53 protein-coding genes and 1 tRNA gene (2 of these 54 cut by a window edge) are annotated in these 56,693 nt (G+C 61.1%); 26 read left to right on the top strand and 28 right to left on the bottom strand.

Going from position 1 to position 56,693, the window contains the following annotated elements:
- From CHB75_RS12760 to fabI, 7 genes are all read right to left on the bottom strand, one after another.
- Window positions 1–1,261: the 5' portion of a peptidyl-prolyl cis-trans isomerase gene (locus CHB75_RS12760; RefSeq protein ID WP_089271050.1), read on the bottom strand. 587 nt of this gene lie to the left of the window's left edge; 1,261 of the gene's 1,848 nt are visible here — the first part of the coding sequence; its start codon is at window positions 1,259–1,261; its stop codon lies beyond the left edge, outside the window.
- Between the two features lie 37 nt (window positions 1,262–1,298).
- Complete coding sequence (locus CHB75_RS12765) at window positions 1,299–2,495, bottom strand: aminotransferase (protein WP_089271052.1); 1,197 nt, start codon at window positions 2,493–2,495, stop codon at window positions 1,299–1,301.
- 112 nt (window positions 2,496–2,607) lie between these two features.
- A complete protein-coding gene (locus tag CHB75_RS12770) occupies window positions 2,608–3,111 on the bottom strand; it encodes a DUF2127 domain-containing protein (RefSeq protein WP_176439131.1) in 504 nt (167 codons plus the stop codon).
- A 2-nt stretch (window positions 3,112–3,113) separates the two neighbouring features.
- On the bottom strand, window positions 3,114–3,614 hold the full coding sequence (gpt, locus tag CHB75_RS12775; protein ID WP_089271056.1) for a xanthine phosphoribosyltransferase: 501 nt from the start codon (window positions 3,612–3,614) through the stop codon (window positions 3,114–3,116).
- Between the two features lie 22 nt (window positions 3,615–3,636).
- A complete protein-coding gene (locus tag CHB75_RS12780) occupies window positions 3,637–4,248 on the bottom strand; it encodes a LysE family translocator (RefSeq protein ID WP_089271058.1) in 612 nt (203 codons plus the stop codon).
- Window position 4,249: 1 nt separating this feature from the next.
- A complete protein-coding gene (locus CHB75_RS12785; protein ID WP_089271060.1) occupies window positions 4,250–4,861 on the bottom strand; it encodes a LysE family translocator in 612 nt (203 codons plus the stop codon).
- A 6-nt stretch (window positions 4,862–4,867) separates the two neighbouring features.
- Window positions 4,868–5,674: an enoyl-ACP reductase FabI gene (fabI, locus tag CHB75_RS12790; protein WP_089271062.1), complete on the bottom strand. Its 807-nt coding sequence runs from the start codon at window positions 5,672–5,674 to the stop codon at window positions 4,868–4,870.
- Between the two features lie 970 nt (window positions 5,675–6,644).
- Here fabI and pdxH point away from each other — a divergent pair.
- From pdxH to CHB75_RS12840, 10 genes are all read left to right on the top strand, one after another.
- The gene (pdxH, locus tag CHB75_RS12795) at window positions 6,645–7,250 is read left to right on the top strand and encodes a pyridoxamine 5'-phosphate oxidase (protein WP_089271064.1); all 606 of its coding nucleotides are present in this window, start codon (window positions 6,645–6,647) and stop codon (window positions 7,248–7,250) included.
- A 112-nt stretch (window positions 7,251–7,362) separates the two neighbouring features.
- Window positions 7,363–7,896, top strand: coding sequence for a cold-shock protein (locus CHB75_RS12800; protein ID WP_089271066.1), 534 nt, complete (start codon window positions 7,363–7,365; stop codon window positions 7,894–7,896).
- A complete protein-coding gene (locus CHB75_RS12805) occupies window positions 7,866–8,360 on the top strand; it encodes a DUF192 domain-containing protein (protein WP_089271068.1) in 495 nt (164 codons plus the stop codon). The genes CHB75_RS12800 and CHB75_RS12805 overlap by 31 nt, the downstream gene beginning before the upstream one ends.
- Window positions 8,361–8,423: 63 nt before the next feature.
- Window positions 8,424–8,500, top strand: a tRNA-Pro gene (locus tag CHB75_RS12810).
- Window positions 8,501–8,724: 224 nt separating this feature from the next.
- Window positions 8,725–9,876, top strand: a complete 1,152-nt coding sequence (locus CHB75_RS12815) for an RsmB/NOP family class I SAM-dependent RNA methyltransferase (RefSeq protein WP_089271069.1) — start codon at window positions 8,725–8,727, stop codon at window positions 9,874–9,876.
- 218 nt (window positions 9,877–10,094) lie between these two features.
- Window positions 10,095–12,332, top strand: coding sequence for an ATP-binding protein (locus CHB75_RS12820; RefSeq protein ID WP_245840953.1), 2,238 nt, complete (start codon window positions 10,095–10,097; stop codon window positions 12,330–12,332).
- Window positions 12,333–12,672: 340 nt separating this feature from the next.
- On the top strand, window positions 12,673–13,755 hold the full coding sequence (recA, locus tag CHB75_RS12825) for a recombinase RecA (protein ID WP_089271073.1): 1,083 nt from the start codon (window positions 12,673–12,675) through the stop codon (window positions 13,753–13,755).
- A gap of 307 nt (window positions 13,756–14,062) precedes the next feature.
- Window positions 14,063–16,723: an alanine--tRNA ligase gene (gene alaS, locus CHB75_RS12830; protein WP_089271074.1), complete on the top strand. Its 2,661-nt coding sequence runs from the start codon at window positions 14,063–14,065 to the stop codon at window positions 16,721–16,723.
- 3 nt (window positions 16,724–16,726) lie between these two features.
- Window positions 16,727–17,014: a DUF1330 domain-containing protein gene (locus CHB75_RS12835; protein WP_089271076.1), complete on the top strand. Its 288-nt coding sequence runs from the start codon at window positions 16,727–16,729 to the stop codon at window positions 17,012–17,014.
- A 10-nt stretch (window positions 17,015–17,024) separates the two neighbouring features.
- The gene (locus CHB75_RS12840; RefSeq protein WP_089271078.1) at window positions 17,025–17,372 is read left to right on the top strand and encodes a DMT family protein; all 348 of its coding nucleotides are present in this window, start codon (window positions 17,025–17,027) and stop codon (window positions 17,370–17,372) included.
- A gap of 84 nt (window positions 17,373–17,456) precedes the next feature.
- Here CHB75_RS12840 and typA read toward each other — a convergent pair whose 3' ends face one another.
- The 3 genes from typA to CHB75_RS12855 form a co-directional block, all read right to left on the bottom strand.
- Window positions 17,457–19,274, bottom strand: coding sequence for a translational GTPase TypA (gene typA, locus CHB75_RS12845; RefSeq protein WP_089271080.1), 1,818 nt, complete (start codon window positions 19,272–19,274; stop codon window positions 17,457–17,459).
- A gap of 64 nt (window positions 19,275–19,338) precedes the next feature.
- A complete protein-coding gene (locus CHB75_RS12850; protein ID WP_089271082.1) occupies window positions 19,339–19,668 on the bottom strand; it encodes a DMT family transporter in 330 nt (109 codons plus the stop codon).
- Between the two features lie 287 nt (window positions 19,669–19,955).
- Window positions 19,956–21,494: a trimethylamine methyltransferase family protein gene (locus CHB75_RS12855; RefSeq protein WP_089271084.1), complete on the bottom strand. Its 1,539-nt coding sequence runs from the start codon at window positions 21,492–21,494 to the stop codon at window positions 19,956–19,958.
- Between the two features lie 351 nt (window positions 21,495–21,845).
- Between CHB75_RS12855 and CHB75_RS12860 the strand changes: the two genes are divergently transcribed.
- Complete coding sequence (locus CHB75_RS12860; RefSeq protein WP_089271086.1) at window positions 21,846–22,418, top strand: hypothetical protein; 573 nt, start codon at window positions 21,846–21,848, stop codon at window positions 22,416–22,418.
- A gap of 96 nt (window positions 22,419–22,514) precedes the next feature.
- On the top strand, window positions 22,515–24,206 hold the full coding sequence (locus tag CHB75_RS12865; protein WP_245840955.1) for a methyl-accepting chemotaxis protein: 1,692 nt from the start codon (window positions 22,515–22,517) through the stop codon (window positions 24,204–24,206).
- 492 nt (window positions 24,207–24,698) lie between these two features.
- Here the strand turns inward: CHB75_RS12865 and eda are convergent, their stop codons facing one another.
- Window positions 24,699–25,343 (bottom strand): bifunctional 4-hydroxy-2-oxoglutarate aldolase/2-dehydro-3-deoxy-phosphogluconate aldolase, encoded by a 645-nt coding sequence (gene eda, locus CHB75_RS12870; protein ID WP_089271090.1) that lies wholly within the window; start codon window positions 25,341–25,343, stop codon window positions 24,699–24,701.
- Between the two features lie 70 nt (window positions 25,344–25,413).
- Window positions 25,414–27,219, bottom strand: a complete 1,806-nt coding sequence (gene edd / locus CHB75_RS12875) for a phosphogluconate dehydratase (protein ID WP_089271092.1) — start codon at window positions 27,217–27,219, stop codon at window positions 25,414–25,416.
- Window positions 27,220–27,496: 277 nt separating this feature from the next.
- On the opposite strand from edd, the gene CHB75_RS12880 reads away from it, so the two are divergent.
- From CHB75_RS12880 to CHB75_RS12890, 3 genes are all read left to right on the top strand, one after another.
- Window positions 27,497–28,693 (top strand): RSP_2647 family RNA methyltransferase, encoded by a 1,197-nt coding sequence (locus CHB75_RS12880; protein WP_089271094.1) that lies wholly within the window; start codon window positions 27,497–27,499, stop codon window positions 28,691–28,693.
- Entirely contained in the window at window positions 28,690–29,232 is a 543-nt protein-coding gene (locus CHB75_RS12885; protein ID WP_089271096.1) for an RSP_2648 family PIN domain-containing protein, read from the top strand. The genes CHB75_RS12880 and CHB75_RS12885 overlap by 4 nt, the downstream gene beginning before the upstream one ends.
- A gap of 113 nt (window positions 29,233–29,345) precedes the next feature.
- A complete protein-coding gene (locus tag CHB75_RS12890) occupies window positions 29,346–30,509 on the top strand; it encodes an ABC transporter ATP-binding protein (RefSeq protein WP_089271098.1) in 1,164 nt (387 codons plus the stop codon).
- Between the two features lie 74 nt (window positions 30,510–30,583).
- Here the strand turns inward: CHB75_RS12890 and CHB75_RS12895 are convergent, their stop codons facing one another.
- Window positions 30,584–31,264 carry a helix-turn-helix transcriptional regulator gene (locus CHB75_RS12895; protein ID WP_089271100.1) on the bottom strand — a complete coding sequence of 227 codons (681 nt, stop codon included), beginning with the start codon at window positions 31,262–31,264 and terminating at the stop codon, window positions 30,584–30,586.
- Window positions 31,265–31,484: 220 nt separating this feature from the next.
- On the opposite strand from CHB75_RS12895, the gene CHB75_RS12900 reads away from it, so the two are divergent.
- The 4 genes from CHB75_RS12900 to CHB75_RS12915 are packed head-to-tail and all read left to right on the top strand — an operon-like array spanning window position 31,485 to window position 33,966.
- The gene (locus CHB75_RS12900; protein ID WP_089271102.1) at window positions 31,485–31,703 is read left to right on the top strand and encodes a twin-arginine translocase TatA/TatE family subunit; all 219 of its coding nucleotides are present in this window, start codon (window positions 31,485–31,487) and stop codon (window positions 31,701–31,703) included.
- 6 nt (window positions 31,704–31,709) lie between these two features.
- Window positions 31,710–32,189 (top strand): Sec-independent protein translocase protein TatB, encoded by a 480-nt coding sequence (gene tatB / locus CHB75_RS12905; RefSeq protein WP_089271104.1) that lies wholly within the window; start codon window positions 31,710–31,712, stop codon window positions 32,187–32,189.
- Complete coding sequence (tatC, locus tag CHB75_RS12910; protein WP_089271106.1) at window positions 32,186–33,130, top strand: twin-arginine translocase subunit TatC; 945 nt, start codon at window positions 32,186–32,188, stop codon at window positions 33,128–33,130. Before tatB ends, tatC begins: the two co-directional genes overlap by 4 nt.
- Window positions 33,127–33,966, top strand: coding sequence for an ATP-binding protein (locus CHB75_RS12915; RefSeq protein ID WP_245840957.1), 840 nt, complete (start codon window positions 33,127–33,129; stop codon window positions 33,964–33,966). Before tatC ends, CHB75_RS12915 begins: the two co-directional genes overlap by 4 nt.
- A gap of 214 nt (window positions 33,967–34,180) precedes the next feature.
- Here the strand turns inward: CHB75_RS12915 and CHB75_RS12920 are convergent, their stop codons facing one another.
- The 12 genes from CHB75_RS12920 to alr all read right to left on the bottom strand — a co-directional run bounded on the left by CHB75_RS12920 (window position 34,181) and on the right by alr (window position 45,374).
- On the bottom strand, window positions 34,181–35,272 hold the full coding sequence (locus tag CHB75_RS12920; protein WP_245840963.1) for a LysM peptidoglycan-binding domain-containing protein: 1,092 nt from the start codon (window positions 35,270–35,272) through the stop codon (window positions 34,181–34,183).
- Window positions 35,273–35,450: 178 nt separating this feature from the next.
- The gene (locus CHB75_RS12925; RefSeq protein ID WP_089271110.1) at window positions 35,451–36,095 is read right to left on the bottom strand and encodes a protein-L-isoaspartate(D-aspartate) O-methyltransferase; all 645 of its coding nucleotides are present in this window, start codon (window positions 36,093–36,095) and stop codon (window positions 35,451–35,453) included.
- Window positions 36,092–36,877: a 5'/3'-nucleotidase SurE gene (gene surE / locus CHB75_RS12930; protein WP_089271111.1), complete on the bottom strand. Its 786-nt coding sequence runs from the start codon at window positions 36,875–36,877 to the stop codon at window positions 36,092–36,094. The genes CHB75_RS12925 and surE overlap by 4 nt, the downstream gene beginning before the upstream one ends.
- 151 nt (window positions 36,878–37,028) lie before the next feature.
- The gene (locus CHB75_RS12935; RefSeq protein ID WP_089271232.1) at window positions 37,029–37,679 is read right to left on the bottom strand and encodes an SDR family NAD(P)-dependent oxidoreductase; all 651 of its coding nucleotides are present in this window, start codon (window positions 37,677–37,679) and stop codon (window positions 37,029–37,031) included.
- Window positions 37,680–37,792: 113 nt separating this feature from the next.
- Window positions 37,793–38,062 (bottom strand): pilus assembly protein PilP, encoded by a 270-nt coding sequence (locus CHB75_RS12940; RefSeq protein ID WP_089271113.1) that lies wholly within the window; start codon window positions 38,060–38,062, stop codon window positions 37,793–37,795.
- A gap of 125 nt (window positions 38,063–38,187) precedes the next feature.
- A complete protein-coding gene (locus CHB75_RS12945; RefSeq protein ID WP_089271115.1) occupies window positions 38,188–38,745 on the bottom strand; it encodes a DUF2199 domain-containing protein in 558 nt (185 codons plus the stop codon).
- Window positions 38,746–39,068: 323 nt separating this feature from the next.
- Window positions 39,069–40,529 carry an amidophosphoribosyltransferase gene (purF, locus tag CHB75_RS12950; protein ID WP_089271117.1) on the bottom strand — a complete coding sequence of 487 codons (1,461 nt, stop codon included), beginning with the start codon at window positions 40,527–40,529 and terminating at the stop codon, window positions 39,069–39,071.
- Between the two features lie 189 nt (window positions 40,530–40,718).
- Window positions 40,719–41,789 (bottom strand): PAS domain-containing sensor histidine kinase, encoded by a 1,071-nt coding sequence (locus CHB75_RS12955; protein WP_089271119.1) that lies wholly within the window; start codon window positions 41,787–41,789, stop codon window positions 40,719–40,721.
- Between the two features lie 89 nt (window positions 41,790–41,878).
- Window positions 41,879–42,451, bottom strand: coding sequence for a CvpA family protein (locus tag CHB75_RS12960; protein WP_089271121.1), 573 nt, complete (start codon window positions 42,449–42,451; stop codon window positions 41,879–41,881).
- A 32-nt stretch (window positions 42,452–42,483) separates the two neighbouring features.
- Complete coding sequence (gene radA, locus CHB75_RS12965; protein WP_089271123.1) at window positions 42,484–43,851, bottom strand: DNA repair protein RadA; 1,368 nt, start codon at window positions 43,849–43,851, stop codon at window positions 42,484–42,486.
- 73 nt (window positions 43,852–43,924) lie between these two features.
- Window positions 43,925–44,311, bottom strand: coding sequence for a hypothetical protein (locus CHB75_RS12970; RefSeq protein ID WP_089271125.1), 387 nt, complete (start codon window positions 44,309–44,311; stop codon window positions 43,925–43,927).
- Window positions 44,312–44,336: 25 nt separating this feature from the next.
- Window positions 44,337–45,374 carry an alanine racemase gene (alr, locus tag CHB75_RS12975; RefSeq protein ID WP_089271234.1) on the bottom strand — a complete coding sequence of 346 codons (1,038 nt, stop codon included), beginning with the start codon at window positions 45,372–45,374 and terminating at the stop codon, window positions 44,337–44,339.
- Between the two features lie 150 nt (window positions 45,375–45,524).
- Between alr and cobT the strand changes: the two genes are divergently transcribed.
- Genes cobT through CHB75_RS12990 form a run of 3 tightly spaced genes read left to right on the top strand, consistent with a single transcriptional unit; the run spans window position 45,525 to window position 47,807 of the window.
- Window positions 45,525–46,532, top strand: a complete 1,008-nt coding sequence (cobT, locus tag CHB75_RS12980) for a nicotinate-nucleotide--dimethylbenzimidazole phosphoribosyltransferase (protein WP_217898787.1) — start codon at window positions 45,525–45,527, stop codon at window positions 46,530–46,532.
- A gap of 1 nt (window position 46,533) precedes the next feature.
- Window positions 46,534–47,313 (top strand): adenosylcobinamide-GDP ribazoletransferase, encoded by a 780-nt coding sequence (cobS, locus tag CHB75_RS12985; protein WP_217898788.1) that lies wholly within the window; start codon window positions 46,534–46,536, stop codon window positions 47,311–47,313.
- Window positions 47,304–47,807 (top strand): histidine phosphatase family protein, encoded by a 504-nt coding sequence (locus CHB75_RS12990; protein ID WP_089271129.1) that lies wholly within the window; start codon window positions 47,304–47,306, stop codon window positions 47,805–47,807. The genes cobS and CHB75_RS12990 overlap by 10 nt, the downstream gene beginning before the upstream one ends.
- Before the next feature lie 274 nt (window positions 47,808–48,081).
- On the opposite strand, the gene CHB75_RS12995 is transcribed toward CHB75_RS12990, so the two are convergent.
- The 3 genes from CHB75_RS12995 to pyrC form a co-directional block, all read right to left on the bottom strand.
- On the bottom strand, window positions 48,082–49,575 hold the full coding sequence (locus CHB75_RS12995) for a replicative DNA helicase (RefSeq protein ID WP_089271131.1): 1,494 nt from the start codon (window positions 49,573–49,575) through the stop codon (window positions 48,082–48,084).
- A 247-nt stretch (window positions 49,576–49,822) separates the two neighbouring features.
- A complete protein-coding gene (locus CHB75_RS13000; RefSeq protein WP_089271133.1) occupies window positions 49,823–50,500 on the bottom strand; it encodes an orotate phosphoribosyltransferase in 678 nt (225 codons plus the stop codon).
- A 35-nt stretch (window positions 50,501–50,535) separates the two neighbouring features.
- Window positions 50,536–51,576 (bottom strand): dihydroorotase, encoded by a 1,041-nt coding sequence (pyrC, locus tag CHB75_RS13005; protein ID WP_089271135.1) that lies wholly within the window; start codon window positions 51,574–51,576, stop codon window positions 50,536–50,538.
- 221 nt (window positions 51,577–51,797) lie between these two features.
- Here pyrC and CHB75_RS13010 point away from each other — a divergent pair, with 221 nt between their 5' ends.
- From CHB75_RS13010 to CHB75_RS13025, 4 genes are all read left to right on the top strand, one after another.
- Complete coding sequence (locus tag CHB75_RS13010; protein WP_089271137.1) at window positions 51,798–52,706, top strand: AAA family ATPase; 909 nt, start codon at window positions 51,798–51,800, stop codon at window positions 52,704–52,706.
- A 60-nt stretch (window positions 52,707–52,766) separates the two neighbouring features.
- A complete protein-coding gene (locus CHB75_RS13015; RefSeq protein ID WP_089271139.1) occupies window positions 52,767–54,026 on the top strand; it encodes a vWA domain-containing protein in 1,260 nt (419 codons plus the stop codon).
- Between the two features lie 138 nt (window positions 54,027–54,164).
- On the top strand, window positions 54,165–56,024 hold the full coding sequence (locus tag CHB75_RS13020; protein ID WP_089271141.1) for an OmpA family protein: 1,860 nt from the start codon (window positions 54,165–54,167) through the stop codon (window positions 56,022–56,024).
- Between the two features lie 153 nt (window positions 56,025–56,177).
- Window positions 56,178–56,693, top strand: the start of a protein-coding gene (locus CHB75_RS13025) for a DUF6880 family protein (protein ID WP_089271143.1). The gene runs 903 nt beyond the window's last position; 516 of the gene's 1,419 nt are visible here — the first part of the coding sequence; its start codon is at window positions 56,178–56,180; its stop codon lies beyond the right edge, outside the window.

Below are 56,693 nucleotides of genomic sequence, written 5' to 3' on the forward strand. Positions count from 1 at the left end.
CTATGCCATCACCGGCTTCACCGGCCCACTCGATCTGGCCCAGCTGCATTTCGGTGTCCGAGGCCAGTTGTTCCAGCGTGGCACCCCCGGCAAGTTCGTCGTCGTAGCCCTGAGCCTGAGTTTCGACAACGCGGCGGGCACGGTCGAGCGCGAGTTCGTCATTCAGCTGGTCGCGGGCCTCGTCGAAAGGAATAACCTGCGCCGGAAGTACGCCGTTCACGCGGAACAGTGCCGGTCCAAGCGAGGATGGCAGCGGGCCAACCAAGGTTCCGGGGGCTGCGATAAAGATGTCTTCGCCAGCGGCCCCAAGGGCACCGAGTGTGACATCGCCAAGGTCGATGTCGGCCAGATCCAGACCACGTTCCGCAACCAGCGTTTCAAAGTCTGTCTCACCGGCATCAATACTGGCCTTTGCCTCTTGCGCGGCTGCGTCGTCAGAAAAGACAAGACGTTCGACAAGGCGACGTTCGGGCGTGTTGTAGTGCGTGCTGCGCTCTTCATAGGCGGCGCGCAGGGCGTCTTCGTCCACATCGACGGTATCAAGGATCATCGCGGGGGTGATCCAGGCGTAGGTGATCACCTTGGTTTCGGGCCGCATATACTGGTCTGCATTGGCGTCGTAATAGGCTTTCAGCTCTTCGTCCGTGGGAACAGGCAGGCCGGTCTCAAGGCTGCTTTGATCAAGCGTCGCATAGGTGAAGGCGCGTTTTTGACCGACATAGGCCAGCAGCGTGTCGACATAGGTGTCAGGCAGCGTAGTCCCGGCCAGAACGGCGCCCTGCAGGATGGTGCGGGCGGTTTCGTCGCGCATCTCTTCTTCGAATGCGGTTTCGGTCAGACCGGCATTGCGCAGCGCGAACCGGTAGGCCTCGCGGTCGAACTGGCCGTTTACACCCTGAAAGGCCGAAATCTGGCCGAGTGACTGAGCGAGCTGTTCGTCCCCGACCGACAGGCCAAGCTGGCCCGCTTCGTAGTCAAATGCCTTGGACGTGACCAGTTGAGCCAGCACCTGCTGGGACAATCCCAGCTGCTCGGCCTGAGCAAAGGGCATCGGCGATCCGGTCTGTGCCTCTATGGCGCGCAGCTCGTTTTGCAGGGCGCGGCCATATGCGTCGATCGATATCTTCTTGTCGCCGACGGAGCCGATGCTGCGGGCGGTGCCCGACAGGTTCGTGGCACCAAAGCCGGCAAGGCCGACCATCAGCAGCAGTAGGATGATCCAGACAAAGGTCTTTGACAGATTACGGGCCTTGAATGCCATGAATACGGCGCTCCTTGGGTTTCTTGTGGCCCCGTGTCTATGCGGTGCCGTGCGGGGGGGCAAGGGGCCAGTCAAGCGCTGCGAGCCGGTCAAAAAGTTGTTTGATGCCCGCGCGGTCCACATTGGCAAAGGCGATCCGGAACTGGCGCCCGCCCTCTGGGTCATCCTCGGGCATGAACATCGTGCCGGGCAGGACCAGCACACCGGCTTCGGCCACAAGTTTTGGGGCAAGGCGGTCCGAGGTTTCGGAAAAGGGGTGCTGCAGGTAGGCGAAATATGCGCCGACACCCATCAGTTTCCAGCCTTTGGATTCGAGCAGCGGCATGTTGTCGGTGATCGCTGCGCGACGGTCCAGAATCTCGTCCCGTTCACCGGCAAGCCACTGACCAAGGTTCTGCAGGCCCCAGAGCGCGGCGCGCTGACCCAGTTGGGGGGCGCAGATCGATACGGTGTCGAGGAATTTTTCGATTTCGAACAGGATCCCGGGATGGGCGATGACTGCACCGACACGGTGGCCGGTCAGGCGGTAGGCCTTGGAAAAAGAATAGAGCTGGATCAGCGTGTCGTCCCAGTTGTCATTGCTGAGCAGGGTGTGGGGCGGGGTCGGGCGGCTGTCGAAATCACGGTAGGTTTCATCGACTAGTAGCTTGATCCCGGTTTCACGGGCGAGATCAAAAAACGCCTGCAGGGTTTCGGCGGGGTATTCGACGCCGCCGGGATTGTTGGGCGAGACGAGGGATATGGCGCGGGTGCGGTCGGTGATCAGTTTGCGCGCGCTTTCAGCGTCGGGGATCAGGTCTGCGCCGGTGGCCAGCGGAACCGAGGTGACGCCTGACATGTCGAGCCACATCTTGTGATTGAAGTACCACGGCGTCGGCAGGATAACCTCGTCGCCTTCGTTGCAAAGCGCGGTGATCGTTGCGGCAAAGGCCTGATTACAGCCCGCGGTGATCGCGATCTGATCGGCCCGCGCGGGACCGTCGTAATGGTCGGCCCATTGTCTGGCGAGTTCTTCGCGCAGGGCGGGCAGGCCAAGGACAGGTCCGTAGAGATGGGTTTCCGGATCTTCGAGCATTTCGGCCATGGCGGCACGCATCTGGGGAGGGGGCGGATCAACCGGGGCGGCCTGGCTCACGTTGATCAGCGGGCGATCTGCGGAAAAGGTCACGCCGTCCAGCCAGCGACGCGCCTCCATCACCGGAGGGGGGAAGGTCGTTGCGGTGCGGCTGGTCATTTTGCGGTGTCCTGTGTGTTGATGTCGGAACTGAGGGGCAAGCCCCCGAATTCCCCGGAGTATTTATGGACAGAAGAAGGGCAGTGTCACGCAGGTTTGGCGATTTTCCCGCTCAGTTTCCGGAGTATGGTGAAAACAACCGCTCGACCGAGATGAAAAATATCACGATCAGGTCGACGGTTGTGATGAGCAGCAGTGCCGGGTCGTGGGTCTGGAGGTATTCGCCAAGCTGGTAGATCACAAATCCGGAGAGGACCATCATCGCAACCGGGTAGGCAAAGCGCCGTCGCAGGAACACAGCGAGAAGAACGCAGCAACTGAGCGCGCCGTGCCCCATGAGATATGTCGCGTAAAAGGTGCTGGTCTGGTCCGGGAGCGCCGCCGCCCAGTGGTGCAGGGCGGGCAGCAGCGGATGCAGCGGGCTATGGAGAAGGCGGGCTGTGCTCAGCCCCTCCACCAGATGGGAGAGGCTGCCTGCCGGTGCCAGCCAGAGGCCGAGACCAGCGCAGAACTGTAGCAGGGCAACGCTGGCCTTGGACAGCAGACCAAGGCGATAGATGCCGTCCAGCGCGCGGGGGACGCGGGGCAGCGGCCGGGTCTGAAGGTCCGTCGTCATCACTACTTGCCGCGGTAGGGTTCCACGTATTGCAACGCCATGTCCCAGGGAAAGAAGATCCATGTGTCCTGGCTGACCTCGGTCACGAAGGTATCGACCATCGGGCGGCCCATGGGTTTGGCATAAACAGTGGCAACATGCGCTTTTGGCATGTGTTTGCGCACCACTTCGAGCGTGCGGCCGGTGTCGACGAGGTCATCCACGATCAGAACGCCGGCGCCGTCTCCGATGATCTCCATGTCGGGGGATTTGATCACCTTCGGTTCGGTCTGGGTCTGGTGATTGTAGGATTTCACCGAGATCGTGTCGACGATGCGGATATCAAGTTCACGCGCGACGATCATCGCCGGGGTCATGCCGCCGCGGGTGATGGCGACAACGGCGCGCCAGCCGGTATCGGCGGGGCCGTGATCCTGGAGCCGCCAGGCAAGGGCGCGTGCGTCGCGGTGAAGTTGGTCCCAGCTTACATGGAAACCCTTTTCATGTGGGAGGCGGTCGGTCATGGCTGGGGTTCCTTGGACAAGATCAGGTGAGGGCAATGTTCAGGCCGAAGCCCGCGATGAGCAGGCCAAAGCTGCGGTCGATCCAGGCTTTGGCACGAATATAGGTGGCGCGGGCCTTTGGCAGAGAAAAGAGCCGGGCAACCACGATATACCACAAAGTTTCGTTCACGAAGATTGCCGCCAACAAAGCGGCGCGGGCAGCAAGGGGCGTATCCGCCGGAACGAGGCCCACGAAAACCGCGCCAAAGAAGACAGCCGTTTTGGGGTTGGTCGCAAAGGTCAGAAACCCGAGGCGCACGGCGCTGAAGGTGCTGCGCGGCGCAAGATCCCTGCGGTCCTGCAGAGGGTCGCCTGCGTGGCGCCACATCTGAAACGCGATCCAGACAAGGAACGCGCCGCCGACGATCTTGAGCGCGGCGAAAAGTGCCGGAAACAGCTGGAACAGCAGCGCGAGTCCCGCCATGGCAGCCGTCGCCCAGAGGGCCGCCCCGAGGCCAAAGCCGAATGCCAGCGCCGTGGCGGTTCCGAAACCCTCAGATGCTGCGGTGCGGGCGGCGACAACAAAGGAGGGTCCGGGGCTCATCGCGGCGGCGAGGTGAATGAGAACCACAGTGAGGAATGCCGCGAGCGTCATGTCAGCGCGAGACCAGCAGGCGCAGGCCCAGAAGGCCCAAAACGCTGGCGGCGATACGATCCAGAACCGGCTTTAGCCGCAGGTATCCGGCGCGAGCGCGTGGGGTGCCAAGTGCGAGGGCAAAGCAGGTATAGGCGGCAAGCTCGACAGCGAAGTGGTTGGCCACGATCAGCACCTTGGATGTGATCGTCAGATCGGGCGGAAAGATCACCAGCAGGACCGCAGATGCGAAGAGCACGGATTTGGGATTGCCGAGATTGACCAAAAGACCGGTGCGGAACGCCCGTCCACGGGGCAGGGGCTTTTCGCTTTCAGCCAGAGGCTGACTGGCGTCGCGCCACAGGGTGTAGGCAATCCAGAGCAGATAGAGTGCGCCAATTGTCTTGATCGCCACATAGGCAAAGGGAAAAAGCGCGAATACCGCATCGAGCCCCAAAAGCGCGGCCCCGGTCCATGCGGCGGCCATGAGGCCAAGCCCGGCACCGGTGGCGATGCCCGCACGCGGCCCGGCCACCAGAGTGGTGCGAAGGGCGAGAAGCAGCGCCGGACCGGGACTGGCCAGCGCCGCGAGCAACGTCAGGTTAAAGGCAACAAGATGCACCGCGTCGATCATCGTGGCTTAGCCTTTGGTGATATCGGGGGCGTCCACGGCCTTCATCCCAACGACGTGGTATCCGGCATCTACATGCAGAACCTCGCCCGTGGTGCCGGAACCGAGATCGGAGAGAAGATATAGCGCGGAGCCGCCGACATCCTCGATCGTCACGTTGCGGCGCAGGGGTGAATTGTATTCGTTCCACTTCATGATGTAGCGGAAATCGCCGATGCCGGACGCCGCGAGCGTCTTGATCGGTCCGGCAGAGATCGCGTTGACGCGAATGCCGTCCTTACCCAGATCCTCGGCCAGATAACGCACCGACGCCTCAAGCGCGGCCTTGGCCACACCCATGACATTATAGTGTGGCATAACCCGTTCGGCGCCGTAATAGGTGAGCGTCAGGCAGGAACCGCCCTTGTTCATCATCTTTTCGGCGCGCTGAACAACAGCGGTAAAGCTGTAGACCGAGATATCCATCGACAGGGTAAAGTTGGCGCGCGAGGTGTCCACGTAACGACCGCGCAGTTCGTTCTTGTCCGAGAAGCCGATGGCGTGGACGACAAAATCCAGTGTGCCCCACTTTTCCTTCAGCGAGTCGAACAGAGCGTCGATTGATGCTTCGTCGCCCACGTCGCAGGGCAGCACAATGTCCGAACCAAGCGACGCCGCCAGCGGTTCGACACGTTTCTTGAGAGCATCGCCCTGATAGGAGAACGCAAGTTCCGCACCGGCATCACCAAGCGCCTTTGCAATGCCCCAGGCAATGGACTTGTCGTTCGCCAGGCCCATGATCAGACCCCGCTTGCCTGTCATCAAATTGTTCGACATCTGGAAACTCCAACCGACTTGTTGCACGTCCAATAGGCGATAGGCGAGGCTCCATCAAGCCGCATTCCCAGTTGGCCGAACGTTGCAGCGGACATGTTTGATGGGAATAGCCCTGGTTCCTGCTGGTCTGGTTCTGCATGTGGCAGCGTCATGAATTCTTTCGAAGATCCATTTGATCCCGCAGGGGGTAACGCGGGGCAGATGGGGGCACCTCGCGGTACGCGGATGTTGGTAGCTCAAGTTAAAGGCCATGTCCGGACCTGAGCCGAATTTTTTTGACCGCCAGATATTCTCAATGATTGCGGGGCGGGATCCACGACCGATCGTCGAAACATCAGACTTTAAGGGCGGGGTTTTCGAGTGTGTGCGGTGGAATACAATATGTATATAGCAGTGTAAACTAGGTTGACACTTCTTCACGTAGAGTTAGGTTGCGTCAACCAAGGACGACCAGGGTCATTTAATAAGTTCCGTTACTTACAAAGCCCCAGTCACCTACACGACTTCGGCCATATTTTGTTCCGAGGCAGATTGGAAATAGAGATGATAAATCACCCAAATCACAAGTGCTTTCAGTGTTCTACCGGCGGCGTTGGGCTTGATGGTGCCGCGCTTGAAGTTGGCTATCTGTCATGATCCCCAAGGACAGCCGGAGGTCTGCAAGGCGCCTGTTTTACTGCAAATTCTGCAATCACCATTTGAGGCTGGGGGCAACGCGTTGCGGAGATTGCTATCAAGATGCGCCGTTGTACAATCGTGCATGGCTTTGGAACCTTGCGGCCGCAAGCGTTCTGGCAGGTGGTGTCCTTAGTGTTGGGATGTATGCGGTGCAGCCTGCACCCGTGACAACGCTCAGTCAGCGCCCGGCAGTATACCCCGTCGATGGGCCGGAATCGAAGGCGCCGGTTTCGTTGATTTCTACCGCACCCGACAGCGCGGCGATTCCAGTCCGTACTCAGGAGACCAAAAGGTGAGCGACCGGACGGGAATTTTTGCAGGCAGTGATCCATTCTCCATTACCCAAACCTGGTTGGCCGAGGCGGAAAAAAGCGAGCTAAATGATCCCAACGCCATCGCGCTCGCTTCGGTCGATGCAGATGGGCTCCCAAATGTACGTATGGTGCTGTTGAAAGATATTGAGGCGAACGCCTTTGTGTTTTACACCAATTACGAGAGTGCCAAGGGACAGGAGATCAACTCTACGGGTAAGGCTGCCTTTGTATTGCACTGGAAGTCACTACGCCGTCAGATCCGTGTGCGTGGTTTGGTAAGTCGCGAAGATGGCCCTCAGGCAGACGCGTATTACAAAAGCCGGTCACTAAAAAGCAGGCTGGGAGCCTGGGCATCACGGCAGTCGCGGCCTCTTTCTAGCCGCGGGGCGTTGATCGCCGAAGTTGCGATGATTACGGCCCAAAAGGGTACAAACCCCGACAGGCCACCATACTGGGGAGGTTTTCGTATTGTGCCGCTTGAAATAGAATTCTGGGCGGACGGTGATTTTAGATTGCATGACCGTTTCGTTTGGCGTCGGCAAAGCCCCGCTGACACTTGGAAAGTCAATAGACTAAGCCCGTGACGTTCACGTAACGTGAACTGTGCGGATATCAGACGTCATTAGGAAAATTCCTTGCAATTGTGCCCTTAAATGTCGCAAAGACGTGCACGGGGATTATACATGTGGAAGCACGTTGAAACAGAATGAGACAGGAACGCAGCGCGTTCTGGGAAAGGTTAAGTGGTTCGATCCGGTCAAAGGCTTCGGCTTTGTAATTTCTGATGCGGGTGGCCCAGATATCCTTCTTCACGCAAATGTGCTGCGCAATTTCGGACAGGGATCGGTCGCTGACCAGGCCTTGGTAGAGATAGACATACAGGCGACTGAACGCGGCGTTCAGGCGGTCGAAATTTTTCGCATCGAACCGCCCGAGGGCATGCCGGAGCTGCCGCTTGCGGATTTCGAAGATATTGATCCGGAAATCATTCGTGCTGCGCTGCTTGAGCCCGCACGGGTGAAGTGGTTCGACAAGGCAAAGGGCTTCGGCTTTGCAAATGTGTTCGGCCGTTCAGAAGACGTGTTTGTGCATGTCGAGGTGCTGCGCCGGTCCGGACTTTCCGATCTTGAGCCCGGCGAGGCGCTGGCGATCCGTGTGATCCCAGGCAAACGTGGGGCGATGGCCACAGAGGTATCTGCATGGGAAGCCGCATTAAAAGATCTGCCATAAGTGCCATCGGGGCAATTTTTCTGTGGACTGGGGCAGCCCATGCAGAGTCGAATTGCCGCGAAGACGCCCTTTGGTTGCGCGGGGATTGGGGGTCAGCCCGGTTCGGCGTAAAGGTCGCTGATGATGACAAGGAGCGCTCCCGCGGTCTGATGTTTGTCGAGAAGATGGCCATGGGGACGGGCATGCTTTTTGTATACCCGCGCCCTCAGGACACCAATTTCTGGATGAAAAATACTCTCATTCCGCTGGATATCATCTTTGCCGATCATCGCGGGGTTGTTCAGACAGTTCACCCAGATGCCGTTCCCGGTGATCTCACTCCGATTCCCGGTGGTCAGGGGATCCAGTATGTTCTGGAAATCAACGGCGGCCTTGCAAAATCTATGGGCATCGTGCCCGGCAGCGTCTTTCAGCACCCTGCCATCGCGCAAGACTCGGCTGCCTGGGCCTGTCCTGCGCAGTAAGTCAAAAATTTCGAATTACGGGCTTTTCAATTGCCGCTCCGGTCGCTAAACGAGCCACATGTTCGGGGCGTAGCGCAGCCTGGTAGCGCGACGGTTTTGGGTACCGTAGGTCGTAGGTTCGAATCCTATCGCCCCGACCATTTTCTTGCCAGCGCCAGTTGATCGCGGTCTTTTCTGGGACCGGTACAGAGCTATACTTGCACGAATACGGCAAGACGCTCTTTTGATGCATTGGGGGAAACATGATCATATCCATCCTGAATACGTTCTGCTTCAAAGGACCTATCAGTCTGTATTCGCCTGCAGTTCATTCTAAAAATCCAGACCTTCCGTCGATTTCCACGATCCTGCAAAGGGTGTCGGAATGACCCCGGCGGCGCGAGTGCAGGCGGCAATCGAGGTTCTGGACCGTATCGGTCCGGATATGGCCGCCGAGCAGGCGCTTACGAACTGGGCACGCGGTGCCCGTTTTGCCGGTTCAAAGGACCGTGCAGCGGTGCGCGACCATGTCTATGAAGTGATGCGCCAACGGCGTAGTGTTGCTGCGCTGGGGGGCGGGGGCACCGGGCGGCAGAGCATGCTGGGCCTTTTAAGGCTGAACGATGTGCCGCCTGAGCCGCTGTTTTCCGGAGAGGGCTATGGCCCGCTGCCGCTGTCGGTCGACGAACAGAACAGCGGCAGACCACCCGAAGGCGTCGAGACGCTGGATTTGCCCGATTGGCTGGCCGAGCGTTTTGCAGCCGATCTGGGGGCCGATTCCGAAGCTGTTGCCCGTGCACTGAAAAGCCGTGCATCTGTATTCCTGAGGGTCAACTCGCTCCGCTGCTCTGTGCAGCAAGCTATTGATTCTCTTTCAGAAGAAGATATTTCCGTAGCCCCGCATCCGTTGTCGCCTCAGGCCTTGGTTGTGGTGACCAACGCCCGCCGTGTGGCCCAATCAGAGGCGTATCAGGACGGCTGGGTCGAGCTGCAGGATGCCGCCAGCCAAGCAGTCGTCGATCTTTTGCCGCTTCGCAATGGTCAGCGCGTGCTGGATTATTGCGCCGGTGGCGGCGGCAAGACCCTGGCCATGGCTGCGCGTCTTGATGGATCGGTCGAAGCGTTCGATGCCAATCCCGGGCGGTTGCGCGACCTGCCAGTTCGCGCTGCGCGGGCGGGGGCTGCTGTTGAGATAGTCGAGCGGTGCGAGGGTCTTTATGATCTCGTACTGTGCGATGTCCCCTGTTCTGGCAGTGGTGCCTGGCGTCGCTCGCCCGAGGGAAAGTGGACGCTGACACCGCATAAACTCGAGGCGGTGCAGGGGGTTCAGGCCCAGATCCTTCGCAAGGCATCGCACCTGGTCCGTCCGGGCGGCTGTCTGGCCTATGTGACCTGTTCGGTGCTGAAATCCGAGAACGGTGATCAAATTAAGCTGTTCATGGCGGAAAACGCAGGTTGGGAACTGGGCGAGACTCGACAGTTCCTTCCGGCTGACGGGGGCGATGGTTTTTTTGTCTGCTGCCTGACCCGGCTCTGACGAAAGCCTTTTATCTATAGTCATTTTGATACTATGCTCTACCATAGCGTGAGTAACGCACGGTAATTAGGCTTAAGCATGGGTTAACCTTTATCGGTGTTAATCTGTCCGGGCTGAACTGCTGTAGTTGAGTTGGGAGAGGTCTATGCATGGTGTTTGACGCCGTTCTAGAAAGCCAAGGCACAGGACCACGAACGCGCAGTGTGAACTGGCGGGTGATGTTCATATTTGCGTTGGGTGGAGCAAGTTTCGTCGCTTCGGCGGTTGCGCCGGTACTGGCGATTCAACTCGGTTTGATGGCGGCGGGTGCGGCATTTGCTGTGATCGGGGCGTTTAGCTGGGTCATTACGCTATGGTCGCGTTGGTCGCGCCAGAGAATGTTCCGGGTGATTTCCAATTTCATCGAACGTGACAGTGTGGCCTGCTTGATTACGGATTACGATGGAGACATCCTTTATTCCAATGCATCGGCGCGCAGCCGCTACAACCCTGAAATAGGCCAGGCTATCGCGTCACTGCTGCGTCCGGTCTTTGCAAATCCGGCCGGTGTCCTTTACCGCTTGCAAAACAGCACATCAGAGAAGGTCGTGGCGACCGAGGATATTCCGGTACGCGGGGGCCACATCCGGATAAGTGCGCGAGCCATGCAGGAGCGTTGTATCCTGTGGCAGATCGAATTCTTTGACGAAACCACGGCCAGCGCGCGTGGCTATGGCCCGGGGGTGTCCATTTTCACGCTGGGTCGCAATGGTACGATTCTGTCGATGAATGACGCGGCGTGCGAACTGATCGGCAAGCGCTGCACGCAGTTGGAAGAGGTGATGCCGGATTTGCCGCTGCGGCCCGGAGTCCCTAACGAAGTATTGACGCAGGCTGGCCCCAGATCCTTTCTGATCAGTCATGTGGAAGCCGGGTCCGGGCGGGAAGAGCTGGTGCTGTTGCCGTTGCCAGACACAGTCGCAACCGCGGATCCCGATACCGACTTTGACACCCTGCCGGTACCGCTTCTCAAGCTCAGCCCCGACGGCGTCATTGCGAGATCGAACCGCGAGGCGCGCAAGCTGCTCGATACGGATAGGACCGACCAGCGCGTCCTGTCCGATTTCATGGAGGGGTTGGGTCGATCGATCAAGGATTGGCTTGGCGATGCCGCCGCAGGGCGCAGCCTCAACCGGTCAGAGTTCCTGCGGCTTACACGCTCGGATCGCGAGGTGTTCGTTCAGGTGACGCTGAATCGAGTGATGGAAAACGGTCGCCCTGTTCTTGTGGCAGTATTGAATGATGCGACCGAGCTCAAGACTCTCGAAGCACAGTTTGTCCAAAGCCAGAAAATGCAGGCGATCGGTCAGTTGGCCGGGGGTATCGCGCATGATTTTAACAACCTTTTGACCGCGATCTCCGGGCATTGCGATCTGCTGCTGTTGCGGCACGATCAGGGCGATCCAGAGTATAGTGACCTTGTGCAGATCAACCAGAACGCCAACCGCGCTGCGGCGCTTGTGGGTCAGCTTCTGGCATTTTCGCGCAAGCAGACACTGCGCCCCGAAGTACTGGACTTGCGCGATGCGCTGTCTGACCTCACGCATCTTCTTAATCGACTTGTGGGTGAAAAAGTTTCGTTAACCCTGCGTCATGATCCCGTGCTGCCCCCGATCCGCGGCGACAAGCGCCAGCTGGAACAGGTTATGATGAACCTCGTGGTCAACGCGCGCGACGCCCTGCCGCAAGGCGGCACCATCGTGATCGAGACCGAACGGGTTTTTCTGAAAGAGCCCATGACCCGGGACCGCGCCGTTGTAGCGCCGGGTTCCTACGTCTCGGTCAAGGTGACAGATGCCGGAGTGGGTATCCCGAGGGACAAGCTGCAGAAGGTATTCGAACCGTTCTTCACGACAAAACGGACAGGCGAGGGGACTGGCCTTGGCCTGTCAACGGTCTATGGAATTGTGAAGCAGACCGGCGGATTTATCTTTGTGGATAGTATCCTTGGTTCCGGGAGCTGCTTCACACTACTATTTCCGAGCCACGAAATTTTGCCCGGCGCGGCTGACAGCCCCACCGCCAAAGCCCCTAAGCTAAAGGCCCGTCAGGGCAATGGCGTGGTTCTTCTGGTCGAGGACGAGGCGCCGGTGCGTGCCTTTGCATCGCGCGCGCTGCGGCTGCGCGGCTACACCGTGATCGAAGCGGAATCCGCCGAGGACGCCCTGCGCTTGCTGGACGATGACAGCTTGGTAGTAGATGTTTTTGTCACGGATGTTGTGATGCCGGGCATGGACGGTCCCACCTGGGTCAAGCTGGCGCTCGAGGCGCGTCCCGAAGTAAAAGTCGTCTTCGTCTCCGGCTATGCCGAAGAGGTCTTTGGCGAAGACAAGAACCGTGTCCCTAATTCTGTCTTCCTGCCGAAACCCTTTTCTCTGAACGAGCTGACTGAAACAGTCTATCAACAGCTGGTCTGAGCGGCCTTTTCCAGTTCGGAACGGGACCGACCGGGAACATGTTCATTAACGATCAAGCGGCGTTACGAGTTATCGGCAGATTTGTACCCAGGCATCACGGACGGTGGTGCCGATTCTTTCTAGTGGAATAAGAAGCTGCCGAAGTTCCGCTAAATAGATTACGGCTGGTCGTCGAAATCCCGGCTGCCGTAAACACCTCTTTAAGAAATTGACGCAAGAGTGAATGCAGAAAAATTGCCTTGATATGTTCCCTTTTTGATCTCATATAGGTGGGAACAAGAGGTGAACGAAAGCAGCGATTGTTGCCCGGAAGCGGGTGTGGGATAAGGACAGGTAACTCATGGCAACGGCAGATCTTTTGACAATGGATAACAAGAAAACCGCGGACAAGCAGAAGGCGCTCGAGAGCGCTCTGGCGCAGATCGAGCGCCAGTTCGGCAAGGGTTCGATCATGAAGCTGGGCGGCGACAATGTCATCAAGGACATTGAATCGACCTCTACCGGATCGCTGGGGCTGGATATCGCTCTTGGCATCGGGGGGCTGCCAAAGGGGCGGATTATCGAAATATACGGACCCGAATCGTCGGGCAAGACGACACTGACGCTGCATTGCGTGGCGGAAGAGCAGAAAAAAGGCGGAGTTTGCGCCTTTGTCGATGCCGAACATGCGATGGATCCGCTTTATGCGCGCAAGCTGGGTGTAAATCTGGATGAGCTTCTGATTTCCCAGCCCGATACGGGCGAGCAGGGGCTTGAGATTGTCGACACGCTGGTGCGCTCTGGCGCGGTCAGTCTGGTTGTTGTCGACTCGGTTGCGGCACTGACGCCGAAATCCGAGCTTGAGGGCGACATGGGGGATTCTTCTGTCGGCGTGCATGCCCGTCTGATGAGCCAGGCGATGCGCAAGCTGACTGGTTCGATTAGCCGCTCGAACTGCATGGTGATCTTTATCAACCAGATTCGCATGAAGATTGGCGTCATGTTCGGCTCGCCCGAAACGACGACGGGTGGCAATGCGCTCAAGTTTTACAGCTCCGTTCGTCTCGATATCCGCCGGATCGGCGCGATCAAGGACCGTGACGAAGTCGTGGGCAATGCGACCCGTGTGAAGGTGGTCAAGAACAAGGTGGCACCGCCGTTCAAGCAGGTCGAATTCGACATCATGTATGGCGAAGGTATCTCCAAGACGGGCGAACTGCTCGATCTGGGCGTGAAGGCTGGTGTCGTGGACAAGTCCGGTGCCTGGTATTCCTATGGCGATGAGCGGATCGGTCAGGGACGCGAGAATGCCAAGGTGTTCCTCAAGGAAAACAGCCGTATTGCCAACGAGATCGAAGATAAGATCCGCGCGGCACATGGGCTTGATTTTCACATGTCCGAGGATGCTGACGGCAAGGGTGGCGATGACCTCGTGGAGAGCTGAGTCTCGAATTTAACGGGACATAGATAATCGTGCCTTCCATGGACGTTGTATCCTAGCTGAACGAATGTAAAATTGGGTGCCCGGTAGGGTGCCCTTTTTTCGTGCTGGTTTTGGGGGTGTTGCGACGACAGACCCCGAGCGCAGAGGGTGTGCTACATACTTCCGCCTGTAGGTCTTTGCCGTCTGTGAGATGGCCGTTAGCGCAGTTGCACCGCAACATCAGGGCTATCGGCTTATGGACAGGCGGCGGGCACGACGATACACCTTCCCGAAACCCGCCATTATGACCCGGAAGAGACCTAACCAGATGCCCAGCCTGAACGACATCCGCTCGACCTTTCTGAGCTATTTCGAGAAACAGGGACACAGGGTCGTTCCGTCGAGCCCTCTGGTTCCGCGCAACGATCCCACGCTTATGTTTGCAAACTCAGGCATGGTGCAGTTCAAGAACCTGTTCACCGGGGTGGAGCATCGTGATTATACGCGCGCTACGTCGGCGCAGAAATGTGTGCGTGCGGGCGGCAAGCACAACGATCTGGACAATGTCGGCTACACCGCTCGGCACCATACGTTCTTTGAAATGATGGGAAATTTCAGCTTTGGCGACTACTTTAAAGCCGAAGCGATCCCGTTTGCCTGGAATTTGATCACCAAGGAACTCGGTATCGACAAGAACCGCCTGCTGGTCACGGTCTATCACACCGATGACGAGGCCGTGGAGATCTGGAAAAAGGTCGGTGTGCCCGAAGACCGGATCATCCGCATCGCCACCAACGACAACTTCTGGATGATGGGCCCGACGGGTCCCTGCGGGCCGTGTACCGAGATTTTCTATGACCACGGCGATCACATTTGGGGTGGACCTCCGGGCAGCCCTGACGAAGATGGCGACCGGTTTGTCGAGATCTGGAACCTCGTCTTCATGCAGTACGAGCAGTTCGAGGATGGATCGCGCAAGTCATTGGCCGCACAGTCCATCGACACTGGCATGGGGATCGAGCGGGTTGCGGCGCTGCTTCAGGGTACCAACGACAACTACGCCACGGACCTTATGCGTTCTTTGATCGAGGCATCGGCCGATGCAACATCTACCGATCCGGATGGGCCGGGCAAGACGCACCACCGGGTGATTGCGGACCATCTGCGCTCAACCTCCTTCCTGATCGCGGACGGGGTGATGCCGGCCAATGACGGGCGTGGCTATGTGCTGCGTCGGATCATGCGCCGAGCGATGCGACATGCGCATATGTTGGGCTCGCAGGATCCGGTGATGCACAAACTGGTCCCGGCGTTGGTACGCCAGATGGGCGCAGCCTATCCGGAACTCGGCCAGGCACAGGCGTTGATTCAGGAGACACTGCGGCTCGAAGAGACGCGGTTCAAGCAGACGCTGGACCGCGGGTTGAAGCTGCTGGATGACGAACTCGCGGGCCTGAGCGAAGACGCCGCACTTCCCGGCGCCTCGGCCTTCAAGCTTTATGACACCTATGGATTCCCGCTGGATCTGACCCAGGATGCCCTGCGCGAACGGGGCCGCACGGTCGAGACCGAAGGTTTTGACGCCGCCATGGCCGAGCAGAAGGCCAAAGCGCGCGCCGCCTGGTCCGGTTCGGGCGAGTCTGCGGATGCGGCGATCTGGCTCGATCTGGCGGACAAGCATGGGGCGACCGATTTCCTGGGCTATGACACCGAAACCGCCGAGGGTCAGATCTATGCGCTGGTAAAGGACGGAGTCGAGGCTCTGACTGCGAAGCGGGGCGATGCAGTTCAGATCGTGCTGAACCAGACGCCGTTCTATGGTGAAAGCGGCGGTCAGGTCGGGGATCAGGGTATCATCCAGACCGAAGGCGGTCTGGCCAAGGTGACCGACACCAAGAAGGTGGCAGGGGTCTTCATCCATTTTGCCGAGATCACCGAGGGCGAGATCAAGCCGGGTCAGGCAGCCGTTCTGACGGTGGACCATGCGCGGCGTACATCAATCCGCGCGAACCATTCTGCGACCCACCTGCTGCACGAGGCGCTTCGGCGTGCCTTGGGCGATCATGTTGCGCAACGCGGGTCGCTCAATGCGCCGGATCGGCTGCGGTTTGATTTCAGCCACGGCAAGGCGCTGACCCCGGCCGAACTGGTGCGGGTCGAGGAGGAGGTGAATGCCTTCATCCGCCAGAATGCCGCAGTGGATACACGGATCATGACACCGGATGATGCCCGCAAGATCGGTGCGCAGGCTCTGTTTGGGGAGAAATACGGCGACGAGGTGCGTGTCGTGTCTATGGGTACGCAGCTTGGGTCGGGCAAGGGGACTGACGGTCAAACCTATTCGCTGGAACTTTGCGGCGGCACTCATGTGCGCCAGACAGGCGATATCGGCGTCTTTGTGACGCTGGCGGATTCTGCATCCAGCGCCGGCGTGCGGCGGATCGAGGCGCTGACGGGAGAGGCTGCATTTGCCTATCTGCGGGAAAACAGTCGGATCGTGAACGATCTGGCGCAGGAATTCCGCACTCAGCCCGGCGATGTGATCGCGCGGGTCGGAACGCTGGTGGCAGACAAGCGGCGGCTTGAGAACGAGATCGCCCAGCTTCGCCGCGATCTGGCGATGGCCGGTGGTGCCGGGCATGGCAATGAGGCTGAGGTGCAAAGCATCAACGGCGTAAACTTTGTTGCTCAGGTCCTGAGCGGCGTATCCGGCAAGGAGCTGCCGCCTTTGATCGATGAACACAAGTCGCGCATTGGCTCGGGCGCGGTACTGCTGATCGCGGATACGGGCGGCAAGGCGGCGGTAGCGGCCGGGGTCACGGATGACCTCAAAGGAACGCTGTCTGCGGTCGATCTGGTCAAGGCGGCGGTGGCCGAACTGGGCGGAAAAGGTGGCGGCGGCCGCCCGGACATGGCGCAGGGCGGTGGTGCGAGCGCGGAAAATGCCGTAGGTGCGATTGCCGCCGCGGCCAAGGTTATTGGAGGATAGACGATGCCAGCACTCTGGATTGCTCATGTACATGTGACCGACGCCGACGCCTATGGCAAATACGCCAAGCTCGCCGGTCCCGCGATCGCCAAGCACGGTGGCAGCTTTGTCGCCCGCGGCGGGAAATACGTGACGCTTGAGGGCAAGGAGCGCGCCCGCCACGTCGTCGCACGGTTCCCCAGTGTCGAAGCGGCCGAGGAATGCTATAATTCGCCCGAGTATCAGGCAGCGCTGGACTTTGCCCGTGGTGCGTCCGAACGTGATCTGATTATCGTCGATATCACCGAGTAGAGGCGCACCCATGACGATGGCGCACTGGATGCCGCTGGTTCTGCTGGCGGCATCGAACGTTTTCATGACGATCGCGTGGTACGGACATCTGAAATTCCCCGGTCAGCCGCTCTACGTTGTGATCTTCATGAGCTGGGGGATTGCGCTGATCGAATACTGCCTGGCTGTGCCGGCCAACCGGATCGGGCACCGCGTCTATACGGCGGCAGAGCTGAAGACCTTTCAGGAGGTCATCACGCTGATCGTCTTTGCGGTTTTTTCTGTGATTTGTCTGCGCGAGGCGCTGACGCTCAACCATGCGTTGGGCTTTGGCTTCATCGCACTTGGGGCGTTCTTCGTCTTTCGCGGGCCATTCTGACGTTTCGCGCGCTGCTGATCGTCAGGGGGTAGATGCTTTTCGGGCCCGTGCAGATGTTGCTGCACGGGCCCGAGCGTTTAGGTATCAGAGCGTTTTCGACATCCGCTTGCGCTCATGCGGGTCAAGGTACCGCTTGCGCAGACGCACCGATGTGGGCGTAACCTCGACCAACTCGTCGTTGTTGATATAGGCGATGGCCTGTTCCAGCGACAAAGTGACCGGCGTGGTGAGGCGCACAGCTTCGTCCGTACCGGAGGCGCGAACGTTGGTCAGCTGCTTGCCCTTGAGCGGGTTCACTTCAAGGTCGTTTTCGCGGGCATGTTCACCGATGATCATGCCGGTATAGACCGGTGTCTGTGCACCGATGAAGAACTTGCCGCGATCCTCAAGCTTCCAGAGCGCGTAGGAGACGGCGGTGCCGTTTTCCATCGAGATCAGCACACCGGCACGACGGCCCGGGATCGGACCCTTGTGCTTGGCCCAGCTGTGGAAAACGCGGTTCATGACGCCGGTGCCGCGCGTGTCGGTCAGGAATTCGCCATGATAGCCGATCAGGCCACGCGCAGGTACATGGGCGATGATACGGGTCTTGCCCGCGCCTGCCGGCTTCATCTCGACCAGCTCACCCTTGCGCGCGCCTGTGATCTTTTCGATCACGGCACCGGAATAGTCGTCATCCACGTCGATGGTGACTTCTTCGATGGGTTCTTCAACGCCGTTCTCGCCTTCACGGGTGATGACCTGAGGGCGCGAGATCGACAGTTCGAACCCTTCGCGGCGCATGTTTTCGATCAGAACGCCCATCTGGAGTTCGCCACGTCCCGAAACCTCAAACGCTTCGCCGCCGGGTGTGTCCGCGATCTTGATGGCGACGTTGGATTCGGCTTCTTTCATCAGGCGTTCGCGGATCACGCGCGACTGAACCTTCTTGCCTTCGCGACCGGCAAGGGGGCTGTCGTTGATGCCGAAGGTGACCGTGATGGTAGGCGGATCGATCGGCTGTGCTTCAAGCGGTTCGTCGACGGCAAGGGCACAGATGGTGTCGGCCACGGTGGCCTTGGTCATGCCCGCCAGACTGACGATGTCGCCGGCTTCGGCTTCTTCGATGTCCTGCTGGCCGAGGCCGCGGAAGGCGGTGATCTTCGTCACACGGAACTGTTCGATCTTCTGGCCAATGCGCGACAGCGCCTGCACGGTGGCGCCGACCTTGATGTGGCCGGATTCGACGCGGCCCGTCAGGATACGGCCCACAAAGGCGTCGTTGCCGAGGGTCGTCGCCAGCATGCGGAAATCTTCATCCCGGCGCTTGAGCTGCTTGGGGGCGGGCACATGGTTCAGGATCAGCTGGAACAGCGCATCTAGGTTTTTGCGCGGCCCGTCCAGTTCAGCATCAGCCCAGCCAGAGCGGCCCGAGGCGTAAAGGTGCGGGAAATCGAGCTGATCTTCGTCTGCGCCGAGGTTGGCGAAAAGGTCAAAGCATTCGTCGAGCGCGCGGTCGGGCTCGGCGTCAGGCTTGTCGACCTTGTTCAGCACCACGATGGGGCGCAGGCCAAGGGCAAGCGCCTTGGACGTCACGAATTTGGTCTGCGGCATCGGGCCTTCGGCGGCATCGACCAGCAGGACGACACCGTCGACCATCGACAGAATCCGCTCTACCTCGCCACCGAAATCGGCGTGGCCGGGCGTGTCGACGATGTTGATGCGGTGGCCTTTCCATTCAACCGAAGTGGCCTTGGCCAGAATGGTGATACCGCGTTCGCGTTCCAGGTCGTTGGAATCCATGGCCCGTTCTGTCGTGGCCTGGTTCTCGCGGTAGGTGCCGGATTGTTTCAGAAGCTCGTCCACCAGCGTTGTTTTGCCGTGGTCCACGTGAGCGATGATCGCAACGTTGCGAAGGTCCATGTCGGGTCTGCCTTTTGGGATGTGTTGCGCGCGGCCTACCGGTCAGGGCGCCAAAAGGCCAGCCCTAATGCGTCGCAGTGCTTGAAAAGACGTTTATGGTGGCAATCCCGGCGATGATCAAGCCCATTCCCAGGACGGCAGGCAGATCGAGTTTCTGCCCGAAAGCGACAAAGCCGATCACGGCAATGAACACGATCCCGAGCCCGGACCAGAGTGCATAGGCGATACCGACCGGAAACGTTCTGAGCGAGACCGAGAGCAGATAGATCGCGATGCCGTAACCCAGAACGACGATCAGCGATGGCAGGGGCCGGGTGAACTGCTGGCTGGCCTGAAGTGCGGTCGTGGCGATGGTTTCGGCGAGGATGGCGATGGCGAGGATCAGGTAGGGCATGGATGGTCCTTCAATTTGGCTGCCACCGCGTGTCGTGGGCACAGGTCGCCTAGGGCGAGGGTATTTGGAATGAGAAGAAGCCGGGTTCGGATCCATGCCTCTTGTCTTTACCAACTACGCAAAAGCAACCTTTTCCGCCAGCGTCTAGGCTCTTGGTGCAGTGCGATTCCGACATGCTTCCGTTTAGATTTTTTCATGGTTTTGCCAGCCTCAGGGCCCCGCGGTTGCGCGAGGCTGGTCAACAGGGCCTGTAGTTCTAGTTCAGCGGCTTTGCGATGCGCTCCGCTTCACTGGGGCAAGTGTATTGCGAACCGTTTGCGAATCTCGGCATCGGTGAGCGCGTCAAAACGGGCAGCGCTGCGGCTGGACAGGATACGCTCTTTCATCTCTGTGGCTCGCGTCAGCAGATCAGGACGGTCGCGCTCGATCCACTCCTTGGGCGATGTCCGGTCTCCCAGTGTCGGATAAACATAATCTGTCTGCATCAGCGCCAGAGTCTGATCCGAGCCAAGGTAATGTCCCGGCCCGTCGAGGCAGGTCGCGCGGATGACGTCGAGGCTGACGCTATCCTCTGAAACCTCGATCCCCTTTAGGCAGCGCAGAGCCTGACCAATCAGATCATCGCCCAGAATCAGCGACTCGTGGCAGAATCCCAGTAGTGACGCGTGCATGCCCGCCGCCTCGTACACCATGTTGAGCCCGGACAGTCCGGCCATGACATTGGAACACATCTGTTCCCAACCCGCCTGCATGTCGGGCAGCTTGGAATCGGCGATGCCGGCAGCGGCCCCCCCTGGCAAGGCGTAGAACCGGTGCATCTGGGCGCAGCCCGCCGTCAGCAGGGCCTGTTCCCCCGATCCGCCCGACATTGCGCCGGTGCGCAGGTCCGACACGAATGGCCAGGTGCCAAAGATCGCCGGGTGCCCGGGCGCGATGGCGTTGACATAGACGAGCCCGGCGAGGCATTCGGCGACCGCCTGCACGATGGCTCCCGCGATCGAAGCCGGGGCCGTCGCACCGGCCTGACCAGCCGAGAGCAACAGGATCGGCATGCCGCCACGGATGCAGGTTTCCATCACCTCACAGCTTTCCGTGGCGAACTTCATCGGCGGCACAACGAAACAGTTCGAATTGCTGACAAATGGGCGGGCCCGCCAGGCATCTTCGCCGCCAGCCATGACATGGAGCATTTCAATTGCGTCACGGGCAAAGGCAGCCTCGGTAAACGAAGTGCCCACATGTTTGGTCGTTCCGGCGCAGCAGGCATAGACGGTGTTCAGATCCATTTCGCGATTGTCGGGGATGTCGCGGCAGACCATGGGGCGCTGAACGAAATGGATATTGTCGAGCTGGTCGGCGATCCGGGCAGCATCGTGCAGGTCCTGCACTGTGCTTTCGCGGTATTCACGCGTGTGCACATCGACCATATGCACTGCTGCGCCAGCCGTACCGTAGTGGACGCGGGATCCGCTTAGCTCCAGATCATGACGCGGATCGCGCCCACAGAGCGTGACGGAGCGATTGGCGCGGGCAATGGTGTCTTCTATCAGCGCGGCCGGAAAGCGGATGCGGCCATCGGTCCCCATGATGGCGCCGACGGCGGTCATGGCGGCAATGCCCGATGCGGGTGCATTGGCAAGCCCGATTTCCGACAGGGCGGCAAGGGCGGCCTGATGGATGCGGTTCACGGCGGTTTCGCTTAGCGGGTTGTACTGGCCGCCAGCCATACCTGCGCGCACGGGGCGTAGGTGGTCGGCCAAGGGGGATGTGCGGGCGCTGAACCGTGCGGCACGGCCACCGGAACGCCGGGAACTAGGAGCTGTCATATCGGGAACTTTCACAAGGGGAGGGGCGCGTTTGTGGGGCGGCTATTTACGGACGCCCGCGCGCTGCGCGGCCACGCCGTGCACCGATTGTTCTGAGGATCAGAGCGCATCTCGCTCGTACCATCGTGCCGAATCCTTGCTGGTTCCGCGCTATACTGCTCCGAATCGGTGCGAATTCTTTGCCGTCTCCGACGACAGGTCGTTTTTGTATCTTCTTGTCCGAACGCGGGTTTCATCAGTGGTCAAGACTTGGTCCGGGTTAACCGCCTGTGAGGGATTGCACAGCTATGGTCCCGCCATGCCGGATCAACGTTTGTATTCGGCGCGCATTTCTTACCCGGAGGGACAGATATGAAACATGCACTTATTGGAACGGCACTTTTGCTTGGCTCGGCGCAGATGGCGTTGGCCGTCGATTACGGGACTGCCATGCAGGGCTTTGTCGATGCTCAGGTAATGCCTTGGGCGCAGGACCCGGTACTGATCGACGCGATCATCGCGCACAATGCGATGACACAAGGATACGATGACGCAAGGGTTCTTGAACTGGATGCGGAATGGGCGGCGCAAATCGACGCCGCAGATAAACCGTTGATTTCCGCTGTCACCGACTCGCCAGCCTCGGATTTCCTGCGCACCCAACTGGCGGCATCCAGCGGCGTTATTTTCGAGATCTTTGTGATGGATGCACAGGGCCTGAACGTGGCATCTTCGGGTCTGACATCAGATTACTGGCAGGGTGACGAGGCCAAGTTCCAGGAGAGCTATGGTGCGGGTGTCGGCGCAGTCCACTTCAGTGATGTCGAATACGACGAATCCAGCCAGCAATATCAGGCGCAGATTTCGTTCAGCCTGACCGATCCTGCGAGCGGGGAATTGATCGGTGCGATCACGGTCGGGGTCAACCCCGACGCCGTCATGTAAATGCACCATTAAAGGATAATGGCAATGAGTTTGGATAGTCTCCGAGACCGCCTGCGGGCTGCGACCGCCTCGGTCTTTGTTAAATGTACCGCCGTTATGGTTCTGACGACCCTGTCAGTGTCATTTGTCCTGATCAACAAGGCATTCGAGATCAGCACAATCACCGCAAGTTCGGCTGTTCAGCGTACGGCGCTCAAGACGGTCGAAGCAAGGGCGGTGCAGTTGTTTGATGCTGTGCGCTTCAATGCCGGTGAAAAGATTGAATCCTCCAGCCACAATGCGCTGGAGGAAGCTGGTTCTAGCGGCATTGCTGCGATTGTGATGTCGGCGGATGGCACCATCATGAACGAAACCGGCGATCTCAAAAGTGATCGCTATAAAGAGGCTGTCGCTCTGGCCAAGGCCGCAACCACCGAGGGGGTGTTGAAAACATCTGCCGACGAATTTGTGATTGCCATGCCCCTAGTTCGGGGAGAGGGCCAGCCTGCCCTTGGCGCGTTTGCCATGATCTGGACGCCGAAGGCGGCAGTGGACGCGTTGAAGGACGAAAAGATGAGCGCGCTTATCTATGGTGCTGTCGTCTTTGTCGTGATGCTGGCGGTCACGATCTTTCTGCTGCGACATGTTATCGGACGCCCGGTTGCGATGTTGAAAGAGACAATCTCTCAGGTTGCCCAGGGTAATTACGATGTGAAGATTGATCTGGCACAGCGTGGCGATGAATTTGGCGCTATCGCACGGGAATTAGCCGAACTGACCGACGTGTTACGTCTGGCCCGGGGGGCCGAAGAAATCCGGCAAGCCAACCTTCAGGAACAGTCGAACGTGGTTCGTTTCCTGAGTGAAGGTCTCGTTGCACTCGCTGATGGCGTGTTGACACACACAATTTCAGAGCGTTTTCCCGACGAGTACGAAGCACTGCGTGCAAACTATAACAGCGCGATCGACAGTCTGCGCATGGCAATTACCGAGGTCAAGACTAATGCAGACAGCATCCGCAGCGGTGCCGATGAAATCAGTCAAGCGTCAGAAAGTCTATCGCACCGTACCGAAACTCAGGCTGCAACTTTGGAACAGACCGCTGCGGCTCTCGATGAGCTCGTAACCAGTGTGAAATCGGCGGCCGACGGCGCGCGGCAGGTGGACGAAACGGTTAAATCCGCCAATGCGATGACCGAACAGAATGCCGGCATCATGAAGAATGCCGTGGCGGCTATGACCGAAATCGAAAAGTCATCTGAACAGATCGGCGAAATTATCGGCGTGATCGACGATATCGCCTTTCAGACCAATCTGCTTGCCCTGAACGCAGGGGTCGAGGCTGCGCGCGCAGGTACAGCCGGTAAAGGTTTTGCTGTGGTCGCTTCCGAAGTCCGGGCGTTAGCACAGAGAAGCTCTGATGCGGCACAACAGATCAAGTCGCTGATCAGCGGATCCAGCTTGCAGGTGAAAACTGGTGCGCAATTGGTGGATCAGGCAGGCGCGGCCATGCTCGAAGTTGTGGACCGGGTACAGTATATCTCTGGGCTGGTCAGCGATATCGCGCATGGTGCCTCGGAACAGTCCCAGGGTATCAATGAAATCAACATTGGCGTTACCAGCCTTGATCAGGTGACGCAGCAGAATGCGGCGATGGTCGAAGAATCTTCATCGGCGGCCATGGCCCTTAGTTCAGACTCTCAGCGATTGATCCAACTGGTGGCCAAGTTCCAGCTTTCTGGCGGGGGGGCTATAGTGTCTTCCGCTGCAGTAGCGGCACCTGCGGCGCCCTCTTCCCGGGCGGCATAGCCTGAATGCCGCTCTGTGTTTGATGCGGACTTTTTTCGACCGCCACGAACACATTCCAAGACACGTCAGCCCTTTGGAATAAGAGAGTTAATTGAGCTTCGTGTTCTGCGGGCAAATGGGCTCTAAGCCAAACTGATGGCAGGTGCCGTGGAAGAGACCCCGAGGCAGGACTGAAGAAGGTCGAAATTTCATGTCGCTCGTAAGGGTGGATTTGTTCACGGCTTTCTTGGGCGACGGCTCGATGTTGAGTGGCCAAAAACCAAGCGCGGAAGCGGGTTCTTAGAATTTGGGTCATCGTCCGGTTGCAGATGGTCCGGGTGTAAACCGGGCCAAAGCGATTGCAATTTGGGATTTGTACTCGCTAAAGACAGATAGCGTGGCCGCGTCAGAAGATGTTATCCAGGCGCAATCCGTTTCACGTCACAATGCGCTGGATACGAAAAGGCCCCCCATTTGTGAGGGGCCTTTTGCTTTGATCTCCGCTAGGCGATATTACCGGGGCAAGGCGGCGGCTTCGCGGGCGAGCTCTTCAATGGCTTTCCAGTCACCCTTTGCCACGAGATCCTTTGGGGCGACCCAGCTGCCTCCTACGCAGAGCGTATTGGAGAGGCTGAGATAGTCATCGGCGTTTTTCAGCGAGACGCCGCCCGTGGGGCAGAAACGAACCTGCGGGATCGGCGCGCCGATGGCTTTGAGCGCCGGGGCGCCGCCGTTCGCTTCTGCCGGAAAAAACTTCTGCACGGTGTAGCCACGCTCCAGAAGCCGCATGACTTCCGAGGCGGTGGCCGCGCCCGGCAGGATTGGCAAATCTGCGTTTTCACAGGCCGACAGAATGGTGTCCGTTGCCCCCGGCGATACGCCAAACTTTGCGCCGGCCGCAACGGCGGCCTTCACGTCGGCGGGGGTCAGCAGGGTGCCCGCGCCAACTGTGCCGCCTTCGACTTTGGCCATCTCGCGGATCGCGTCGAGCGCCGCCGGGGTGCGCAGCGTAACTTCGAGTGCGGGCAGACCACCGGCCACCAGAGCCTCGGCTAAAGCACGGGCGCTGGAGGCATCGTCAATGACGAGGACCGGGATGACTGGGGCGAGACGGCAGAGAGCCTCGGACAATTTGCTGGCGTCTTGGGGTGTGAGCATGGCGGCCCTTTTCAAATTTGGTGAAGTCAGTTTTCTGTGTATTTCCGAAGAGAAGAATTCTGGGGGCGCTCTAGACCACCACAGCCGCGCCGTTTGAGGCTAGGCCGACATTCCTGCGGAAGACGTCAAAGAGTTCCCGGCCCACGCCATGGCCATTGTCACTCAGATCTGCGGTAACGGGTACGCGACTGTCGAAATCCGGGGCAAGACAATCTATCGTACCGCTGACCGCGTCCAGACGGATCATGTCGCCGTTGCGCACCCGCGCCAGCGGGCCGCCATTGGCCGCCTCGGGCGAGACGTGGATGGCCGAAGGCACCTTGCCCGACGCACCCGACATGCGCCCGTCGGTGACCAGAGCCACCTTGAGCCCCCGGTCTTGTAGCACCGCCAGAGTCGGGGTCAGGCTGTGAAGTTCGGGCATGCCGTTGGCGCTGGGACCCTGGAAGCGGACGACGACAATAGTGTCTTCGGTGAACTCACCCGCCTTGAAGGCGGTCTTGACGTCTTCCTGGTCCTCGAAAACGCGCGCCTTTGCCTCGATCACGTGGCGTGAAGGATCGACTGCGGAAATCTTCATCATGCCATGGCCGAGGTTGCCCTCAAGCTGCTGCAACCCGCCGGTTTTCTGGAACGGATCGGAAGCGGGGCGCAGAATCCTGTCGTTAAGCGAGGTGCCCGCACCGGGGGCGTAGGTCACATGTCCTTCGGCCAACTTGGGTTCCTGAGTGTAAAGTGACAACCCGTCACCGGCCACGGTCTTGACGTCTTCGTGCAGAAGGCCTGCGGTCAGCAATTGGCCGATCATGTAGGACAGGCCACCCGCAGCATGGAAATGGTTCACGTCTGCCAGCCCGTTGGGATAGACCTTGGCCATCAGCGGCACCACGTTTGAAATTTCGTCAAAGTCCTGCAGTTCCAACGCGATACCGGCGGCGCGGGCCATTGCGGGCAGGTGCAGCACAAGGTTCGTCGACCCACCGGTGGCCATCAGGCCGACCATGCCGTTCACAAAGGCTTTGGCATCGAGAATATCGCAGACAGGGCGGTAGTCGTTGCCAAGTGCCGTGATTTCAAGCGCCCGTTCGGTGCCCGCGATGGTCAGCGCCTCGCGCAGCGGCGTGTTCGGGTTGACGAAAGAAGCACCCGGCAGGTGCAGCCCCATGAACTCCATCAGCATCTGATTGGAATTGGCGGTACCGTAGAAGGTGCAGGTGCCCGGGCCGTGATAGCTCTCCATCTCGGCTTTCATCAGAGCGTCGCGGCCGACCTCGCCATTAGCGAATTGCTGGCGAACCTTGGATTTTTCATCATTGGGCAGGCCGCTGGTCATCGGACCGGCAGGCAGGAATATGCCGGGGATGTATCCAAAGGTGGCGGCTCCCATCACGAGGCCTGGAACGATCTTATCGCAGACGCCAAGATAGATTGCCGAGTCAAAGACGTTGTGTGACAGGGCGATCCCGGCTGCGAGCGCGATCACGTCCCGTGAAAACAGCGACAGTTCCATGCCAACCTGGCCTTGGGTGACGCCGTCACACATAGCCGGAACGCCCCCCGCAACCTGTGCCGTCCCGCCCTGAGCGCGGGCGGCGGCGCGGATGATGTCGGGATAGGTCTCAAACGGCTGGTGCGCCGAAAGCATGTCGTTATACGCCGTGACGATGCCGATGTTCGGTGCCTTGCTATCGGCGAGCGAGGCCTTGTCGTTCCCCATCGCCGCATAGGCATGGGCCTGGTTGCCGCAGGTGAGGTGCGCGCGGCGCGGGCCGTCTTCGGCGGCGCGGCGCATCCGGTCGAGGTAGCGTTCGCGCAGGGGCGCGCTACGTTCTTCGATACGGCTGGTGACATTGGCGATTGTGGCGTTCAGGGTCATGGATCCGTCCTTGTCCCAAAAAATGGCTAACTGAGGCGACTGTAGCTTAGTTAGCGCTAACAGTAAAGATTGCTCTCTGCCGGGATGCTGTTTACCCGCGTGTCTTGGCCCCGGGTGGCTGGGTGTGCGATGTGCATGGGTACTCTGCGCAATTCTTCCGTGGGTAACAAGGGCGTCGGGCAACAGGGTTACCCGGTTGGGCGGAATCCGGGGCAGAGTGACCCGATAGCGCATCTGGACGCTTTCCAGTACGCGCGGGACCGTCTAAGAGAGCGGAATGACAGAGCCCCTTCTCCCCACCGTCCGCCTGAAACCCAAGGCCAATGCCCGCGCTGTTCGGCGCGGCTTCCCTTGGGTTTTTGCCAATGAAATGGTCGTTGACCGCCGCACCGGTGCGCTGCCGCCGGGCAGTGTCGCCTTGCTGGAGGACGCTGAGCGTACTCCGATGGGTCTTGTCGCGGTCAATCCGACATCCAAGATCATGTGCCGGATGCTCGACCCGACCGGAACAGAGGCGCCCGATCAGGCGTGGTTCGCGGCGCGGATCAGCTTTGCGCTGGCCCTGCGCGAGCGTCTGTTCGACAAGCCGTTCTACCGGCTGATCCATGCCGAGGCGGATGGCCTGCCGGGCGTGATCATTGACCGTTTCGGTGATGTCGCGGTGGTGCAGCCGAATGCGGCCTGGGCTGATGTTTACCTCGATGCGATGGTTGCGGCACTGGTCGAGGTGACGGGTGTCACGACCGTGCTTAAGAACTCTGGCGGGCGGGGGCGCACGCTCGAAGGCCTCGACGATCTGGATGCGGTTCTGGTTGGAACGGCACCAGAGGCACCGCTGGCGGTCGAGATGAACGGCGCTGTGTATCTTGCCGATGTAACCGGCGGACAAAAGACCGGCCTGTTCTATGATCAGCGGCCCAACCATGCCTTTGCGGCCCGTCTTGCCAAAGACGCGCGGGTTCTGGATGTGTTTTCGCATGTTGGTGGCTTTGCGCTTGCTGCTCTTGCCGGTGGCGCAGAATCCGCGCTTGCGGTGGATGGTTCTGCGCCGGCGCTTGCCCTGGCAACCGACGCCGCGGCCCGGATGGGCGCTTCCGAGAAGTTTACGACCCGGCAGGGCGATGCCTTTGATGCGATGATGGGGTTGGCGCAGGAAGATGCGCTGTTCGATCTGGTCATCTGTGACCCACCTGCCTTTGCGCCGTCCAAACCTGCGCTGGAAAAGGGTCTGCGGGCCTATGAACGTGTGGCGCGTCTGTCAGCGGGACTGGTGCAGGAGGGCGGCTATCTGGTGCTGTGTTCGTGCAGCCATGCGGCGGATCTGACCGTGTTTACAGGCGCTTGCCTGCGTGGGATCGGGCGGGCCGGGCGGCGTGCGCAGCTGGTGCACACCGGTTTTGCCGGGCCGGATCACCCGCTGATGCCGCAATTGGCCGAAAGCGGTTATCTCAAGGCGTTGTTCTTCCGGCTGTGAAGGTTCTGATCGACACCTGCGTCCTGTACCCGACCGTGATGCGCGTCGTGGTGCTGGGCGTGGCTGCGACGGGGGCGTTCACGCCACTCTGGTCGGCGCGGATCCTTGAGGAATGGGCGCGGGCTGCGCGCAAACTGGGCCCCGGCGGAGAAGAGCGGGCGCGCAGTGAGATTGCGGTTCTGCGCGCCGAGTGGCCCGGGGCCGAGGTGGTTTGGAAGCCGTCGCTGGAGTCGCGGCTTTGGTTGCCGGATCCGAATGACGTGCATGTGCTCGCGGGGGCGGTGGCCGGGTCGGCGGATGTGATCCTGACGTTGAACGCCTCTGATTTTCCACGCAATGTTCTGGCCGACGAGGGGGTGAGCCGTGCCGATCCGGATGCCTTTCTGCTGGGGCATTGGCAGGCACAGCCCGAGGCGGTGGCGCGTGTTTGCACCAACGTTCTGGAAGAGGCGCGGCGTTTGTCGGGGAAACCCTGGGAAATGCGCGCACTTCTCAAGAAAGCACGTTTGCCGCGACTGGCCAAAGCCGTGGCAACCTGAAGTGTTACTTGATCCGTGCGCCGTAAGCTGCTGATCAATTTAACAAAAGGCAGCCCTGTGATGTTAACGAAAAATTAGCCTGCACCCAGAAGGGTTGCAGCAAAGGGTGCGTGATGGTAATTCGCCCGCAAAACCCGATATTTTTCATCGGATACGATACGAAGGTACAGGCACAGGTGCACGTCACACACCCCGAAGTCACCCCACCGAGACTGGAAATTCGCAATCTGGTGCGCCTGTTCGAGGGCAAGGCCGTTGTTGATGACGTCTCGCTGAGTATTCAGCCGGGGCATGTGACCTGCCTTCTGGGGCCCTCGGGCTGTGGCAAATCCACCACGCTGCGTATGATCGCCGGGGTGGATATACAGAACTCTGGTCAAATCTATGTGGACGGAAATCTGATCTGCGACACGGTGTTCCGAGTGCCCCCCGAGCGGCGTTCGATCGGGTTGATGTTTCAGGATTTCGCCTTGTTTCCACATCTGACGGTGGGCGAAAATGTAGCCTTTGGGTTAAGCGGTCCGAAGGAGAAAAAGCACAAGCGCGTATCGGAACTGCTTGAACGCGTTGGCCTTTTTCATTTCATTGGCGACTACCCTCATTCGCTATCCGGGGGTGAACAACAGCGGGTCGCCTTGGCGCGGGCGCTGGCGCCGCGCCCGCGGGTGATGCTGATGGACGAGCCGTTTTCGGGGCTGGATGATCGTCTGCGGGACGGCATCCGGGATGAGACGCTGGCGCTGCTGAAGGAAGAGGGCACGAGCGTTCTGCTGGTCACCCACGAGCCGGAAGAGGCGATGCGTATGGCCGACGAGATCGCGTTGATGCGCGACGGGCGGATCGTGCAGCGGGGCGCTCCGTATAACATCTACAAGTCGCCGGCCGACAAAGAAGCCGTGGCATTTTTCAGTGATATCAATGTATTGCAAGGCACTGTTCAGGGCGCTTTGGTGGATACGGCCTTTGGTGAGTTTCTTGCCCCCGGTGTGCCCGATGGCGGCGCGGTCGAGATTGTGTTTCGCCCGCAGCATGTGGGTATCGACTTTGATCGTGGCGGGCGCGGACCCAATCCGACGGAGTTGCAGGGCACGCCCGCGCGCGGTTTGGTCGAACGGGCGCGGTTCATGGGGTCCGAGAGCCTTGTTGAATTCCGCATGGATCACGATGGCGCGGTGCTGAAGGCAACCGTGCCGAACGTGTTCCTGCCCAAGGTCGGCACCGCGATGTGGCTGACCGTGCGGCGGGACCGCTGTTTCATTTTCCCCAAAAAACGCTGAAAACGCCGAAAACGCTGGTATGGCAGGCGTATGGTTTTCGTATGGAAACCGTATGGCTGTCGGTATGGGCGGTTTCAGGTCACGCGGGGTTTCCTGTCGTCGGGCGCGTAGTCCGAGAGGCGTTTGCCCGGCTCGTCCACGAACAGTCCCGGCACGGTGCTGAGCGCGGTGATGCGGTCGATCCGGAAGCTGGCGAAATCACCTGTGGTTTCATCCCAGACGACGCAGGTCCAGACGCGGCCCCAATAGTCGATGTGCAGCGGGCGCACGGTATGTGCCTCTGACGCGCCGGACAGCGTGACCTTAAGCTTTTGCCGGGTGCGGATGGCGGAGCGGAAGGCTGGCATGTGGCGGAACCCCTGTGCGGCCTCGGCAAAGGGATAGGTGGCGAAACCGAACCGGCCCGGGGCGGGGCCGGCATCCTGGGGCAGCACGGCGTCGATCTTGGACGACAGGGTGCGGGCGGCTTCGGCAAGGTCGGGCAGGGTGCCCGCGCCGACGGCGGCGAGGCCCAGGTGCAGCGCCTCAAGCTCAACCTCGGTCAGGTTCAGGGGCGGCAGGGTGATGGCGGCGCGGGCGGTGTAGCCGATGCCGCGCGCACCTTCGACCGGCACGCCAGAGGCCGCGAGCGTGTCCATATCACGATAGATCGTGCGGATCGACACGTTGAGCGCGCGGGCAAGATCTTCGGCGCGGTGAAGATCACCATCCTTGAGCCGCATCATCAGGGCATAGAGCCGGTCGGCGCGTTTCATCTGGGGAACCTTTCGCATCGGGTGATTCGGGGCGGGTTGAGCGGTAATACTGACAAAAACCTGTCAACTGACAACCTCTTGACAAATGGCGGGGTAAAATGGGCTCCAAACCGCCGTGATCCGGGGGCTTTGCCGCTTTTCGAGGGTTGCGAAAACCACTAGAACCCCCAGATGATTATTAGCGGGTCGCTGACGGCCCCGCCTTCGTGAGGAGAGAGAGATGCTAAACAATATCGGCCTTCCCGGCCTTCTGCTGATCGCGGTTGTGGTGCTGGTCCTGTTCGGACGCGGCAAGATTTCCAGCCTGATGGGCGAAGTCGGCAAAGGCATAACCGCCTTCAAAAAGGGTGTGAGCGACGGCAGCAAAGAGCTTGAAGAAGAGCAGGCAGAAGCCGCCCGTGACATCACCCCGTCCGAGCAAGAGAAAGACAAGGTGTAAACCCGAATGTTCGATCTTGGCTGGTCCGAGCTTTTGCTCATCGGGGTCGTGGCCCTGATCGTGGTGGGTCCCAAGGACCTGCCGGTACTGTTCCGCAATGTCGGGAAGTTCATGGGGCGTGCCAAAGGCATGGCGCGTGAATTCAGCAAGGCGATGAACGACGCCGCGGATGAGACAGGCGTCAAGGATGTGGCCAAGACCTTCAAGACGGCGGCAAATCCGATGTCGTCCGCCATGGACGGGGTCCGGGACGCGGCGAAGTCGATGACCAACCTGAACCTTGATCCGAAAAGCGAGACCGGCAAGCTGGCGAAAGAGCGCGAGGCGGACCGCAAGAAGATCGAGGTGTCGACGGCGCGGGCTGCGGCAGATCGCAAGAAGCGCGAAGCCGAATCCGCCGCCAAGCGCGCCGATGAGATGGAGGCCGAAATGAAGGCCGAGGCGCAGATCGGCCCCGATGCCGATGCGCCCAAGGGTGATGCATGAGCGTGAATGACGATATCGAGGATTCCAGCGCGCCGCTGATCGAGCATCTGGCAGAGCTGCGCACGCGGCTGATCCGGTCGGCGGTGGCGTTCATCATCGGGATGGTGCTGGCCTTTACCGTGGCCCAGCCGATCCTGCAGTTCCTGCTGCATCCGATCGAAGAGACGCTGCGCAATCTGGGCGATCCGTCGCCGACGATGCAGTATACCTCGCCTCAGGAATATCTGTTCACGCTGTTCCGGATTTCCATGGTGTTCGGCTTTGCGCTGGCATTTCCGGTGATCTCTTACCAGATGTGGCGGTTTGTGGCGCCGGGGCTGTACAAGTCCGAAAAGGGGGCGTTTCTGCCCTTCATGATCGCTTCGCCCTTCATGTTTTTGCTGGGCGCGAGCTTTGCGCATTTTGTCGTGACGCCGCTGGCGATGCAGTTTTTCCTGGGCTTTGCGGACGTCAGTTCGATCTTTGCCAACCTGTTGCAGCACGCGGCGGTGAGTGTTTCCGAGGGTGTGACGACTGCGCTGCCGGTCGATGCCGCTGTGGTGCCTGAAACGGTTGACGGCATACGGATCACCTTTTTCGGTAAGGTGAATGAATCGCTGGATATCACGCTGAAGTTCATCATGGCCTTCGGTATGTGTTTCCAGCTGCCGGTGCTGCTGACGCTGATGGGCAAGGCGGGCCTTGTGTCTGCCGCAGGTCTGGGCGCGGTGCGCAAATACGCGATGGTGGGCATTCTGGTGCTGGCCGCCGTGGTGACGCCGCCGGATGTGACGACGCAGGTGATCCTGTTTGTGGTGGTGTACGGCCTTTACGAGATGTCGATCCTTCTTGTGCGCATGGTCGAGCGGAAGCGCGAAAAGGATCTGCGGGCACAGGGCCTGTGGTTCGAGGATGACGCCGACGAAGATCCGATGGCGGCCGAGTTCGAGGACGACAAGTGAGCAAGACGTTGAAACGGATTGCCGAGGCGCTGGAGCGGATGGCTCCGGCGCCGATGGCGGCCCCGGATCTGGACGCGGCAGAGGCGTTTGTCTGGCACGTCGGCCCGGACCGTCTGGAGCCGGTGCAAAAGGTGTCGCGGGTGGATCTTGACCTGTTGATCGGGATCGATCGCAGCCGCGAGACCCTGTTGACCAATACCGAACAGTTTGCGCGCGGGTTGCCCGCGAACAACGCCCTGCTTTGGGGCGCGCGGGGGATGGGCAAGTCATCGCTGGTGAAATCGGTCCATGCCGAGGTTCTGGCGCGTGGACTGCCGCTGAAGATCGTCGAGCTTCAGCGCGAGGATCTGCCATCGGTCGCCAGGTTGCTGAACCTGCTGCGCGGCGCGGATCACCGGTTCCTGCTGTTTTGCGACGACCTGTCGTTTTCCAACGATGACCAGCATTACAAGAGCTTGAAGGCGGTTCTGGATGGCGGGATCGAGGGGCGGCCGGAAAACGTGCTGTTCTACGCGACATCGAACCGCCGCCACCTGATGCCGCGCGACATGATCGAGAACGAGCGGTCGAGCGCGATCAATCCCGGTGAGGCGGTCGAGGAGAAGGTGTCCCTGTCTGACCGGTTCGGGCTGTGGCTGGGCTTTCATCCCTGCACGCAGGACGATTATCTGGCGATGATCGATGGCTATTGTGCGGCGCATGATTTGGTCGTTGCGCCCGATGTCCTGCGCGCCGAGGCGATCGAGTGGCAGGCGACACGCGGGTCGCGGTCTGGGCGCGTGGCCTGGCAGTTCTTTGTCGATCTGGCCGGACGACAGGGCTTGCGCATTTCCTGACATTGGGAACGTGATCCGGCGGTGCGCGCTGGCGCGCGCGCACGGTATCTCGGCACCGCCTTTGGCGGTGCCTTGGGTTGGCGCGGGTTGCGGGGGCAGTTTGCTGCTGTGACGGAGCGCGTGCCGCCGGGTTGGGATACCTCCGGCGGGGATATCTTCGGGCAGATGAAACCGCGAGAGGCCGGTAAGGCCCATCGCGGTTTCCGGGCGCTGATTATTTCAGATATTTCATCGGATCGACGGAATCAAAGCCGTTGCGGACCTCGAAGTGCATGCGCGCCGGGTCGCCTGCGCGGACGACGCCGATGGTCTGGCCACGGCTGACGGGATCGCCCTTTTGCACCGTCAGCCCGTCGATATGGGTGTAGACGGTCAGCAGGTTGTCCGGGTGTTTGATCACCAGAATGGGGATGTTTTCCGTATTGGTGGTGATCGCGGCGACGGTGCCATTGGCGGCGGCCCGGACGGGACTGCCGACCGGGGCGGCGATGTCGATGCCGTCATTCTTGCCCTTGGCATATTCGCGGATGATGCTGCCCTGCACCGGATAGCTCATCGCGGCAGAGGCGGTGGCAGGTGCGTTTTGCGTGCCGATATCGGGTTTCGGCACTGCCGGGGCCGGGGCGGCGGCGGGCAGGGTTGTGGCGGCGGGCAGGGGTTTCGAGGCACTGGGCGGAACCGGCGTGGGGCTGCCCGCGCCGGGCGCTGTGGTGGAAGCCGCAGCCGATTGCTGGCTGCCGGGCAGAGCGGTGGGGATCAGCAGGTATTGGCCGGCGCGCAGGGTATAGTTGCTGTCGAGACCGTTCCAGTCGCTGAGCGCGCGGGGCGTGATGCCGTAGAGGCGCGCGATGCTGAAGGCGGTTTCGCCGCGCTGGACCTGGTGGCGGATGGGTTCGGCGCCGCCTGTCGTCGTGCTGCTGCTGCTGGTTCCGGTGGCGGCAGGGGTCGGTGAGGCGCGGTCGATGGCAGCACCTGCAAGGGTGGTGATGTCGATGGCCCCGGCGGGAGTGATCGCGCCCGTTGTTGGTGTGGCAGCGGCGACGCGGCGCGGCAGGGCGATCACTTCGCCCGCGCGCAGGGTATCACCCGGCTGGATGCCATTGTACGTCGCGAGTTCCGCCGCAGGAAGACCGACGCGGCTGGCGAGGCTGGCAAGCGTGTCGCCACGTTCAGCCACGGCGACCTGATAGGTGGGATAGCTGAGCACGCCGCGTGCATCCGGGACGGGCCGGGAGGCGGTGGCCATGGCGGCCGCCTCGGAGGTGTCGACCGAGCCGCCGATCCGTCCGCGCATATCAAGGTCCATGGGGCGCGAACAGGCCGTGGCCGCCAGCAGGGCGATGCCGACGCAGGTGAGCCGGGGCAGCGCGGCGAAGGTGCGGCGAATGGGGGGCGTGGAGAAGGGGGCGTGGGTCACTGTCATCTCGAATATCCTCGGGTGCGTCCCTTGTTTGCCGGGACGTCGTCATGAAACTGTGTCGGTCTCAGCTGTCCTTGCCCAGACCTTCGACCAGCGGCACAAAGCGCACGGGGCGCATTTCGTCGTATTCATAGCCCGTTTCATGCCGCGTTACACGGATCAGGCTTTGGACCGTGTCGGACTGGCCGACCGGCAGCACCATGATACCGCCAATCTTGAGCTGGGCCAAGAGCGGGCCGGGGGGATCCTCGGCTGCGGCGGTGACCAAAATCCGGTCAAACGGTGCCTGATCGGGCAAGCCGTGGGAACCGTCCGCCGTGAAGGCGGTGATGTTGGTAAGGCCGAGCTGATCAAAGACCATACGCGCCTCGCGGACGAGGCGCATGTGGCGATCGACGGTGTAGACCCGGCGCACCAGACAGGACAGGATCGCCGCCTGATAGCCCGAGCCGGTGCCGACTTCTAGCACCTTGTCGCGGGAGCTGAGTTTCAGCGCCTGGGTCATCAGCCCGACCACGGACGGCTGGGAAATGGTCTGGCCACAGGCGATCGGCAGGGGCATGTCGTCATAGGCGCGGTCGGTGAAATAGCCGCGGATAAAGGGGCCGCGGTCGATCTTTTCCATCGCGCTGAGCACGGCATGGTCGGTCACGCCCTTGGAGCGGAGCGCATAGAGGAACTGCATCTTGCGTTCCGCCTCCTCATTCATGCGAAAGCGTCTTTCAGCATATCAAGCTGGTCGTGCGCGGTAAGGTCGGCGCGCATCGGCGTGACGCTGATGTAGCCCGCAAGGTTCACATCCGCATCCGAGCCGGGGTGCGTGGCGGCGCGCTGATCGCCGCCCTTGATCCACAGGAACCGACGGCCCGAGGGCGAGAGGTGCGGCTCGACCGCGAAGGTGGTGTTTTCGCGAAACCCCTGCGGCGCGACGCGGGTGCCGAGCACATCCCTGGCGGCGACGGGCGGGAAATTGACGTTGTAGAACAGGCGGTAGTCCTTTTGCGCGGGCGGGTCGGCGCGCAGGATGCGACGGATGGTGTCGGCGCCATGGGTGGCGGCGGCCTCGAACGGGTCGTCGAGATGGACATTGTCGGGGCCGTAATACTGCGACAGGGCGATCGAGGGCACGCCCTGAAGGGCCGCCTCCATCGCGCCGCCGATGGTGCCGGAATAGAGCACGTTTTCGGCCGAGTTGTTGCCCCGGTTGATGCCTGAAAGAACCAGATCGGGGGGCGTATCCTTCATCACGTCATGCAGGCCGGCAAGCACGCAGTCGGCGGGGCTGCCTTCGGCGGCGAAGGTGCGTTCACCCAGCTGGGCGATCATGGTGGGATGGGTGTAGCTGATGCAGTGACCGACGCCGGACTGTTCAAAAGCCGGGGCGACGGTCCAGATGTCGCTGTCGTCATCGACCAGCGCAAGCGCGATCTGGTGCAGCACCTTGAGGCCGGGCGCGTTGATACCGTCGTCATTCGTGATGAGAATACGCATGAAATTGCCTGTCCTGTCTTTTTCTCTGCATATGCGAGAGGTGGGCGGGGGGCAAGCGGCGGGGACCGCTGCACGCCACCCCGGCGGCAATGCGGGGCAGCTGTGCCACGGTCGGATCTGCGTATTTCCGACAGAGAAGACGGGGGTGGCGTCAGGCGGTCAGGGCAAGCGTGGACAGCAGCCGGGCGGCCTCATCCCGGGGATGGGCCAGAGCATCGCGGTTTTCACCGGGGAAGAACCGCGCGCGGGTGGCCGTTCCCATCGGGCGGGGCGACAGGATCTGCACCCGGGGGCCGGTTTTTTCGGTTTCGGCCTGCCAGCTGCGCGCCAGGGCGATTTGCGCGGCCTTGGTGGTGCCGTAGTGGCCAAAGAACTTTTCGCCGCCGCGCGGGTCGTCAAAGAACAGCGCGGTTCCGGTGGTGCCCAGCAGGGGCGCGATATAGGGGATCAGATGGCCCATCGCGGTGAGGTTGATGGACACGGATTTTGCCCAATCCTTGGCGTCGATATGGTTGGCCGGGGTCAGGGGGGCGGCATGGATCGCCGGATGCGCCCAGAGCGCGACGCTGCCCCAGCGGTCATAGATCGAGCGGCAGAGCTGGGCCATCGCCTCGGGTTTGGTGATGTCCATGGGGGCGAGTGTGGCCTGACCACCGCGCGCCTTGATGCGGTCATCAAGGTCTTCTAGCCCGCCAACGGTACGGGCGACGGCGACGATGTGATGTGTGTCGGACAGGGCCTCGGCCAGGGCAAAGCCAAGGCCGCGTGAGGCACCGGTGATGAGGGCGATGGGCTGTGTCATGGCGGGGTGCATGGGCCAGTCGCGCGGCGGGGTCAAGAGGTTGGCGTGCCGGAGCGGCGTGGTTTTCGGCCTTTGGGGATTCCTGCAGTGCCGTTGCCGCCTGGGCCCGTGGTTCAGCCGCCCGGCATTTCGAGCCATTGGGCGCGACCGTTCTGGCCCAATGCGATGCGCGCGGCATCGATTGCATATACGGTGTCCTGCCCGAGCCGATCACCCAGCGAGACCCGCGCCACGCGCCCGTCCGGCAGGCGCAGGAGTGCCTGAGGGGCGGCCTGTGTGCCAAAGGTGCCCAGCAGGACAAGCCGGTTGAGGTTGATTTCGGTCCGATGTGTCGCAGAGCGTGCGACGCTGGTGGGTGTTTGTGTGGTGGTGGTCTGTGTCATGTTTCCTGAACTGTCATTCCGCAAAGTACGGCGCAGCTATGCTGCGGCGCGGCGAAACGAAAGCCCGTGAAATCAGATCGTGGCAGGATCGGCAGAAGCCTGCTTGCCCATCGGTTGACGCCGGCCTAGTCGCGCGTCAGGTGCGGGCGAATATCCTTGCCTGAGGCTGCGTAGATATCGAGCAGTTCATCAAAGGAAATGCCGTTTTTCTGGCCCTCGGCCAGCGGACCTTCGGCGATGATGAGGCGCGGGCGTTCCAGCCCGGTGCCGGGAACCAGCGTGCCATGGGCCGCGTCGCCGAAATGCGGCAGGTCATTGGCCACCGTCGCAGGGATCGAAGTGACGGGTGCGCCGTCTTCGGTCGAGCCATCGAGATAGGCATAGAAATCGGTGGGGGAAACCTCGGCCCAGAGGCCGAAAAAGAAAACTTCGGTATCGCTGCCGCGCAGGGGCAGGAGGATCACGCAGCGCAGGAACCGGCGGTTGTTGAGACGGCAGAGTTCCGAGGAGAGTTTGTCATCGCCGACCTTGAGCATCTCTTCGCTGCGGGGGCCGTGGGGCCAGTCATCGGGTTCTTCGAAACCAATGTCGAAGACGCCGGAGAAATGTTTCCCACAGCACGGGCAGGCGCGTAGGGGGTCATTGAAACGCCGCCAGCGGGCATCAAGATCAAGCAGACTCATTGAAGTGAACCATCCCAAGCTTTGCGATAACTGTTTAGCCAATCTTCAGGGTAAGGGTTTGAAGATTCGTGAAGGATACTAGAATAGTCAGGTAAAAACACCGCAGATTATTGTTATCGCGGTCCCGATTATTGCCCCGTGCGGGATGATCCAAGTCGCGAAAAGTCGGGATTTTTTCCCGAGATCCGCATTTGGAACCGCTTAAATATTTCAGTGTCCGCGCCAGAATGAGGGACGCCTTGGAGCAAGGTCCGTAAGGATGCCTTTGACCAGCAGCGCCGGTTGGACTGTTGTCCCTGGCGCGGCGCTGCTGGTCATCATTGTCATTCGGCGGCGGTCTTGAGTTTGAAGCCTTTCTGGATCTGATCGGCAGGCTCGACCGGGTATTCGCCGGAGAAACAGGCGTCGCAATACTGCGGCTGCTTGGGATTGCGGCCCTCAGCCTCGCCCACGGCGCGGTAGAGACCGTCAAGCGAGATGAAGCGCAGCGAGTCGACGTTGAGATGTTCGCGCATCTCTTCTTCGGTCATGGTCGCGGCGAGCAGTTTTTCCCGCTGGGGCGTGTCGACGCCGTAGAAACAGGGCCATGCGGTGGGCGGCGACGCGATGCGAAAGTGCACCTCGGCGGCGCCGGCATCCAGGATCATCTCCTTGATCTTGCGCGAGGTGGTGCCGCGCACGACCGAATCGTCGACCAGGATCACCCGCTTGCCCTTGATCAGGGCACGGTTGACGTTGAGTTTCAGACGCACGCCCATGTTGCGGATCTGTTCGGTGGGTTCGATGAAGGTGCGGCCCATGTATTGGTTGCGCACGATACCCATGCCGTAGGGAATGCCGGATTCATGCGCAAAGCCGATGGCCGCCGGGGTGCCGGAATCGGGCACGGGGCAGACGAGGTCGGCATCGACCGGAGCTTCGCGGGCCAGTTCCACACCGATCTGACGGCGGGTTTCATAGACCGAGCGGTTGCCGATGATCGAATCGGGACGCGAGAAATAGACATGTTCGAAGATGCAGAAACGCGATTTCTGCGGGCGGAAGGGGCGCAGGGATTCGACGCCCTTTTCCGCAGAGATCACCACCATTTCCCCCGGCTCGATCTCGCGGACATATTCCGCGCCGATGATGTCGAGCGCGCAGGTTTCCGAGCTGAGAACCCAGCCGTCAGCGACCTTGCCCAGTACCAGCGGGCGCACGCCCAGCGGGTCGCGTACACCGATGAGTTTGGTGCGGGTCATGGCAACGACGCTGAATGCGCCCTCGACACGGCGCAGGGCGTCTTCCATCCGCTCGGGGATGTTACGCTGAAGCGAGCGGGCCATGAGGTGGATGATACATTCGCTGTCCGAGGAGGACTGGAAGATCGAACCGCGTTCGATCAGCTCGCGGCGCAGGGCGTCGGCATTGGTGATGTTGCCGTTGTGGGCGATCGCCGCCCCGCCCATGGAAAATTCACCAAAGAAGGGCTGAACGTCGCGGATCTGGGTTGGTCCCTTTGATCCGGCGGTGGAATAGCGGACGTGGCCGATGGCAAGCGGGCCGGGCAGTGTCTGCATCAGCGACTGAGAGGTGAAGTTGTCGCGGACATAGCCAAAGCGGCGCGCCGAGTTGAAACCGTGTTCTTCGTCGTGGCTGACGATTCCCCCGGCTTCCTGTCCCCGGTGCTGCAGGGCGTGCAGACCAAGGGCTACGAAGTTTGCAGCATCCGTGACGCCGATCACGCCGAAGATACCGCACTCCTCTTTCAGTTTGTCATCATCAAAGGGGTGGGCGGGAGGCATCTCGAGATCCAAGGGGCAGCTCCGAATCCGTTGCGTGAGGTATGGGGCACTCATAGGCGCTTGTTACCTATGTGTCACGGAGGGATCACAGCGCAAGTGCTGCGGTGCAACATTTCGTTAAGGATTGTGGTCGGAATTATGAGCACAGGGTTAAGATTTGTCCCGAATTTGCAGCAATTCGACAGGTGATTAGGCGTCATCTTCGGGTTCTACGATCATACCGGGCAATTTGAAGCGCACCGTGCTGCCCTGTCCGCCCCCGGTTTTGTCGACCCGGATCGTGCCCCGGCGGGCCAGAATGAGGTTGCGCACCGCCAGCAGGCCGAAACCGCTGCTGGTCTGGCAGACACCGTTGTCGGAAAACAGGTTTTCCGCGTCAGCAAAGCCGTTGCCATTATCGGTGACCGCCATTTCAATATATTCGGAACCCGTTTCGCTGGGTTCAAGGTCGATCTTTACCGAAAGCTGGCCCTTTCCGCCATGCTTCAGGGCATTGTCCACCAGGTTGCGCAGAACGATATGAACGGCCGTCATGTCGGCGTAGAGCATATGGTCGGGCCAGGTGATGCGATGCGCGCCGGAAGGGTCGAGCACGGCGGCGATGTTTTCGCACAACACGGCCAGTCTGAAGGTTCTGGGCGGGGTTTCCATGGTTCGGGACTGGCTGACCTTGAGCACATCCGAAATCAGAACCGAAGCCTTTTCCGCGATATTATCAAGGTCGTCGAGCAGGTCGATCTTGCCATCGCCCATGTCGACAAAGTCTTCGCGCAGTTCCGAACCGATATAGCGGATGTGACGCAGCGGCGTGCGCAGGTCATGGGCCGCAAGAGAGACAAACTGCTCCATTTCGGATTGTTTGGTCTGCATCTGCGCGCAGAGTTCCAGCGCCTTTTTTTCGGTGGTTGCATTGATGACGGTGGCGACCACATGGCTGATTTTGCCATCGCCGTTCAGCACCGGCGTCAATCTGGTGCGCAACCACAGGTTGCCATTTTCGGATGGCCATTCGGTGTCATAGGAGCAGGGCTGTGCGCTGTTCATCGCTTCGATATGGCGGGACAGCGCGTTCTGGCCGATGCGGCCGGGAAATACCTCGTCAAAGGTCTTTCCCTGAACCTGTTCAAGTGTGCAGGTCAGGGAATTCCGCGCCACGGCGTTGAAAAAGGCGATGCGCGGCACGCCGTCCGGATGCGGCACAAAGACGTAGATCGCCGTTGCGATGTCGTCGAAAGCACGGAAGTCATTCTGCTGCATCATGCCGGGTTCCTAGAGGAAACTGGGCATAAGAGGGGGGCTACGGGTTAAAAAAACATGAATCTGGCTGAGTCGCGGCCCTGCCGAACCGATCAGGCGTCGTTCGGTCCCGGTGCGGCGCAAACATCGACCAGCTGTTCATATTGCGTGGTGATCCAGCCAAGCGCCTGTTCGGGATTCTGTTCTTCGATCTTGGCGGTGAAGCGGGTGAAAACGGCGGCAGAGCGGCTGTCGTCGATCATCGGAACATCCTGCGAGGTCAGCACCGTGCTGTAGACAAAGAAGGCCACCGCCACCAGAAGCACACCGCGCGCAACGCCGAACAAAAAGCCAAGACCCTGATCGATGCCGCCAAACAACGACCGCTGCACCAGCGAGGAAAGAAGCGGCGTGAAGAAGGACACGACGATCAGCGCGGCGGCAAAGACCCCCGCAAAGGCGGCGATAATGCTGAGTTCGCAGCTGTCGGACAGAAAAGAGCCGATCATCGGCAATTCCTTGACCAGCGGCTGCACCTGTGGCGCGAACAGGAGGGCGATGAAGCCGGCAAAAATCCATCCGGCAATCGCCATGACTTCGCGTACCAATCCGCGCGAATAGGCAAGTAGCGCCGATAGCACGATGACGACGGCAACGATGCCATCCACTGCGGTAAAACCTTCCATCGGCCTCTTGCCTCTTTCCTTTTTGGTGGCGCCTAACCAGCGCCGAACAGATCGCCCACAAAGGCAGTCAGATCGCCCATCTGCTGGAGCTTCATGCCTGTGGCCGCCCCCGCTTTGCCGCCCGACGGGGCGATGGCGCTGGTGAAACCAAGTTTCTGCGCCTCTTTCAACCTGTTTTCGGTCTGGCTCACCGGTCTGAGAGCGCCAGATAGGCTGATTTCCCCGAAAACCACCGTTTCCGGGGGGAGTGCGACGTCTTCGCGCGCGGAAAGCAGCGCGGCGGCAACGGCCAGATCGGCGGCCGGTTCGCTGATTTTCATCCCGCCGGCCACGTTCAGGTACACATCGAGCCCCGCAAAGGGGATGCCGCAGCGCGCTTCGAGCACGGCGAGAATCATCGCAAGCCGCCCGCCGTCCCAGCCGACAACCGTGCGGCGGGGTTGGGAATGCGGGCTGGGCGCGACCAGTGCCTGGAGTTCGCAAAGCACCGGGCGGGTGCCTTCGATGCCGGCAAAAACCACCGATCCCGGGCTGGGCTGGCCACGTTCGGACAGGAACAGCGCCGAGGGGTTGGTGACCTCGGCCAAACCCGCGCCGGTCATCTCAAACACGCCGATTTCATCCGCCGGGCCAAAGCGGTTCTTGACCGCGCGCAGGATGCGGAACTGGTGGCCGCGTTCGCCCTCAAAGTACAGCACGGTGTCGACCATGTGTTCGACAACGCGCGGCCCGGCGATCTGGCCGTCCTTGGTGACATGGCCGACAAGGATCACCGACATGCCAGAGCGTTTGGCGAAAGAAGTCAGCTCATGCGCGGCGGCACGGACCTGAGAGACGCTGCCCGGGGCGGATTCGACATTGTCGGACCACATGGTCTGGATCGAATCGATGATCACCAGATCCGGGCGTTCCTGTTCCAGCGTGGTCAGGATGTCGCGCAGATTGGTCTCAGCCGCCAGTTTCACCGGTGCGTCGGCAAGGCCAAGGCGTTGCGCGCGCATCCGGACCTGAGCCGAGGCTTCTTCGCCGCTGGCATAGATCACCTTGAGTCCCGCGCGGGCGAACATCGCGGCACCCTGTAGCAGCAGCGTGGATTTACCAATGCCGGGGTCACCGCCGACAAGGATGGCAGAGGAGGGCACAAGCCCGCCGCCCAGAACGCGGTCAAGTTCCGACAGGCCCGAGGCAACGCGCGGCGGGGCGGGTTCGGTGCTGGAAAGGTCTGTCAGCGGCACGGCGCGGCCACGTCCCCCAAGGCTTTTCTTGGCGGGACCTGCCTTTGACAGGGGGGCCTCTTCGGAAATGGTGTTCCAGGCGCCACAGGCTTCGCACCGCCCGGCCCATTTGGTGGTGGCGTTGCTGCAGGCGGCGCAGACGTAATTGGCGGAAGCTTTGGCCATGGCGATCTTGTGGCCCAAGGGGGCGGGCATCGCAAGGGGGTGTGTCGCGTCAGGTTTGCGCCACGGGCGCGGTTCAGAACAGCGTCACGATCCAGAGGCCAAGCAACCCCAGAACCAGCGCGCCGTTGAGCCAGTCAAGCAGCCAAAGGCGGCGCACGGGCAGGAAGGCCGAAACGAAGAACACTGCGGACAGTGTGAGCGGAACGGTCAGGCCCTGACCCTGCGCCAGCATGCGGGCGGCGGGGCCGTACCATGGGTGCGTCGTCAGCCCCAGCGCCGGGGCAAAGGTGGTCAGGATCGCAGCAGCACAGAGCAGCAGGACCGCCAGCGCCAGAAGGCGGCTTGGTCCGCGGCCCGCCGCACTGCGGACCAGCGCGAGGACCAGCAGCAGTTCAAGAAACACGAACCGTTTGACAAAGATCAGGGCGATCAGGGTCGGGTTGGGTTCGAAAAGGCTCATGTGGCACCTGTGTTGGGGCGGGCGCTCAGGCCCCGGTGTAGCGCCGTTCATAGCGCGCGCCAAGCGAGGTCAGGATTTCGTAGCCGATGGTTCCGGCGGCCTCTGCAAGGGTGTCGATGTCCTGATGTCGACCCAGAAGATCAACCGTATCGGGCGCTGTTTTCAGCGCGCTCACATCCACAGCGATCAGATCCATGGAAATGCGGCCAATGATCTTGCAGCGCGTGTCGCCGACATAGACATGTGCCCTTGGCCCCATGGCGCGCAGGATGCCATCGGCATAGCCCGCCGCAATCGTGGCCACGCGGGTGACGCCCTGAGCGACCCATGAATTGCCGTAGCCGACGCTTTCACCAATGGCGACATCGCGGGTCTGGATCACCGGAATCGACAGTTGCACAACGGGCCGCGCATCATCAAAGGGCTGGCCGCCGTACATCCCGATGCCGGGGCGCGTCACGTCAAAATGATAATCCGGCCCCAGCAGGATGCCGCCCGTCGCGGCGAGCGAGCGCGGCGCGTCGATCCCGTCTGTCATCTGCTGAAAGACGTGCAGCTGCCGGGCATTCATCTCATGCGTGGGCTCATCGGCGCAGGCAAGATGGCTCATCACCAGTGTCGGATGCTGGGCGAGGGCAATTTCACGCAGGGCGGACCATTCCGATGGCTCCATCCCCAGACGGTTCATCCCGGTATCCAGCTGGATGCCAAAGGAATGCCCGGGCAATGCCTCGACGTGGCGCAGCATCTGGTCGACCGAGTTGATCATCGGGGTCAGTTGCGCGGCCTTCAACAGCGGCGCGTCGCCCGCCATATGGCCGGAAAAGACGTTGATTTCGGGGCCTGATCCCAGCGCCTTGCGCAGGGCGGCGCCTTCTTCGGCGAGGGCGACAAAAAAGCGCCGCACGCCTTCGATGGCCAGCATGTTGGCAACACGCCCGGCACCAAGGCCATAGGCATCCGCCTTCACCACGGCACCGGTTTCGGTGTCCGAATTGGCGGAAAGGCTGCGCCAGTTATGGCGCAGTGCGGCAAGATCTATAGTCAAAACAGTTTGAGCCATGGCGCCGTATTTGGCACGTTCCATCCGGGCGTCAAGCGTAAACATGTCGCGCGCGATCTGTGGCGTCCTGTGGTCGGCAAATTATGCACCGCCGGGCGGCACTCTTTGGTTGAGCGGCCCCGCCGCCGGGGGTATGCCACGGTTATGAATATGCAAATCACACCCGAATTCGAAACCGCGCTTCAGCGCCGGATCGATACAAAGACAAAACCGCAGGGTGCCCTGGGCCTGATCGAGGATCTGGCTGCACAGGTGGCGCGCCTTCAGGGCCGGCTGGATCCGGTGATGGAAAGCTGTGCGCTGATCCTCTTTGCCGCCGATCATGGCATCGCGGAGGAGGGCGTTTCGGCCTATCCGCCAGCGGTCACCCGGCAGATGGTGCTGAACTTTGCCGGTGGCGGGGCGGCGGCGAACGTCTTTGCCCGAGCGGGTGGCATCGACCTGCGGGTGGTCAACGCCGGGGTTATCGGCGGGCCTTTCGATCTGCCACAGATCGAGGATCGACCGCTGGGCGAGGGCACGGCGAGCTTTCTGAACGGGCCGGCGATGTCTGCGCAGCAGTTGGACCGGGCGCTGGAGATCGGGCGCGACCTTGGGGCCGATGGAACGTTCCAGGCGATGGCTTTTGGCGAGATGGGCATCGGCAACACCTCTGCCGCGTCGGTCATGGCGCACAAGCTGACCGGCATGGCGCTGGACACGCTTGTGGGGCGCGGTACGGGCCTTGAGGATGCTAGTCTGGCACATAAACGTGTGGTGCTGGGCACGGCGGCAGCGCGGACCGGAGAGTTGTCGGCGCGCGAGGTTCTGCAAGAATACGGCGGTTTCGAAATCGCAATGATGACCGGCGCGATGCTGGGCGCCGCCGACGCGGGCCGGGTGGTGCTGGTGGACGGGTTTATTGCCAGCGTTTCGGCGCTTGCCGCCTGCGCATTGGACCCCGGCGCCCGCGCGGCGATGGTGTTTGCGCACCGATCCGCCGAATCCGGGCATGGTGCCGTGCTGGATGCGCTGGACGCCGCGCCGCTGCTAAGTCTGAACATGCGGCTTGGCGAAGGATCGGGGGCTGCGCTGGCCTGGCCGTTGCTGCGCGCTGCGGTTGCCATGCTGAACGAAATGGCAAGCTTTGAGTCGGCCGGCGTGTCGGGACCGGCCTGACGTGGGACAACCGTTTCAAGAGAATGCAAAGACCGAATGGGGGCTGTTCCTGCTGGCGGTGCAGTTCCTGACCCGCCTTCCGGTGCCCCGGGATCTGCCGTTTTCTGATGATTTGCTGATCCGGGCGACCAAATATTACCCGCTGGTCGGTCTGCTGATCGGTTCGATCGGGGCGCTGGTATTGGTCATTTCCGAAGGTTGGCTGGGGATGCCGGTGGCGGTGATCCTGTCACTGGCGGCGACGCTGGCAGCCACGGGGGCGTTTCACGAGGATGGTCTGGCGGATGCAGCTGACGGGCTTTGGGGCGGGTTGACGCGCGAGCGGCGGCTGGAGATCATGCGCGACAGCCGTATCGGCACCTATGGCGCGGTGATGCTGGGCGTGGTGCTGGCGCTGAAGGTCACGCTGCTGATGAGTTTCGCACCCGGGGTGGCGGCCTGGCTGCTGATCCTGGGGCATGTACTGGGGCGGATGTCTGCGGTGCATGTGATCGCCACCACGGGATATGCCCGCCACAGCGGGGCAAAGTTCGTTGCCCCCACGGTGACACCGGATGGTTATCGTGTCGCGCTGGTCCTGTCGCTGGTTGTGCTGTTCGCAGGGATGCTGGTGCTGGGGGCTGGTGCGGCGCTCTGGGGTCTGATGCTGTGTATCCTGTTGGCACAGGCGGTTCGGCGGATCTGCCTGCGCAAGATCGGGGGCTATACCGGCGACTGTCTGGGCGCGACCCAGCAGTTTGGTGAGTTGGGGATCTATCTGGGCGTTGCTCTTTGGCTATAACCCTTGTGCGCCACACCCGGCCGGATGTGGCCGAGGGGCTGTGTTACGGGCGCACGGATTTGGGGCTGGCGGCGGGATCCATGGCAGATTGTGACGGGGTGATTACCCGGCTGTCATGCCCGACGATGGTGGTTTCTTCGCCTTTGGAACGATGCAGAGTGCTGGCGAGCCGGATTTCGGGGGCCTTTGGCGTTGAACAGACGGTGTCGCAGGACTTTGCCGAGATGGATTTCGGGCATTGGGAAAACCGCCGCTGGGATGACATCGGGCGCGACGCGCTGGACGCCTGGGCGGCGGATTTTCTGGGATACGCCGGACATGGCGGCGAAAGTGTCGCGCAGCTGCGTGACCGTGTGGCGCGGGGACTGGACAGCGTTCCCGAGGGGGCGCTTGTTGTGACCCACGCCGGTGTGATCAAGGCGGCGCTGGTGCTGCGCGGCGACGCGGCGGGCTGGGATCATCGCCCCGGTTTTGGTGCGGTGGTCAGGGTCTGACAGGCGTGCTCGGGCGTCCCACCCGGACCCGCCCTAGCCCGCCTGTGCGCCATGCGGCGCGGGATGTTGATAAGTGGGATCGAGATTTTCAGTGGGGCGTTGCCTGGCAGGGCCGGGAATCTGCCGAGAAGCGGTTCAGGGGCAGCTGTGCCCCTGAACGCGCATCGACCAGTGTTTGGCGATTCGTCCGCGCGTCAAGGACGCGTGCCGCGCCGCGGCAAGCCGCGGTGGCCTGCGGCCATCCCTGACGCGCAGACGAATCGCGATTGTGGGGTTAAAAGCTGCTGTCGTCGTTGTTCTGCCAGGGTTTCACGAGGTTGCCGAAGCGGGTGAACTGACCCTCGAACGACAGTTCCACGGTGCCGATGGGGCCGTGACGCTGTTTGCCGATGACGACTTCGGCCTTGCCGTGCAGGCGTTCCATTTCCTCTTGCCAGGCGGCCATCTTGTCGAGGTCGTGATCGCCGGGCTTTTCGCGTTCCTTGTAGTATTCTTCGCGGAACACGAACATCACCACGTCGGCGTCCTGTTCGATCGAGCCGGATTCACGCAGGTCAGACAGCTGCGGGCGCTTGTCTTCGCGGGATTCGACCTGACGCGACAGCTGCGACAGGGCGATCACCGGGATGTGGAGTTCCTTGGCGATGGCCTTGAGGCCCATGGTGATTTCCGAAATCTCGTTCACCCGGTTTTCGGATTTTCCGGTGCCGCGCACCAGCTGGAGATAGTCGACCATCAGCACGTCAAGCCCGTGGGTCCGTTTCAGGCGGCGGGCGCGGGCGGCAAGCTGGCTGATCGGCAGGGCGGGCGTGTCATCGATGTAAAGCGGGCAGGCCTCAAGCGACTTGGCGGCATCGACGAAGCGGCGGAATTCGGCCTCTGTCATGTCGCCGCGGCGGATCTGTTCGCTGGGCACTTCGGAGGCCTCGGAGAGGATCCGGGCGGCGAGCTGTTCGGCGCTCATTTCCAGCGAATAGAAACCGACCACGCCGCCTTCGATTGCGCCTTCTGTGCCATCTGCCTTCAGGCCACGCTTGTAGGCCTTGGCGACGTTGAAGGCGATGTTGGTGGCCAGCGAGGTTTTGCCCATCGACGGACGACCGGCAAGGATCAGCAGGTCAGAAGGGTGCAATCCGCCAAGTTTCTTGTCCATGTCGGTCAGGCCGGTCGAGATGCCCGAAAGACCGCCTTCGCGCTGGTAGGCGGCGTTGGCGACGTTCACGGCGTCCGTCACCGCACGCAGAAAGCTTTGGAAACCGGATTCGGAATTGCCCTGTTCGGCAAGTTTATAAAGCGCCTGTTCCGCTTCGACGATCTGTTCGCGCGGTTCGTTGGCGACATCGACCTTGGACGCCTTGGCCGAAATATCGCGGCCAAGCGAAATCAGATCGCGGCGGATCGCGAGGTCATAGATCATCTGCGCATAGTCGCGCACCGCAAAGGAACTGATCGCGGCACCGGCAAGGCGGGCAAGATAAGCAGGGCCGCCAAGTTCCTTGAGGCCTTCGTCATCTTCCATGAACGCCTTGAGCGTCACCGGCGAGGCAAGGTTGTTCTTGGCGATGCGGGCGGCAGAGATTTCGTAGATACGGGCATGCACAGGATCAAAGAAATGATGCGCGCCGATGATCGACGCGACGCGATCATAGATGTCGTTGTTGGTCAGGATGGCACCCAGAAGCTGCTGTTCGGCCTCGATGGAGTGCGGCATGGTTTCCGGCGCCTGTACCTCGGCCCCTGTTGGATTGAATGCGGTGATTTCGTTCATCATCTGCCCCTGATCTCTGCTCGGATTCGCGCGCCGGTTGAACGGTCTTGCGTGTTGGGTCGTCATAACAAAAGCCGCAGGTTTGCCCTAGTGGGACAACTCTGGGGATAAGTTGCGGGAAATGGCAAAGCACCGCTGATGACCAGAAAGTTCATTCAACATACGGTATCTTTATGGCACCTGTCCACTATATCCGGGATGGGCAGGCGATTCTTTGCGTCGATTTATCCACAGGGCCGTGGGATATTTATTTTGTGTTCAACTGACGCCACTTGGCGGGATCGGTGAGGAAAGATTCAACTTCCGCGAGTGTTTTTGTGTCAAATGTGCCTTGCGTGCGGGCCTCGGCCAGCACGTCCCACCATGTGCAGAGGTGGTGCAGGGCCACACCGTGATCGCCCAGTGTCTTGATCGTTTCGGGGAAGATTCCGTAGTAAAAGATCACCGCCGTATGGGCGCAGGTGGCGCCGGTGTCGCGGATTGCATCGACGAAGCTGAGTTTCGAGCCGCCGTCGGTGGTCAGATCCTCGACCAGCAGCACGCGTTCGCCTTCGCTCATCGCGCCCTCAATACGGGCGTTGCGGCCGTAGCCTTTGGGTTTCTTGCGCACATAGGTCATGGGCAGGGCCATGCGTTCGGCCACAAGGGCGGCAAACGGGATGCCCGCGGTTTCGCCGCCGGCGATGTTGTCAAACGCTTCGAACCCGGCGTCGCGCATCACCTTGGCAGTCAGAAAATCCATCAGGGTCGAGCGGATACGCGGATAAGAGATCAGCTTGCGGCAGTCGATATAGACCGGCGAGGGCAGACCGCTCGCAAAGATGAAGGGTTCAGCCGCGTTGAAATGCACCGCCTTGATTTCCAGCAGCATACGGGCGGTCAGGCGCGCCATCTCTTCGGAGCTCGGAGCATTTGTGGGGATCATCGGATGGGCCTTTCGGGGTAGGGGCGGAGTCGGGATCAGGGCGTGACGGCCCAGTGCAGCGGAAAACCGGGATCAAAGACGGTGACGGAATCGCCGTCGGCGTCGATCTTGGCCGGATAGCTGACGGGCGCGCCTTTGGTCAGGGTCAGCGTTCCTTCGTTCACCGGCAGGCCATAAAAGGCGGGGCCATTGAGCGAGGTGAAGGCCTCGAGCTTGTCCAGAGCACCATCCTGTTCGAACACCTCGGCGAGGATCGACATGGTGTTGGTGGCGGTAAAGCAGCCCGCACAGCCGCAGGCATGTTCCTTGAGCGCATCCACATGCGGCGCGGAATCTGTGCCAAGGAAATAGCTCGGGTTGCCCGAGGTGGCAGCGGCGCGCAGGGCTAGGCGGTGCTCTTCGCGCTTGGCCACCGGCAGGCAGTAGTAATGCGGTTTGATCCCGCCAACGAGGATATGATTGCGGTTGATGACAAGGTGATGAGTGGTGATCGTCGCCGCCAGATCGGCTCCGCCTTCGCGGGCATACTGCGCGCCTTGGGTGGTGGTGATGTGTTCCATTACCACGCGCAGACCGGGGGTGGCGCGGCGGATCGGGTCAAGCACGCGGTCGATGAACACCGCCTCGCGGTCAAAGATGTCGACGGACGCGTCGGTGACTTCGCCGTGCATACAAAGCGGCAGACCGATTTCGGCCATCTTTTCCAGCACCGGGCGGACCTTGTTGAAATCGCTGACACCAGAGGCGGAATTGGTCGTGGCACCGGCGGGGTAAAGTTTCACCGCTTTGATGAGCCCCGAGGCATGTGCGGCGGCAACATCCGCAGGGTTGGTATCCTCGGTCAGGTAGAGCGTCATCAACGGCTCAAAACGCGCGCCTTCGGGCAGGGCGGCAAGGATCCTGTCGCGGTAGGCGGCGGCCTGTGCGCCGGTCACGACTGGCGGCACGAGGTTCGGCATGATGATGGCACGGGCAAAGTGGCGCGCGGTTTCGGGGGCCACGGCGCGCAACATCGCGCCATCGCGCAGGTGCAGGTGCCAGTCATCGGGACGGCGAATTGTAAGGCTCTGTGTCATGGCGATGCGGTTAGCACGGCGGCAGGCGGACGCGCCAGTGGATTTGCACGTTTCACGCAGGCGGGACGCCTCGGCAGGCAGTCAAAGCCGTTTTGCGCAGCATCCTGCGTCATTGCCCCCTGACACTGGATCGTTCCAACCGGGGTCTCCATGCGACCTATGCGCTATTGACCCGGCCAATCCTGCCGTGCAGCAAAAGGGGCACCCAACAGGAGCGAGACATGCAGATACCGCAATCCATCGACGCCGTTCAAAGCACGCTGGCCGATACCGGCTATGTCTGCGGGCGGGCCCTGGCCACGGTTGTCTTTCTGTCACTGAAACTGGGTCGGCCGCTGTTTCTGGAGGGCGAGGCGGGCGTGGGCAAGACCGAGATCGCCAAGGCGCTGGCGCTGGCGCTGGGTCGCCGCCTGATCCGGCTTCAATGTTACGAAGGGCTCGATGCGTCGTCTGCGGTGTATGAGTGGAACTTTCCAGCGCAGATGATCGCCATCCGCACGGCCGAGGCGTCGGGTGGGGCCGACCGGCAGGCGTTGAAGACCGAACTCTTCTCCGAAGAATTCCTTGTTGAACGCCCCTTGTTGCAGGCCATGCGTGGGGACGAAAACGGCGCGCCGATCCTGCTGATCGATGAAATTGACCGCACGGATGAACCGTTCGAGGCATTCCTGCTCGAAGCGCTTTCGGATTTTCAGGTCACCATCCCTGAACTTGGAACGATCCAGGCTCCCGAGCCGCCCATCGTCATTCTGACCAGCAACCGCACCCGCGAAGTGCACGACGCCCTGAAACGCCGCTGTCTCTACCACTGGGTCGACTACCCGACCTTTGATCGCGAGGTCGAAATCCTGCACGCCCGCGCGCCAGAGGCCGCCGAGACGCTAAGCCGCGAGATCGTGGCCTTTGTGCAGAAACTGCGCACCGAGGATCTGTTCAAGAAACCCGGCGTGGCGGAAACCATCGACTGGGCGAAATGCCTGCTGGCGCTGGATGTGATCGACCTGTCGCCCGAGGTGATCAGCGACACCCTTGGCGCGATCCTGAAGTATCAGGACGACATTCAAAAGATCCAGGGGTCTGAGGCCAAACGCCTGCTGGACGAAGCCCGCGCTTCGCTCGCCCCGGCCTGATGCCTCTTTTGTTTTCAGATACATCGGGGGTGTGGGGGCAGTGTCCCCACGGGTCCTGACATGCCAGAATACCTGCCGCTGGAATTGCCGGAAAACCCGAAGCTCGCCAATAACATCACCCATTTTGCCCGCGCCCTGCGTCGCGCGGGGTTGCCCATCGGGACGGGCCGGGTGATCGACGCCATTCGCGCGGTCGAGGCGGCGGGTTTCACCGACCGGCGGGATTTCTACTGGACCCTGCATGCCTGTTTCGTGAACCGCCCTGAACACCGTACGGTCTTTAACCAGATCTTCCGGCTTTACTGGCGCGACCCGCGATACCTTGAACATATGATGTCGATGATGCTGCCCGCCATCCGCGGCGTGCAGGAGGAAAAGCTTGCTCAGGCCGCCGAAAAGCGCGCCGCCGAGGCGCTGCTTGACGGGATGCAACCCGAGGCACCTGAACGCCCCGAGGGCGATAAGGAAGAGACAAAGATTGAGGTTGATGCCTCAATGACCATGTCAGCCGAGGAAAAGCTGCGCACCCTAGATTTCGAACAGATGTCCACGAAAGAAATAGCCGAGGCCAAGCGCATGCTTGCCCGCCTTACCCTGCCGGTGAAACCACTGCCGTCGCGCCGTGGCATGGCGGCGGTGAATGGGGCCAGAACCGACTGGCGGCGCACGATCCGCGCCGCGATGCGGCAGGGTGGCGAGATGCGCAGCCTGTCACACACCAAACCGCGCCCGCGCTGGCCCAATCTGGTGGTGATCTGCGATATTTCCGGCTCGATGAGCCAGTATTCCCGCATGGTCCTGCACTTTCTGCATGCCGTCGCAAATGAAAAGGGTGCCGGCTGGACCAAGGTCCATGCCTTTACCTTTGGCACCCGGCTGACCAACATCACCCGCCACCTTGCCACCAAAGACGTCGATGTCGCGCTCAAATCCGCGGGGGCCGAGGCGCAGGATTGGGAGGGTGGCACGCGGATCGGTGCGTCGCTGCATACGTTCAACCGGGACTGGTCGCGGCGGGTCATGGGGCAGGGCGCGGTGGTCCTGCTGATCACGGATGGGTTGGACCGGGATGACAGCGGCGCACTAAGCCGTGAAATGGAGCGGTTGCATCTATCCGCCCGACGTCTGATCTGGCTCAACCCGCTGCTGCGCTGGGACGGCTTTGCGCCCAAGGCTGCCGGAATTCGCGCGATGCTGCCACATGTGGATTCCTTTCGCGCCGGCCATTCTGTCCAATCGTTGCAGGATTTGGCCGATGTCATCTCGCGTCCCGACGACGTGGGTGAAAAGACCCGGCTGATGGCATTGATGGATGGCTGAAGCCTGAGCCGTTCAGGGCGGAAGTGTTTCAATCCTCGGCGAGGATTCGCCGAATAATTTCAACCTTCCGGGAACCCGAATGGCCCCTGTGCGCGTTCCATGTGCATACCACTGAGGTGGACACTGAAAGGACACGCGATGAAACCCGGATTTCTGAAATCCTCGACAGCCATGGTGCTGGTGGCAAGCCTTGCCGCCGCCCCGATCCCGAGCTTTGCCCAGACCGTAAGCCCCGAGACCACGGCGCAGACCGAGGAAGAAGCCCAGGCAGAACTGCTGCGCAAGAAGCTTGAAGAGGCGATTGAAGCTCAGGCCAAGGCCGAGGCCGAAGTCACCACAGAGGCGCCTGTCGACGAGTCGCTGGACGCTCCGATCGACGACACGGCTCCCGAAGCCGCAGAGGAAGCACCTGTGGAAGCACCTGTCGCCGAGGCTGAGGCTGCTCCGGAGGCCGAGCCAGCTGCGCCAGAGGCCGAGCCGCAAGCTGCCGAAGCTGAGCCCGCGCCGCAAGTCGAAGCCGAACCGCAAGCCGTCGAAGTCGAGCCGACCCCAGAGGCCGAAGCGCCGACCGAGCAGGCCACCGGAGCGAACGAAGCCGCGCCCGAGCCACAGGCGACCGCAGATATTGCCGTCGAACCCGAAGCCGCGCCCGAACCGGAGGCCACTGCCGAGCCCGAAGCAGCGGCTGAACCCGAGGCCACCGTCGAAACGGACACGCCCACAGAGACCGAAGCCACCGCTGATGCGCCTGTGGCCGAGACCGGCGACAGCCTGGCCGATAGCCTGAAAAAGCTCGCCGAAGGCACCGACGATTCTGCCACTCCTCCGGCAGAGGTCGAGACGACAGCCACGACCGAAGATGCAGCACCAATGGATTCTGCGACACAGGCCGAAGTTCAGGCCGAAGCCGATGCAGAGGCGCCCGCCTCATTGGCCGCGACCAGCGGTGAAGCCGATGCCGAGGCCGAAGTGATAGAGGAAACCGTCACCGAAGACACCGCGCGCAGTTCGGATGAAGAATTCGACACCAACCTCAAGGGTGAAGTGCTCCCGGAGGCCAAGGCAGCAGCGAAGGCCAAGGCCAAGAAGAAAGACGATGACGACAAGGGTCTGAGCAACTTTGAAAAAGCCGCCCTGTTGGGGATCGGTGCCGTCGCCATTGGCAGCCTGTTGCGCAAGAACGAAACCGTGGCCGCCAATACCGGTGACCGGGTGATTGCCGAACGTGACGGCCAGTACCGGGTGATCAAGAACGACGACGCCCTGCTGCGCCAGCCCGGATCCGACATTAAGACCTACAACTATTCGGACGGCTCGACCCGCACCATCGTCACCCGCGAAGACGGGAGCGAGGTCGAAACAATCCGCGCCGCCGATGGCCGCGTCCTGCGCCGCGCGCGCAATCTGCCGGATGGAACCTCGGTTCTGCTGTTTGACGATACGCAAAGCTCGCAAGCGGTCGAGGTCAGCAAGCTGCCAAAGGCCAGCACACGCCGGACGGTCAATTTCCGCGACATCAATGCCGACGATCTTGAAGCGACTTTGACGGCCGCGCAGGCCGCGAATGTGAACCGGACTTTCTCGCTCAGCCAGATCCGCAACATCAACGCGGTGCGTCAGCTGGTGCCTGAAATCAACGTGGACTCGGTGAACTTCGGCACGAACTCGTCGGTGATCCTGCCGGAAGAGGCCAAGGATCTGGCCGCCCTGGGCAACGCGATGCGCAAGATGATCGAACGCAACCCGTTCGAGGTGTTCCTGGTCGAAGGCCACACCGACGCGGTGGGCGCAGGTAGCTACAACCTTGCCCTGTCGGACCGTCGGGCTGAATCGGTGGCACTTGCCCTGACGGAATACTTTGCCGTCCCGCCGGAAAACCTTGTGGTTCAGGGGTACGGCGAAACTGACCTGATCGTGCGCACACCGAATGCTGAGCGGGCCAACCGCCGCGCTGCTGTGCGCCGGATCACACCGCTGCTGGATGGTGGCCGGAACTGATCCGAACCCGCATCGGGATTGAAAATTGGCCCTGCGCAGCGATGCGCGGGGCCTTTTTTGGCGCGCTGTTGACGGACTGGAACGTTCCGTTTGTAGAGGCCCGCGCCTAAGAACGGGCTTTTCCTGCGCCCGCAGGGATGGCACACATCAGGCATGTCAAAGAAAACCTTGAACGCCGCAAATCTTACCTCTCTCGGGGCGGAGCGCCTTGCCGAGCTGTTGATCGACGTCAGTCAGGGCAGTGCTGAAATCAAGCGGCGGTTGCGGCTCGAACTCAGCCATAACCTTGGCCCGCAGGAATTGGCGCGCGATGTGCGCAAGCGGCTGGTATCCTTGCGCAAATCGACAAGCCATGTGAGCTGGCGCAAGCGCGCGGCGCTGGTACGTGACCTGGCGACGCAGGCGGAAATGATCACCGACCGGATCGCCCCAGAGGATGCCTCGCTGGGATTTGACCTGCTGTGGGATTTCATCGCGCTTGCCCCTTCGGTTTATGAGCGGGTCGATGACAGCCGTGGCGAGGTGGGCGATGTGTTCCGCGCCGCACGCGCCCGGTTCGAAGATATCGCGCCGCGCGCGTCACTGGAACCTGAACCCCTGGCCCGCCGGGTATGGGACGCCGTGCGCGACAATGGTTATGGCGAATTCGACGGGATCATCACGCTGCTG

It is taken from the genome of Puniceibacterium sediminis (assembly GCF_900188035.1).
In the GTDB taxonomy this organism is placed as follows: Bacteria; Pseudomonadota; Alphaproteobacteria; order Rhodobacterales; family Rhodobacteraceae; genus Puniceibacterium; species Puniceibacterium sediminis.

What these genes read in the sequence shown, in the direction of transcription:
- CHB75_RS12765 (WP_089271052.1), bottom strand. Translation starts at nt 2,495, where the DNA reads ATGACCAGCCGCACCGCAACGACCTTCCCCCCTCCGGTGATGGAGGCG.
- CHB75_RS12770 (WP_176439131.1), bottom strand. Translation starts at nt 3,111, where the DNA reads ATGACGACGGACCTTCAGACCCGGCCGCTGCCCCGCGTCCCCCGCGCG.
- gpt (WP_089271056.1), bottom strand. Translation starts at nt 3,614, where the DNA reads ATGACCGACCGCCTCCCACATGAAAAGGGTTTCCATGTAAGCTGGGAC.
- CHB75_RS12780 (WP_089271058.1), bottom strand. Translation starts at nt 4,248, where the DNA reads ATGACGCTCGCGGCATTCCTCACTGTGGTTCTCATTCACCTCGCCGCC.
- CHB75_RS12785 (WP_089271060.1), bottom strand. Translation starts at nt 4,861, where the DNA reads ATGATCGACGCGGTGCATCTTGTTGCCTTTAACCTGACGTTGCTCGCG.
- fabI (WP_089271062.1), bottom strand. Translation starts at nt 5,674, where the DNA reads ATGTCGAACAATTTGATGACAGGCAAGCGGGGTCTGATCATGGGCCTG.
- CHB75_RS12805 (WP_089271068.1), top strand. Translation starts at nt 7,866, where the DNA reads ATGGGAAGCCGCATTAAAAGATCTGCCATAAGTGCCATCGGGGCAATT.
- CHB75_RS12815 (WP_089271069.1), top strand. Translation starts at nt 8,725, where the DNA reads ATGACCCCGGCGGCGCGAGTGCAGGCGGCAATCGAGGTTCTGGACCGT.
- CHB75_RS12820 (WP_245840953.1), top strand. Translation starts at nt 10,095, where the DNA reads ATGTTCATATTTGCGTTGGGTGGAGCAAGTTTCGTCGCTTCGGCGGTT.
- recA (WP_089271073.1), top strand. Translation starts at nt 12,673, where the DNA reads ATGGCAACGGCAGATCTTTTGACAATGGATAACAAGAAAACCGCGGAC.
- alaS (WP_089271074.1), top strand. Translation starts at nt 14,063, where the DNA reads ATGCCCAGCCTGAACGACATCCGCTCGACCTTTCTGAGCTATTTCGAG.
- CHB75_RS12835 (WP_089271076.1), top strand. Translation starts at nt 16,727, where the DNA reads ATGCCAGCACTCTGGATTGCTCATGTACATGTGACCGACGCCGACGCC.
- CHB75_RS12840 (WP_089271078.1), top strand. Translation starts at nt 17,025, where the DNA reads ATGACGATGGCGCACTGGATGCCGCTGGTTCTGCTGGCGGCATCGAAC.
- typA (WP_089271080.1), bottom strand. Translation starts at nt 19,274, where the DNA reads ATGGACCTTCGCAACGTTGCGATCATCGCTCACGTGGACCACGGCAAA.
- CHB75_RS12850 (WP_089271082.1), bottom strand. Translation starts at nt 19,668, where the DNA reads ATGCCCTACCTGATCCTCGCCATCGCCATCCTCGCCGAAACCATCGCC.
- CHB75_RS12855 (WP_089271084.1), bottom strand. Translation starts at nt 21,494, where the DNA reads ATGACAGCTCCTAGTTCCCGGCGTTCCGGTGGCCGTGCCGCACGGTTC.
- CHB75_RS12860 (WP_089271086.1), top strand. Translation starts at nt 21,846, where the DNA reads ATGAAACATGCACTTATTGGAACGGCACTTTTGCTTGGCTCGGCGCAG.
- CHB75_RS12865 (WP_245840955.1), top strand. Translation starts at nt 22,515, where the DNA reads ATGGTTCTGACGACCCTGTCAGTGTCATTTGTCCTGATCAACAAGGCA.
- eda (WP_089271090.1), bottom strand. Translation starts at nt 25,343, where the DNA reads ATGCTCACACCCCAAGACGCCAGCAAATTGTCCGAGGCTCTCTGCCGT.
- edd (WP_089271092.1), bottom strand. Translation starts at nt 27,219, where the DNA reads ATGACCCTGAACGCCACAATCGCCAATGTCACCAGCCGTATCGAAGAA.
- CHB75_RS12880 (WP_089271094.1), top strand. Translation starts at nt 27,497, where the DNA reads ATGACAGAGCCCCTTCTCCCCACCGTCCGCCTGAAACCCAAGGCCAAT.
- CHB75_RS12890 (WP_089271098.1), top strand. Translation starts at nt 29,346, where the DNA reads ATGGTAATTCGCCCGCAAAACCCGATATTTTTCATCGGATACGATACG.
- CHB75_RS12895 (WP_089271100.1), bottom strand. Translation starts at nt 31,264, where the DNA reads ATGAAACGCGCCGACCGGCTCTATGCCCTGATGATGCGGCTCAAGGAT.
- CHB75_RS12900 (WP_089271102.1), top strand. Translation starts at nt 31,485, where the DNA reads ATGCTAAACAATATCGGCCTTCCCGGCCTTCTGCTGATCGCGGTTGTG.
- tatB (WP_089271104.1), top strand. Translation starts at nt 31,710, where the DNA reads ATGTTCGATCTTGGCTGGTCCGAGCTTTTGCTCATCGGGGTCGTGGCC.
- tatC (WP_089271106.1), top strand. Translation starts at nt 32,186, where the DNA reads ATGAGCGTGAATGACGATATCGAGGATTCCAGCGCGCCGCTGATCGAG.
- CHB75_RS12920 (WP_245840963.1), bottom strand. Translation starts at nt 35,272, where the DNA reads ATGGACCTTGATATGCGCGGACGGATCGGCGGCTCGGTCGACACCTCC.
- CHB75_RS12925 (WP_089271110.1), bottom strand. Translation starts at nt 36,095, where the DNA reads ATGAATGAGGAGGCGGAACGCAAGATGCAGTTCCTCTATGCGCTCCGC.
- surE (WP_089271111.1), bottom strand. Translation starts at nt 36,877, where the DNA reads ATGCGTATTCTCATCACGAATGACGACGGTATCAACGCGCCCGGCCTC.
- CHB75_RS12935 (WP_089271232.1), bottom strand. Translation starts at nt 37,679, where the DNA reads ATGACACAGCCCATCGCCCTCATCACCGGTGCCTCACGCGGCCTTGGC.
- CHB75_RS12940 (WP_089271113.1), bottom strand. Translation starts at nt 38,062, where the DNA reads ATGACACAGACCACCACCACACAAACACCCACCAGCGTCGCACGCTCT.
- CHB75_RS12945 (WP_089271115.1), bottom strand. Translation starts at nt 38,745, where the DNA reads ATGAGTCTGCTTGATCTTGATGCCCGCTGGCGGCGTTTCAATGACCCC.
- purF (WP_089271117.1), bottom strand. Translation starts at nt 40,529, where the DNA reads ATGCCTCCCGCCCACCCCTTTGATGATGACAAACTGAAAGAGGAGTGC.
- CHB75_RS12955 (WP_089271119.1), bottom strand. Translation starts at nt 41,789, where the DNA reads ATGATGCAGCAGAATGACTTCCGTGCTTTCGACGACATCGCAACGGCG.
- CHB75_RS12960 (WP_089271121.1), bottom strand. Translation starts at nt 42,451, where the DNA reads ATGGAAGGTTTTACCGCAGTGGATGGCATCGTTGCCGTCGTCATCGTG.
- radA (WP_089271123.1), bottom strand. Translation starts at nt 43,851, where the DNA reads ATGGCCAAAGCTTCCGCCAATTACGTCTGCGCCGCCTGCAGCAACGCC.
- CHB75_RS12970 (WP_089271125.1), bottom strand. Translation starts at nt 44,311, where the DNA reads ATGAGCCTTTTCGAACCCAACCCGACCCTGATCGCCCTGATCTTTGTC.
- alr (WP_089271234.1), bottom strand. Translation starts at nt 45,374, where the DNA reads ATGGCTCAAACTGTTTTGACTATAGATCTTGCCGCACTGCGCCATAAC.
- cobT (WP_217898787.1), top strand. Translation starts at nt 45,525, where the DNA reads ATGCAAATCACACCCGAATTCGAAACCGCGCTTCAGCGCCGGATCGAT.
- CHB75_RS12995 (WP_089271131.1), bottom strand. Translation starts at nt 49,575, where the DNA reads ATGAACGAAATCACCGCATTCAATCCAACAGGGGCCGAGGTACAGGCG.
- CHB75_RS13000 (WP_089271133.1), bottom strand. Translation starts at nt 50,500, where the DNA reads ATGATCCCCACAAATGCTCCGAGCTCCGAAGAGATGGCGCGCCTGACC.
- pyrC (WP_089271135.1), bottom strand. Translation starts at nt 51,576, where the DNA reads ATGACACAGAGCCTTACAATTCGCCGTCCCGATGACTGGCACCTGCAC.
- CHB75_RS13010 (WP_089271137.1), top strand. Translation starts at nt 51,798, where the DNA reads ATGCAGATACCGCAATCCATCGACGCCGTTCAAAGCACGCTGGCCGAT.
- CHB75_RS13015 (WP_089271139.1), top strand. Translation starts at nt 52,767, where the DNA reads ATGCCAGAATACCTGCCGCTGGAATTGCCGGAAAACCCGAAGCTCGCC.
- CHB75_RS13020 (WP_089271141.1), top strand. Translation starts at nt 54,165, where the DNA reads ATGAAACCCGGATTTCTGAAATCCTCGACAGCCATGGTGCTGGTGGCA.